Source organism: Altererythrobacter sp. B11, from assembly GCF_003569745.1.
In the GTDB taxonomy this organism is placed as follows: domain Bacteria; phylum Pseudomonadota; class Alphaproteobacteria; order Sphingomonadales; family Sphingomonadaceae; genus Croceibacterium_C.
Genome location: NZ_AP018498.1, coordinates 1,215,001 through 1,271,128 on the forward strand (window position 1 = coordinate 1,215,001; position 56,128 = coordinate 1,271,128).

52 protein-coding genes and 2 tRNA genes (2 of these 54 running past the window's edge) are annotated in these 56,128 nt (G+C 66.1%); 30 read left to right on the forward strand and 24 right to left on the reverse strand.

Translation table 11 applies throughout. The features are described from left to right. Together AEB_RS05790 and AEB_RS05795 are read right to left on the reverse strand one after the other, a co-directional pair. Window positions 1–1,554: the 5' portion of a DEAD/DEAH box helicase gene (locus AEB_RS05790; RefSeq protein WP_119082329.1), read on the reverse strand. It extends 204 nt beyond the left edge of the window; 1,554 of the gene's 1,758 nt are visible here — the first part of the coding sequence; its start codon is at window positions 1,552–1,554; the stop codon falls past the left edge of the window. A gap of 44 nt (window positions 1,555–1,598) precedes the next feature. Further along, window positions 1,599–2,771: an NAD(P)/FAD-dependent oxidoreductase gene (locus AEB_RS05795; RefSeq protein WP_119082330.1), complete on the reverse strand. Its 1,173-nt coding sequence runs from the start codon at window positions 2,769–2,771 to the stop codon at window positions 1,599–1,601. Window positions 2,772–3,102: 331 nt separating this feature from the next. Here AEB_RS05795 and AEB_RS05800 point away from each other — a divergent pair, with 331 nt between their 5' ends. The 10 genes from AEB_RS05800 (at window position 3,103) to AEB_RS05845 (ending at window position 17,802) form a co-directional block, all read left to right on the forward strand. Then, a complete protein-coding gene (locus AEB_RS05800; RefSeq protein ID WP_119082331.1) occupies window positions 3,103–4,446 on the forward strand; it encodes an efflux RND transporter periplasmic adaptor subunit in 1,344 nt (447 codons plus the stop codon). Between the two features lie 4 nt (window positions 4,447–4,450). Then, window positions 4,451–7,642, forward strand: coding sequence for an efflux RND transporter permease subunit (locus AEB_RS05805; protein ID WP_119082332.1), 3,192 nt, complete (start codon window positions 4,451–4,453; stop codon window positions 7,640–7,642). Further along, window positions 7,642–9,057 (forward strand): efflux transporter outer membrane subunit, encoded by a 1,416-nt coding sequence (locus AEB_RS05810; RefSeq protein WP_119082333.1) that lies wholly within the window; start codon window positions 7,642–7,644, stop codon window positions 9,055–9,057. The genes AEB_RS05805 and AEB_RS05810 overlap by 1 nt, the downstream gene beginning before the upstream one ends. Before the next feature lie 66 nt (window positions 9,058–9,123). Then, the gene (fumC, locus tag AEB_RS05815) at window positions 9,124–10,515 is read left to right on the forward strand and encodes a class II fumarate hydratase (protein ID WP_119082334.1); all 1,392 of its coding nucleotides are present in this window, start codon (window positions 9,124–9,126) and stop codon (window positions 10,513–10,515) included. Between the two features lie 143 nt (window positions 10,516–10,658). Continuing rightward, window positions 10,659–13,463, forward strand: coding sequence for a TonB-dependent receptor (locus tag AEB_RS05820; protein ID WP_119082335.1), 2,805 nt, complete (start codon window positions 10,659–10,661; stop codon window positions 13,461–13,463). Then, window positions 13,463–14,479: a phytase gene (locus AEB_RS05825; protein WP_119082336.1), complete on the forward strand. Its 1,017-nt coding sequence runs from the start codon at window positions 13,463–13,465 to the stop codon at window positions 14,477–14,479. Before AEB_RS05820 ends, AEB_RS05825 begins: the two co-directional genes overlap by 1 nt. 70 nt (window positions 14,480–14,549) lie before the next feature. Then, the gene (locus AEB_RS05830) at window positions 14,550–15,860 is read left to right on the forward strand and encodes an alkaline phosphatase PhoX (protein WP_119082337.1); all 1,311 of its coding nucleotides are present in this window, start codon (window positions 14,550–14,552) and stop codon (window positions 15,858–15,860) included. A gap of 24 nt (window positions 15,861–15,884) precedes the next feature. Continuing rightward, window positions 15,885–16,532 carry an O-methyltransferase gene (locus AEB_RS05835; RefSeq protein WP_119082338.1) on the forward strand — a complete coding sequence of 216 codons (648 nt, stop codon included), beginning with the start codon at window positions 15,885–15,887 and terminating at the stop codon, window positions 16,530–16,532. After that, a complete protein-coding gene (locus tag AEB_RS05840) occupies window positions 16,529–16,999 on the forward strand; it encodes a low molecular weight protein-tyrosine-phosphatase (RefSeq protein WP_119082339.1) in 471 nt (156 codons plus the stop codon). Before AEB_RS05835 ends, AEB_RS05840 begins: the two co-directional genes overlap by 4 nt. Further along, the gene (locus AEB_RS05845; RefSeq protein ID WP_119082340.1) at window positions 16,996–17,802 is read left to right on the forward strand and encodes a fructosamine kinase family protein; all 807 of its coding nucleotides are present in this window, start codon (window positions 16,996–16,998) and stop codon (window positions 17,800–17,802) included. Before AEB_RS05840 ends, AEB_RS05845 begins: the two co-directional genes overlap by 4 nt. Window positions 17,803–17,836: 34 nt before the next feature. Here AEB_RS05845 and AEB_RS05850 read toward each other — a convergent pair whose 3' ends face one another. The 7 genes from AEB_RS05850 to AEB_RS05880 all read right to left on the reverse strand — a co-directional run bounded on the left by AEB_RS05850 (window position 17,837) and on the right by AEB_RS05880 (window position 22,587). Then, window positions 17,837–18,553: a class I SAM-dependent methyltransferase gene (locus AEB_RS05850; RefSeq protein WP_119082341.1), complete on the reverse strand. Its 717-nt coding sequence runs from the start codon at window positions 18,551–18,553 to the stop codon at window positions 17,837–17,839. A gap of 15 nt (window positions 18,554–18,568) precedes the next feature. Further along, complete coding sequence (locus AEB_RS05855) at window positions 18,569–19,669, reverse strand: enoyl-CoA hydratase/isomerase family protein (protein ID WP_119082342.1); 1,101 nt, start codon at window positions 19,667–19,669, stop codon at window positions 18,569–18,571. Then, window positions 19,666–20,811 carry an acyl-CoA dehydrogenase family protein gene (locus AEB_RS05860; protein ID WP_119082343.1) on the reverse strand — a complete coding sequence of 382 codons (1,146 nt, stop codon included), beginning with the start codon at window positions 20,809–20,811 and terminating at the stop codon, window positions 19,666–19,668. Before AEB_RS05860 ends, AEB_RS05855 begins: the two co-directional genes overlap by 4 nt. A 25-nt stretch (window positions 20,812–20,836) precedes the next feature. Beyond that, window positions 20,837–21,367, reverse strand: a complete 531-nt coding sequence (locus tag AEB_RS05865) for an HdeD family acid-resistance protein (protein WP_119082344.1) — start codon at window positions 21,365–21,367, stop codon at window positions 20,837–20,839. A 63-nt stretch (window positions 21,368–21,430) separates the two neighbouring features. Next, entirely contained in the window at window positions 21,431–21,796 is a 366-nt protein-coding gene (locus tag AEB_RS05870; RefSeq protein WP_231958931.1) for a Rid family hydrolase, read from the reverse strand. Beyond that, window positions 21,789–22,094 (reverse strand): I78 family peptidase inhibitor, encoded by a 306-nt coding sequence (locus tag AEB_RS05875; protein ID WP_119082345.1) that lies wholly within the window; start codon window positions 22,092–22,094, stop codon window positions 21,789–21,791. The genes AEB_RS05870 and AEB_RS05875 overlap by 8 nt, the downstream gene beginning before the upstream one ends. 16 nt (window positions 22,095–22,110) lie before the next feature. Next, complete coding sequence (locus AEB_RS05880; RefSeq protein WP_145985271.1) at window positions 22,111–22,587, reverse strand: hypothetical protein; 477 nt, start codon at window positions 22,585–22,587, stop codon at window positions 22,111–22,113. Window positions 22,588–22,685: 98 nt separating this feature from the next. On the opposite strand from AEB_RS05880, the gene AEB_RS05885 reads away from it, so the two are divergent. Beyond that, window positions 22,686–23,147: a MaoC family dehydratase gene (locus tag AEB_RS05885; protein ID WP_119082347.1), complete on the forward strand. Its 462-nt coding sequence runs from the start codon at window positions 22,686–22,688 to the stop codon at window positions 23,145–23,147. A gap of 27 nt (window positions 23,148–23,174) precedes the next feature. Further along, entirely contained in the window at window positions 23,175–24,125 is a 951-nt protein-coding gene (locus tag AEB_RS05890; RefSeq protein WP_119082348.1) for a TauD/TfdA dioxygenase family protein, read from the forward strand. A gap of 531 nt (window positions 24,126–24,656) precedes the next feature. Here AEB_RS05890 and AEB_RS05895 read toward each other — a convergent pair. From AEB_RS05895 to AEB_RS18145, 5 genes are all read right to left on the reverse strand, one after another. Then, a complete protein-coding gene (locus AEB_RS05895) occupies window positions 24,657–25,121 on the reverse strand; it encodes a nuclear transport factor 2 family protein (RefSeq protein ID WP_119082349.1) in 465 nt (154 codons plus the stop codon). Window positions 25,122–25,271: 150 nt separating this feature from the next. Further along, window positions 25,272–26,267, reverse strand: coding sequence for a dihydroxyacetone kinase subunit DhaK (gene dhaK, locus AEB_RS05900; RefSeq protein WP_119082350.1), 996 nt, complete (start codon window positions 26,265–26,267; stop codon window positions 25,272–25,274). Between the two features lie 28 nt (window positions 26,268–26,295). Further along, window positions 26,296–26,967 (reverse strand): dihydroxyacetone kinase subunit DhaL, encoded by a 672-nt coding sequence (dhaL, locus tag AEB_RS05905; protein WP_119082351.1) that lies wholly within the window; start codon window positions 26,965–26,967, stop codon window positions 26,296–26,298. 11 nt (window positions 26,968–26,978) lie between these two features. Continuing rightward, window positions 26,979–27,704 carry an HAD-IA family hydrolase gene (locus AEB_RS05910; protein WP_119082352.1) on the reverse strand — a complete coding sequence of 242 codons (726 nt, stop codon included), beginning with the start codon at window positions 27,702–27,704 and terminating at the stop codon, window positions 26,979–26,981. A gap of 14 nt (window positions 27,705–27,718) precedes the next feature. Beyond that, window positions 27,719–28,606 (reverse strand): class II fructose-bisphosphate aldolase, encoded by an 888-nt coding sequence (locus tag AEB_RS18145; RefSeq protein ID WP_172593013.1) that lies wholly within the window; start codon window positions 28,604–28,606, stop codon window positions 27,719–27,721. 247 nt (window positions 28,607–28,853) lie between these two features. Between AEB_RS18145 and AEB_RS05920 the strand changes: the two genes are divergently transcribed. The 10 genes from AEB_RS05920 (at window position 28,854) to AEB_RS05965 (ending at window position 40,939) form a co-directional block, all read left to right on the forward strand. Beyond that, window positions 28,854–29,765, forward strand: coding sequence for an ABC transporter substrate-binding protein (locus tag AEB_RS05920; protein ID WP_119084486.1), 912 nt, complete (start codon window positions 28,854–28,856; stop codon window positions 29,763–29,765). Next, window positions 29,759–30,745, forward strand: a complete 987-nt coding sequence (locus tag AEB_RS05925) for a FecCD family ABC transporter permease (protein WP_119082354.1) — start codon at window positions 29,759–29,761, stop codon at window positions 30,743–30,745. The genes AEB_RS05920 and AEB_RS05925 overlap by 7 nt, the downstream gene beginning before the upstream one ends. Continuing rightward, the gene (locus tag AEB_RS05930; protein WP_119082355.1) at window positions 30,742–31,551 is read left to right on the forward strand and encodes an ABC transporter ATP-binding protein; all 810 of its coding nucleotides are present in this window, start codon (window positions 30,742–30,744) and stop codon (window positions 31,549–31,551) included. Before AEB_RS05925 ends, AEB_RS05930 begins: the two co-directional genes overlap by 4 nt. Window positions 31,552–31,969: 418 nt before the next feature. Continuing rightward, window positions 31,970–32,437 (forward strand): RNA polymerase sigma factor, encoded by a 468-nt coding sequence (locus tag AEB_RS05935; protein WP_231958932.1) that lies wholly within the window; start codon window positions 31,970–31,972, stop codon window positions 32,435–32,437. A 38-nt stretch (window positions 32,438–32,475) separates the two neighbouring features. Further along, a complete protein-coding gene (locus tag AEB_RS05940) occupies window positions 32,476–33,399 on the forward strand; it encodes a FecR family protein (protein WP_119082357.1) in 924 nt (307 codons plus the stop codon). A gap of 77 nt (window positions 33,400–33,476) precedes the next feature. Continuing rightward, window positions 33,477–35,846 (forward strand): TonB-dependent receptor, encoded by a 2,370-nt coding sequence (locus tag AEB_RS05945; RefSeq protein WP_231958933.1) that lies wholly within the window; start codon window positions 33,477–33,479, stop codon window positions 35,844–35,846. A gap of 95 nt (window positions 35,847–35,941) precedes the next feature. Beyond that, the gene (locus AEB_RS05950) at window positions 35,942–39,142 is read left to right on the forward strand and encodes an autotransporter outer membrane beta-barrel domain-containing protein (RefSeq protein WP_119082359.1); all 3,201 of its coding nucleotides are present in this window, start codon (window positions 35,942–35,944) and stop codon (window positions 39,140–39,142) included. Between the two features lie 157 nt (window positions 39,143–39,299). After that, complete coding sequence (locus AEB_RS05955; RefSeq protein ID WP_119082360.1) at window positions 39,300–39,704, forward strand: hypothetical protein; 405 nt, start codon at window positions 39,300–39,302, stop codon at window positions 39,702–39,704. Between the two features lie 61 nt (window positions 39,705–39,765). Then, the gene (locus AEB_RS05960) at window positions 39,766–40,329 is read left to right on the forward strand and encodes a copper chaperone PCu(A)C (RefSeq protein WP_231958934.1); all 564 of its coding nucleotides are present in this window, start codon (window positions 39,766–39,768) and stop codon (window positions 40,327–40,329) included. After that, on the forward strand, window positions 40,322–40,939 hold the full coding sequence (locus AEB_RS05965; RefSeq protein ID WP_119082361.1) for an SCO family protein: 618 nt from the start codon (window positions 40,322–40,324) through the stop codon (window positions 40,937–40,939). The genes AEB_RS05960 and AEB_RS05965 overlap by 8 nt, the downstream gene beginning before the upstream one ends. Window positions 40,940–41,045: 106 nt before the next feature. Here AEB_RS05965 and AEB_RS05970 read toward each other — a convergent pair whose 3' ends face one another. Then, window positions 41,046–41,348 (reverse strand): alkylphosphonate utilization protein, encoded by a 303-nt coding sequence (locus AEB_RS05970; RefSeq protein ID WP_119082362.1) that lies wholly within the window; start codon window positions 41,346–41,348, stop codon window positions 41,046–41,048. Window positions 41,349–41,485: 137 nt separating this feature from the next. Then, entirely contained in the window at window positions 41,486–41,914 is a 429-nt protein-coding gene (locus AEB_RS05975) for a MarR family winged helix-turn-helix transcriptional regulator (protein WP_197714474.1), read from the reverse strand. A gap of 116 nt (window positions 41,915–42,030) precedes the next feature. Here AEB_RS05975 and AEB_RS05980 point away from each other — a divergent pair, with 116 nt between their 5' ends. Next, window positions 42,031–42,483, forward strand: a complete 453-nt coding sequence (locus tag AEB_RS05980; protein WP_119082364.1) for a hypothetical protein — start codon at window positions 42,031–42,033, stop codon at window positions 42,481–42,483. Between the two features lie 207 nt (window positions 42,484–42,690). On the opposite strand, the gene AEB_RS05985 is transcribed toward AEB_RS05980, so the two are convergent. After that, window positions 42,691–43,641: an AraC family transcriptional regulator gene (locus AEB_RS05985; protein ID WP_119082365.1), complete on the reverse strand. Its 951-nt coding sequence runs from the start codon at window positions 43,639–43,641 to the stop codon at window positions 42,691–42,693. Window positions 43,642–43,885: 244 nt separating this feature from the next. On the opposite strand from AEB_RS05985, the gene AEB_RS05990 reads away from it, so the two are divergent. Continuing rightward, window positions 43,886–44,944 (forward strand): class I SAM-dependent methyltransferase, encoded by a 1,059-nt coding sequence (locus AEB_RS05990; protein WP_119082366.1) that lies wholly within the window; start codon window positions 43,886–43,888, stop codon window positions 44,942–44,944. Between the two features lie 212 nt (window positions 44,945–45,156). On the opposite strand, the gene AEB_RS05995 is transcribed toward AEB_RS05990, so the two are convergent. From AEB_RS05995 to AEB_RS06010, 4 genes are all read right to left on the reverse strand, one after another. Beyond that, window positions 45,157–45,232: transfer RNA gene (locus tag AEB_RS05995), tRNA-Thr, on the reverse strand. Between the two features lie 59 nt (window positions 45,233–45,291). Further along, on the reverse strand, window positions 45,292–45,696 hold the full coding sequence (locus tag AEB_RS06000) for a TIGR02588 family protein (protein WP_119082367.1): 405 nt from the start codon (window positions 45,694–45,696) through the stop codon (window positions 45,292–45,294). Between the two features lie 8 nt (window positions 45,697–45,704). Further along, window positions 45,705–46,601 carry a TIGR02587 family membrane protein gene (locus AEB_RS06005; protein WP_197714475.1) on the reverse strand — a complete coding sequence of 299 codons (897 nt, stop codon included), beginning with the start codon at window positions 46,599–46,601 and terminating at the stop codon, window positions 45,705–45,707. A 20-nt stretch (window positions 46,602–46,621) separates the two neighbouring features. Continuing rightward, on the reverse strand, window positions 46,622–47,119 hold the full coding sequence (locus AEB_RS06010; RefSeq protein ID WP_119082369.1) for a hemerythrin domain-containing protein: 498 nt from the start codon (window positions 47,117–47,119) through the stop codon (window positions 46,622–46,624). Window positions 47,120–47,345: 226 nt separating this feature from the next. Here AEB_RS06010 and AEB_RS06015 point away from each other — a divergent pair, with 226 nt between their 5' ends. Both AEB_RS06015 and AEB_RS06020 read left to right on the forward strand, forming a co-directional pair. Continuing rightward, on the forward strand, window positions 47,346–47,933 hold the full coding sequence (locus AEB_RS06015; protein ID WP_119082370.1) for a hemerythrin domain-containing protein: 588 nt from the start codon (window positions 47,346–47,348) through the stop codon (window positions 47,931–47,933). A gap of 2 nt (window positions 47,934–47,935) precedes the next feature. Further along, entirely contained in the window at window positions 47,936–48,226 is a 291-nt protein-coding gene (locus AEB_RS06020) for a hypothetical protein (protein ID WP_119082371.1), read from the forward strand. A gap of 175 nt (window positions 48,227–48,401) precedes the next feature. Here the strand turns inward: AEB_RS06020 and AEB_RS06025 are convergent. The 3 genes from AEB_RS06025 to AEB_RS06035 all read right to left on the reverse strand — a co-directional run bounded on the left by AEB_RS06025 (window position 48,402) and on the right by AEB_RS06035 (window position 51,451). Continuing rightward, window positions 48,402–48,475, reverse strand: a tRNA-Cys gene (locus AEB_RS06025). Window positions 48,476–48,559: 84 nt separating this feature from the next. Next, window positions 48,560–50,014, reverse strand: coding sequence for an MFS transporter (locus tag AEB_RS06030; RefSeq protein ID WP_119082372.1), 1,455 nt, complete (start codon window positions 50,012–50,014; stop codon window positions 48,560–48,562). 237 nt (window positions 50,015–50,251) lie between these two features. After that, window positions 50,252–51,451: an LL-diaminopimelate aminotransferase gene (locus AEB_RS06035; RefSeq protein ID WP_119084488.1), complete on the reverse strand. Its 1,200-nt coding sequence runs from the start codon at window positions 51,449–51,451 to the stop codon at window positions 50,252–50,254. A 139-nt stretch (window positions 51,452–51,590) separates the two neighbouring features. Between AEB_RS06035 and AEB_RS06040 the strand changes: the two genes are divergently transcribed. The 4 genes from AEB_RS06040 to lptF form a co-directional block, all read left to right on the forward strand. Beyond that, window positions 51,591–53,465 carry a PHA/PHB synthase family protein gene (locus AEB_RS06040; protein ID WP_172593015.1) on the forward strand — a complete coding sequence of 625 codons (1,875 nt, stop codon included), beginning with the start codon at window positions 51,591–51,593 and terminating at the stop codon, window positions 53,463–53,465. A gap of 129 nt (window positions 53,466–53,594) precedes the next feature. Further along, window positions 53,595–54,479: a phasin family protein gene (locus AEB_RS06045; protein ID WP_119082374.1), complete on the forward strand. Its 885-nt coding sequence runs from the start codon at window positions 53,595–53,597 to the stop codon at window positions 54,477–54,479. A 194-nt stretch (window positions 54,480–54,673) separates the two neighbouring features. Next, window positions 54,674–55,072 carry an ATP-dependent Clp protease adapter ClpS gene (clpS, locus tag AEB_RS06050; protein WP_231958935.1) on the forward strand — a complete coding sequence of 133 codons (399 nt, stop codon included), beginning with the start codon at window positions 54,674–54,676 and terminating at the stop codon, window positions 55,070–55,072. A 105-nt stretch (window positions 55,073–55,177) separates the two neighbouring features. Then, window positions 55,178–56,128 carry the 5' portion of an LPS export ABC transporter permease LptF gene (gene lptF / locus AEB_RS06055; RefSeq protein WP_119082375.1) on the forward strand. The gene runs 300 nt beyond the window's last position, so the window shows 951 of its 1,251 coding nt (coding positions 1–951); its start codon is at window positions 55,178–55,180; its stop codon lies beyond the right edge, outside the window.

Here is a 56,128-nt window from a genome sequence, read left to right on the forward strand (position 1 = left end):
CGTGCGTGCCAGCGCGGCGCTGAACTTGCCGGCGATGGCCCGCGGCACCTGGAAGTGCGTCTCGCTCGCGGCGATACGGATCGCGCCCACTTCGCCCCGTGTGATGTGGCCGCGCCGGCACAGCAGCGGCAGGATCCAGCGCGGATCGGCATTCTGCCGCCGGCCGATATCCATGCGGAACCACACGACATCCTCGAAACCGGGGCGATGCCGCTCCTGCTGGGCGGCCCGGCGCGCTTCTGGCGTGTTCTCGATCAGCTCTTCGGGCTGGGGCATGGCCGCGCGATGCGACCGGACCAGCGCGGCGGCGATATCCTCGGGCGAGCGCTCTTCCAGCAAGCGGCTGGCCAGCGCACGGTCTTCCTCGTCGAATTCGACGGGCTGAAGCAGGGCCGCGAGCAGGCGTTCGCGATCCTGCGTGCGGATTTCGGCGGGCGAGGGGGCGCCGATCCATTCGGCCTCGATCCGCGCGCCACGCAGCATGGCTTCCACCCGCCGGCGGCGCGGATAGGGCACGATCAGCACGGCCGTGCCCTTCTTGCCCGCGCGGCCCGTGCGGCCGGAGCGGTGCTGCAGCGTTTCCGCATCGCGCGGAATTTCGACGTGAATGACGAGGCTGAGCGTGGGCAGGTCGATGCCGCGCGCGGCCACATCCGTGGCGACGCAGACGCGCGCGCGCCGGTCGCGCAGCGCCTGAAGCGCGTGGTTGCGTTCGGATTGCGAATGTTCGCCCGACAGCGCCACCACGGCGAAGCCCCGCTCCTGCAGCATGGCGTGCAGGCGGCGGACATTGTCGCGCGTGGCGCAGAACAGGATAGCCGTTTCCGCCTCGTGGAAGCGCAGCAGATTGACCACGGCGGCCTCGATCTCTGCCGGGGCTACAGTGACAGCCTGATAGGCGATATCGCCATGCCCGCGATCATCCCCCACGGTGGAGAGGCGCAGCGCATCGCGCTGATAACGCCGGGCCAGCGCCACGATCGGCTTCGGCATGGTGGCGGAAAACAGCAGCGTGCGCCGTTTGGCAGGCGTGGCATCGAGGATTTCCTCGAGATCCTCGCGGAAGCCCATGTCGAGCATCTCGTCCGCCTCGTCGAGCACAACCGCCTTCAACGCGGAGAGATCGAGCGCGCCGCGTTCCAGATGGTCGCGCAGGCGGCCGGGCGTGCCGACCACGATATGCGCGCCGCCCTGCAGGTTCCGCCGCTCGCGCGAGGCATCCATCCCGCCCACGCAGGTGGCGATGCGCGCGCCGGCCCTGGCATAGAGCCAGGCGAGCTCGCGGCTCACCTGCAGCGCCAGTTCACGCGTGGGGGCGATCACCAGCGCCAGCGGGGTCAGCGCGAACGGCAGCTTGCCCTCCGCATCCAGCAGATCGGAGGCGAAGGCGAGGCCGAAGGCCACGGTCTTGCCCGATCCGGTCTGCGCGGAGACGACAAGGTCACGGCCCGCGGCTTCGGGCGAAAGTACGGCCGCCTGCACGGCGGTGGGGGCGGCATAGCCCCGCTCGGTAAGCGCCTCGGCAAGCACGGGCGGAAGATCGGTAAAGGTCATGATACTCACAAACAGTCCGGGCCGCTTCGGCGGCCGGGGGATTTTCAAAGCGATTGTGCGGCAGCCCATCCGCTGGACCAGGCCCACTGGAAGTTATAGCCGCCCAGCCAGCCGGTCACATCGACGGCTTCGCCGATCGCATACAGCCCCGGAACGCGTTTGGCTTCCATTGTTTTCGAAGAAAGTTCGGCGGTGCTGATCCCGCCGGCCGTTACCTCCGCCTTGGCGAAGCCTTCGGTTCCGTTCGGATGGAAGCGCCACTGCGCCAGCCGCGCCTCCGCTTCGCGCAGTCGCGCATCCGTGGTGTTCGCCAGCGTGCCATCGATCCCAAGCCGTTCGGAAAGCACTATGGCCAGCCTATCGGGCAATGCGCTGCGCAGGACCGCCCTGACGGTCGCTTGCGGCTGCGTGCGTTTCGCCTCCACCAGCCATCCGGCCGCGCTGTCGGGCAGGAAGTCGATGCCGATGGGCTCTCCGTGCCGCCAGTAAGACGAGATCTGCAGGATAGCCGGGCCCGACAGGCCACGATGGGTGAACAGTGCCGCCTCCCGAAATGCGGCCTTGCCGGCGGTGGCGATGACCTCCGTGGCGACGCCCGAAAGATCGCGGAACAGCGCTTCGCCTCCGCCCAGCGTCAGCGGCACCAGGGCCGGGCGCGGCTCCACCACCTTCAGGCCGAACTGCCGGGCAAGGTCATAGGCGAAAGCGGTGGCGCCCATCTTGGGAATGGAAGGGCCGCCGGTGGCGATCACCAGTGCAGGGGCGGCAAAGGCGCCGCGCTGGGTGGTGACGGTGAAGCGGCCATCGGCATGGCTCACGGCGGTGATGCCATGGCCGCATTCCACTCGCCCGCCGCTCTGCTCCGTCTCTCGCAGCAGCATCTCGAGCACTTCGCGCGCGGAGCCGTCACAAAACAGCTGGCCCAGCGTCTTTTCATGCCAGGCGATGCCGTGCGCTTCCACCAGCGCGAGGAAATCCGCGGCCGTGTAGCGGCTCAGCGCCGAGAGGGCGAAATGCGGATTGGCCGAGAGATACCGCTCCGGCGTCGCCTCCAGATTGGTGAAATTGCAGCGCCCGCCGCCGGAAATCAGGATCTTCTTGCCCGGCCCCTCGGCGTGGTCGAGCACCAGCACGCGCCGACCGCGCTTGCCCGCTTCGGCGGCGCAGAACAGCCCGGCGGCCCCGGCACCCAGTATGATCGCGTCGTATTCGCTCATGCCGGGCGCTTAGTCGATTTGCGGTGTCTGTGCGCCCCTTAATAGCGGGGCGCCGGTTGCCGGACGTTGCGTTCCGCCATGCCCTTGGAACACGCTGGAACAGGGTTCATGCCAAAAAATTCCTTTGCCAAACCATGGACTTGCAAAAGGGGCGTGGGGGCGTGGGGGCGCGGAGGGGGCGGATCGACATCGCACCATTCAGCAGCACCACCGGAAGGTAGGAAAGCCCGCCGCTGTCTCGGGAGAGATTGCCGCCGTGTGCGCCACCGCGCTGCAGCTTATGCGACAAATGGATACGAACGCCCCATTGACGAGCTTTCGCAAACGCAGCATGCGCCGGGACTGGCAATGGCGCGAACCGCTGCGCGCCTCGGCCGGGCTGAACGCTCGCTTCGCGCTGGCCTTTGTCCGATCGTTTGACAGGAGGTCCAGCATTTTCCGCAAGCTGTCGCACTGCCTGATACGCTTTCCCTCGCTCGATCCCCTCGTTCGCCTGGGTGCGGCTTTACGCGCGATCAACCTGCGCACGTCCTCCGCATTTGCGGCCGGGCCGCTTGTGCTGGCCCTCTCGGCCTGCTCCGGCGGCGACCAGCCGCCTGCGCGCCCCGCGCCGGAGGTCGGCTATGTGGTCGCAAAGGCGTCGGCAGTGCCGATCCCCGTTTCGCTGTCCGGCCGGACGGTGGCCTATGAAACCAGCGAGGTGCGGCCGCAGGTTACCGGCATCATCCGCCGCCGCCTGTTCGAAGAAGGCGGGCTGGTGCGTGCCGGGCAGCCGCTCTACCAGATCGACGACCGGCTGTTCGTGGCGGCGGTGAACCAGGCGGAGGCCAATCTTGCCAGCGCCAAGGCCACGGCCGAAGCGGCAGAGGCACGCGCCAAGCGTTATCGCCCGCTGGCCGAGATCGAGGCGGTGGCGCAGCAGGATTATACCGATGCGCAGGCGCAGGCACGCGAGGCACAGGCCGCCGTGGCGCAGGCTTCCGCCGCGCTGCAGACGGCGCGGGTCAATCTGGCCTTCACCAAGGTCGCCGCGCCGATCAGCGGGCGGATCGGCCGTTCGCTCCAGACCATCGGTGCGCTGGCCAGCGCCAATCAGGCGGAGCCGCTGGCGATCATCCAGCGGCTGGATCCGATATTCGTCGACATGCAGGAATCGAGTTCCAACATGGTCGCGCTGCAGCAGGCGCTGGCGAAAGGGCGGTTGCAGCCTGGCAGCACCAGCGTGCGGCTGAAGCTGGAGGATGGGGGCGAATACCCGTATCGCGGGACCGTGCAGTTTTCCGAAGTCACCGTGGACCAGAGCACGGGCACGGTGACGCTGCGCGCGCGCTTCCCCAATCCCGACGGACTTCTGCTGCCCGGGATGTTCGTTACGGCGACGTTCGAACAGGCGGTGCAGCCATCGGCCATCCTCGTGCCGCAGCCGGCAGTGCAGCGCGATTTCGACGGTTCGGCCTTCGTCTATATCGTGGATGCCGAGAACAAGGCGAAGCGGCGCAAGGTCTCTGCGGAGCGGACCCAGGGCACCGACTGGGTGATTACCAGCGGGCTCAAGACCGGGGACAAGGTAATCACGCAGGCGCCCTCCACGCTGCGGCAGGATACCGAAGTGCGCGCCGTGCCGCAGGACACCCCGCAGCGCGTGGGCGCACCCCAGGGCGCGAAGCCGGGCTGAGACAATGTCGCGGGTATTCATCGACCGGCCGATTTTCGCCTGGGTGCTGGCGATCATTGTGATGTTGGCGGGGCTGGGTGCGCTGCGCGCCCTGCCGATCGAGCAATATCCCGACATCGCGCCGACCAACGTCAACATCAACGCGAACTATCCCGGCGCCTCGGCCGAGACGGTGGAGAACAGCGTCACCCAGGTGCTGGAGCAGCAGCTCACCGGGCTGGACGGCATGCTCTATTTCAGCTCGCAATCGAGCTCGCGCGGGCAGGCCAGCATCACCGTCACCTTTGCCAAGGGCGTCGATCCCGACATCGCGCAGGTGCAGGTGCAGAACAAGATCCAGACCGCGATACCCCGTTTGCCGCAGGATGTGCAGGCGCAGGGCGTGCGGGTGACCAAGTCGAATGCGGACACGCTGCTGCTCGTCGCCGTCTATGACCTCACCGACACGCGATCCTTCCAGGACGTGTCGGATTATCTCTCATCGAACATCCAGGATCCGCTCTCGCGCGTGGAGGGCGTGGGCGATGTGAATGTGTTCGGCGCGCCGCATGCCATGCGCATCTGGCTCAACCCCAATCGGCTGGCCGCCTATTCGCTGATGCCGGGCGATGTGATCGACGCGATCCGCACGCAGAATTCGGAAGTTGCCGCCGGCGACGTGGGCGGCTTGCCCGCGCCGGAGGGACAATTGCTCAGCGCCACCGTAACTGCGCAGTCACGGTTGCAAACGCCCGAACAGTTCCGCGCGATCGTGCTCAAGACGCTGAGCAACGGCTCCAGCGTCACCGTGGGCGATGTGGCGCGGGTGGAAATCGGCGCGCAGAGCTACACCACGATCCTGCAGATGAACGGCCATCCCGGCGCGGGCATGGCGATCCAGCTTTCGCCCGGATCGGACGCGCTGCGCACCGCCGATCTGGTCAAGGCGAAGATGGATGAACTGGCGCAGTCGCTGCCGGACGGCATGGAATATGCCTATGCCAACGATGCCACGAGTTTCATCCGCCTTTCCGTCAGCGAGGTGCAGAAATCGCTGCTGGAAGCGGTGGTGCTCGTCGTCATTGTCATGTTCGTCTTCCTGCAGAGCTGGCGCGCGTTGCTGGTGCCGGCGATCGCCGTGCCTGTTGTCCTCCTCGGCACGCTGGCCGTGTTCTATCTCGCGGGCTTCTCGCTCAATACGCTGACCCTGTTCGGCATGGTGCTCGCCATCGGCCTGCTGGTGGATGACGCCATCGTGGTGGTCGAGAATGTCGAGCGCCTGATGGAAGAGAATCCCGGGATGACCGCCCGGGAAGCGACGATCGAATCCATGGGCGAGCTGCAGGTGGCGCTGGTTGCCATCGCGCTGGTCCTTTCCGCCGTGTTCCTGCCCATGGCTTTCTTCGGCGGCTCCACCGGCGTGATCTATCGTCAGTTCTCCGTCACCATCATTTCCGCCATGGTGCTTTCGGTGATGGTAGCGCTGGTGCTGAGCCCGGCGATCACTGCCACGCTGATGAAGCCGAAGAAGGCGCGGGCGGAGCATGTGGAGGGCGCGCCGCGGAGCCGCTTCGCCGGCATCCAGAGGGTGCTTTACCGCGCGCAGGACGGCTTCAATCGCAATTTCGAGCGGCTGGTGGAGCGCTATCTGCGCGCGGTGCGTGCGGTGGTGGACCGCAAATGGCTGTTCATCGGCATCTACCTCCTCGTCGTGGCAGTGCTGGTGCTGCTGTTCCTGCGCCTGCCCGGGGGCTTCCTCCCGAACGAGGATCAGGGGCGGGTGATGATCCAGTATCGCCTCCCCGCCGGCGCGACGCAGACACGCACGCTGGAAGTGCGCGACAAGATCTACAAATATCTCCGCGAGAACGAGGGGGCGAACACGGATTCGATCTTTCTTGTGGCGGGCGGCGGCACCTCCGGCCAGAACAGCGGGCAGGGCTTCGTCAATTTGAAGCACTGGGACGATCGCCCGGGGGCGGAAAACACCGCGGCGGCAATCTCGCAGCGCGCGACCATGGCCTTTTCGGGCCTGCGCGATGCGCAGGTGTTCACGCTGGTGCCCGGCGCAGTGCGCGGGCTCGGCAGTTCCGCCGGCTTCGACATGCAGTTCCAGAACGTCAGCGGGATGAGCCACGAGGCTTTCCTGAAGGCGCGCGACGAGTTGATCGCGGCGGCCAATGCCGATCCCCGGCTGGCGCAGGTGCGCGAGAGCGAACTGCCCGATGAAGCGACGCTGAAGGTCGATCTCGACACCCAGCGGCTGACCGCCTTCGGGCTTTCGCCCAATGATGTGAACACCACTCTCTCCGCCGCATGGGGCGGGCGCTATGTGAACGACTTCATCGACAAGGGCCGGGTGAAGCGCGTTTACGTGCAGGGCGATGCGCAATACCGCGCCGCGCCGGAGGATCTCTCGCAATGGTTCGTCCGTTCGAGCGATGGCGGAATGGCGCCGTTTTCGGCATTCTCCACCCTCAGCTGGGCGACCACGCCATCCACCACCGGCCGTTTCCAGGGCGTGCCCTCCTTCGGGATTTCCGGGCAGGCGGCCCCGGGCGTGAGTTCGGGCCAGGCGATGGACGAGATGGTCCAGCTCGCCAGCCGCTTCCCGGGCACGGCTGTCGCATGGTCGGGGGCGTCCTATGAGGAGCGCCAGTCTTCGGGGCAGGCGCCGCTTCTCTATGCGCTGTCGCTGCTGGTGGTGTTCCTGTGCCTTGCGGCGCTTTATGAAAGCTGGTCGATCCCCGTGGCCGTGCTGCTGGTGATCCCGCTCGGGCTGGTCGGCGCGGTGTTCGCCGCCACTCTGCGCGGGCTGGAAAACGACGTCTTCCTGCAGATCGGCCTGCTGACGACGATGGGCCTTGCTTCCAAGAACGCGATCCTGATGATCGAATTCGCGGAACAGGAAGAGAAGAAGGGCGCGCGGATCATCGATGCCGTGGTCACTGCGGCCAGGATCCGCCTGCGGCCGATCCTGATGACCAGCTTCGCCTTCATCTTCGGCGTGCTGCCGCTGGCAATTTCCACCGGTGCGGGCGCAAACAGCCGCATCGCCATCGGCACCTCGGTGATCGGCGGCATGCTGACGGCGAGCCTGCTGGCCGTGTTCTATATCCCGCTGCTGTTCGTCCTGGTGCGGCGCGGCACCCGCGATACGCTGAAGGCGCTGCACCAGCGCTTCCGCCGCCGGCGGGACGGGGAGGCGGCCGCCTGATGCGCGGGCTCGTCGTTCTCCTGCTTGGCACCGCGCTGGCGGGCTGCTCGCTCGCGCCCGACTATGCGCGGCCCCAGGCGCCGGTGCCGGAAAGCCTGCCGACCGGCGATGCCTATCTGCGCCAGAGCGAAGAGGCGCTGCCCACGGTGACCTATCGCGACGTGTTCCGCGATCCGCGCCTGCTGCGCCTGATCGGGCAGGCGCTGGAGAACAATCGCGACCTGCGCATCGCAGCCGCCAATCTGGCGGAGGCGCGGGCGCAGGTGCGCGTGACGCGTGCGGCGCAGTTCCCCGCGCTCGCGGTGGGCGCCTCCACCGATTATCGCGATCAGGGGGTGCAGGAGGGGCAGACCTACGCTCTGCAGGGCGGCATCTCCAATTTCGAGCTAGATCTGTTCGGCCGGCTGGCCAATGCCACGGCCGCACAGCGGGAACGCGCGCTGGCGACCGAAGCGGCGGCACGCACGGTGCGGATCGGCCTGGTGGGCGACATCGCTTCCACCTGGGCGACCTATGCGGCGGATCGCGACCTGCTGGAGATTGCGCAGGAGACGGCCAGCAATGCGCGCCGCAGCGTCGAGCTCACCCGGGCGCGGCTGGAAGGCGGCATCGCCCCGCGCACCGATCTGCGGCAGGCGGAGCAGGTGCTGGCGACGGCCGAAGGCGATCTGGCGCAGCAGACCGCAGCTCTCGCTGAAGACATAAACCTGATGCAGCTACTGGTGGGGGCGCCGTTTGACCGCGCCCTGCTACCTTCGGGGCTGGGAGAAATTGCCGAGACGATCGCCACGCTCCCGGCCGGCACCAGTTCAGATGTGCTGTTGCGGCGCCCGGACGTGATTCAGGCGGAATATCTCCTGCGTGCGGCCAATGCGGATATCGGCGTGGCGCGCGCGGCGCTGTTCCCTTCGATTTCGCTCACCGGCTTGCTGGGCGCCGCCAGCGGAGCGCTGGGGGATCTCTTTACCGGCGATGCCTTTGGCGTGACCGCCACCGCCAGTGCCAGCGCCACGGTCTTCGACGCCGGTGGCCGCCGCGCCAATGTTGCGGCCACCCAGGCGCGTCGCGATGCCGCACTCGCCAGCTATGAGCGGGCGATCCAGACGGCATTTCGCGAAGTGTCCGATGCGCTGGCGACCCAGGGGACGATCGGAGATCGGCTGGCGGCGGCACGGCGCAACACCGATGCAGCGGCGGATACCGCGCGGCTGACCGAGGCCCGCTATCGCGGCGGGGTGGACAGTTTCCTGGCCAATCTGGTCGCGCAGCGCAGCCTCTATACGGCGCGGCGCTCGGAAGTGGCGGTGGCGCTGATCGGGCTGCAGAGCCGCATAGAGCTGTACCGCGTGCTGGGCGGCGATGCGGAGCTGGCGAGCCCGGCCACCGAACCCCCTCTTCCCGTGGCAGAGCCATAAGGCGGCTGGAACGGCGCCGCAGCGCTCCTATCTTGTCGGTGAAGCCAGCCGAGAAGGGGACGAGCGATGAGTGCGACGCGGATCGAAAGCGACACCATGGGGCAGATCGCTGTCCCGGCGGACCGCCTGTGGGGCGCGCAGACGCAGCGATCGCTGGAGAACTTCCGCATCGGTGAAGAGCGTATGCCCCGGCCCATCATCCGCGCCCTGGGCACGATCAAGCGCGCGGCCGCACTGGCCAATCGCCATCTCGGCCTGCTCGATCCGCGGCTGGAAGAGGCGATCGTCGCGGCGGCGGATGAGGTGATCTCCGGCGATCTGGACGAGGAGTTTCCCCTGGTCGTGTGGCAGACCGGATCGGGCACCCAAAGCAACATGAACGCCAATGAAGTGATCGCCAACCGCGCCAATCTGGCGCTGGGCGGGGAACTGGGGACGAAATCGCCCGTGCACCCCAACGATCACGTCAATATGAGCCAATCCTCCAACGACACCTTTCCCACGGCCATCCATGTCGCGGCCGCCATGGAAGTGGTGCATCATCTCGTGCCGGCGCTGGCGGCCATGCGCGACGAGCTGGCCAGCAAGGCTGCCGCGTGGAACGGCATCGTAAAGATCGGCCGCACCCATACGCAGGATGCCACACCGCTGACGCTGGGGCAGGAGTTTTCCGGCTATGCTCGGCAGGTCGCCGCGGGGATCGAGCGGATCGAGCTGACGCTGCCCGGCCTGTGCCAGCTGGCGCAGGGCGGCACCGCAGTGGGCACGGGGCTGAACGCGCCGAAGGGCTTTGCCGAGGAAGTGGCGGCCCGCATCGCCGATGCCACCGGCCTGCCCTTCGTTACCGCACCCAACAAGTTCGAAGCGCTGGCGGGGCAGGATGCGTTGCTGTTCTGCCACGGCGCGATCAACGCGCTGGCTGCCGCGCTCTACAAGATCGCCAATGACATCCGGCTGCTCGGGTCCGGCCCGCGCTCCGGCCTCGGCGAGCTCGCCCTGCCGGAGAACGAACCCGGCAGCTCGATAATGCCGGGCAAGGTGAATCCCACCCAGTGCGAAGCGATGACGCAGGTCTGCGCGCAGATATTCGGCAATCACGCCGCGCTGACCTTTGCTGACAGCCAGGGGCAGTTCGAGCTCAATGTCTATCGCCCGGTCATGGCGTACAACTTCCTCCAGTCGGTGCGGTTGATGGGCGATGCTGCGCGCAGCTTCACCGCCAATCTGTTGCAGGGGCTGGAGCCGCGTAAAGACAACATTGCCCGGGGCGTCGCCAATTCGCTGATGCTGGTGACGGCGCTGGCGCCGGAGATCGGCTATGACCGCGCGGCCGCGATCGCGAAGAATGCGCATAAGCAGGGCATCACGCTGCGCGAAGCCGCCGTCGCCAGCGGGCATGTGACCGAGGAGGATTACGACCGGATCGTCCGTCCGGAAGACATGATCGGGCCGGGCTGACGGATCATCTTTCCGGTGTGCGCCCGCCCATTGGTGCAGATTTGCAACGGTGGCTTCTTGTCATAAGTCTGCAGCAAATCTGTCGCGGCAGCTTCATCACCCCACCATAGGGGCGCTCCATCTTTGGATGGAGGGCACCCCGGATGAAACTGAACCGCTTGCTGCTTGCGAGCAGCGCATTTGCTGGCGCGCTTGTTACCACCCCCGCTCTGGCGGGCGATGTGATCGGCGTGGTCGTGGACGATACCGACACCGTGGCGCTGGAATCCGCCAACATCCGCGTGGTGGAACTGAACCGCGCCACGACCAGCGAGCGTGACGGCAGCTTCCGCTTTCCCGATCTTCCGGCCGGCACTTACACGCTGGAAGCGAGCTATGTGGGGGCCGAGCCGCAGATCCTGACCGTCGACGTGCCGGAGAAAGGCGCCGTGCGCGCCGATTTCGCGCTGGGCGGTGTCGGCAGCGCGCCGGCCATTCTGGTTGTCGGCCAGACGGCCAACCAGGCCAGCGCCCTCTCCAGCAAGCGCGCCGGTGACGGCGTCAGCGACGTGCTGACGCGCGACGCGGTGGGCCAGTTTCCCGATCAGAACGTGGCGGAATCGCTGCGCCGCCTGCCCGGCATCAACGTGCTGAACGATCAGGGCGAGGGCCGGTTCGTCTCCGTCCGCGGCCTCGATCCCGAACTTAACGCCACCTCGCTGAACGGCGTGCGCGTTCCGGCGCCGGAGAGCGATGTCCGCTCGGTCGCGCTGGACGTGATTTCCTCCGAACTCATCGATTCGGTGGTGGTGAAGAAGTCGCTGACGCCGGACATGGACGCCGACACGATCGGCGCCTCCATCGAGATCAAGACGACGAGCGCGCTCGACCGGGTAAAGCCGCTTTACAAGGCCAAGCTGGAAGGCAGCTACAATGACTATTCCGGGGATGTGACGCCGAAGGGCAGCGTGGATATTTCCACGCGGCTGGGCGACGATGTCGGCGTTTCGGCGGGCGTGTCCTTCTACCAGCGCAAGTTCGAGACGGATAACAGCGAGTCCGAGGATTGGGGCCTCACCGACGACGGCGTCCTCTATGCGGAAAAGCTTGAATATCGGGACTATGACGTGGAGCGGAAGCGCTTCAACGCGTCGCTCGGCTTCGACTTCCGGGCCGGTGACACGACGACGCTCTTCGCGCGCGGCATCTACAGCCAGTTCGACGATCACGAATATCGCCGCCGCCTGACCTTCGACCTGGGCGATGCGGCCGATCCCACCGGCACCATGACCTCCGCCACCTTCTCGGCGGCCGATCTGGATGCCGATGACGAGGAAGAGATCGTGATCGAGCGCGACCTGAAGGATCGCCTCGAAAGCCAGAAGATCCGCTCCATCGTGCTGGGTGGCGACACCGATGCCGGCCCATGGAAGGCGGACTACTCGGTCAGCTGGTCTAAATCGAGCGAGCGTGAGAACGGCTCTATCGATCCGGCGGGCTATGCCCGGTCCTACGAAAGCGGCGACGATTTCGGTGTGACCTTCGATTACAGCGATCCGCGTTTCACCACCTATTCGATCACCTCGGGCGCGGCTGGGTTCAACGATCCGTCGGAATATGAATTCGACAAGCTGGAACGCACGACGCTGAGCGATGCCACCGACGAGGAGTGGGCGGTCAAGGCCGACATCAGCCGCCTGTTCGCGGGCGATGGCGGTGACTTCACGATCCAGGCGGGCGGCAAGATCCGCTGGCGCACCAAGCAGTATGACGCCAATATCGACGTGTTCGAAGCGGCCGATGATCTTACCATGGCCGATGGGGACATCCTCGGCGAACAGACCTATCGCCTGGCGGATCTGGGGCCGGTGATCGCCAAGAAGGATGTGTGGAAGGACTTCTTCTACGCCAACCAAGATCTGTTCGAACTGGACGATGGCGACACTTTCGAAGGCAGCAATGCCTCCGATTATCGCGCCGACGAGGATATCTATGCCGCCTATCTGCTCGGGCGCTGGGATTCCGATACGCTGCGCGTGATCGGCGGCGTGCGCATGGAGCACACCGAGAACAAGCTGACCGGCTACCTCACCGACCTCGACGAGGAAGAGGTGGTCGCGCTCAACTACGACCGCAGCTACACCGACTGGCTGCCGAGCCTGACGATCCGCTATTCGCCGACGCCGGACCTGATCTTCCGCGCCGCCGGTTCGAAGAGCCTCGTGCGGCCCAAGCTCTCCAATCTCGCCCCGCGCGCCTTGGTGGAGGACGAGGAGCTGGAAACCGGCAATCCGGAACTCGAGCCCTATGAGGCCTGGAACCTCGACCTCGCGGCCGAATATTACTTCTCCAGCACCGGCGGCATCACGGCGGGCTTCTTCTACAAGGACGTGAAGAACTACGTCGCTGAAGTGCAGCGCGAGGAGGACGGTGTTCTCGGTGGCAAGGAATATAGCCAGATCACGACCTTCGTGAATGGCGAGAGCGCCGAGATCTATGGCTTCGAGGCGAGCTACAGCCAGTCCTACACCTTCCTGCCGGCGCCCTTCGACGGGCTGCTGACGCAGCTCAACTACACCTACACCGATGCCACCGGCACCGTGTTCGAGGATGGCGATATTGGCGATCCGCGCGACATTCCGCTGCCCTCCGCCTCCAAGCACACGCTCAACGCGGTGCTGGGTTATGAGAAGGGGCCGCTCAGCCTGCGCGCCGCCGGTACCTATCGGTCGAAATATCTCGACGAACTGGGCGGCGAGGCGGAAGAGGATCGCTATGTCGACAATCACTTCCAGCTCGACCTGTCGGCCAAGTACCGCGTGACTCCGCAGGTTCAGCTGTTCGCGGAGTGGATCAACGTGAACAACGCCAAATACTATGCCTATCAGAACTTCGAAGGCGGCAACCGCCTGCTGCAGTATGAAGAATATGGGCCGACCGTGAAATTCGGCGCGAATGTGACCTTCTGATGCGCAGGATCGTCATGGCATCGGCGCTTGCGGCCTCGCTCGCCGCTTGCGCCGCCACTCCGCCGATCGCCGGTCTGCCGGCGGTCCCCGTCACCGCGTCCGGGGAGACGAAGCCCGTCGGCACCGCCAATGCCGACGCGGCGGACGATCCCGCGATCTGGCGCAATCCCGCCGATCCGGCCGCCAGCTATATCGTGGCGACGGACAAGAAGGCGGGGCTGCAGGTCTATGACCTTGCCGGCAAGCTGGTCTTCGCCGAGGAATCGGGGCGGGTGAACAATGTCGATCTGGCCGATATGGGGCCGGACGGCGTGATCGTGGTCGCCAGCGACCGCAACGACCTGGCCAATGCCCATCTGGTGATCTGGCGCCTGGACAAGGCCACGGGCCATCTGGCGCGGCTGGGCCGGGTGCCCGGCGGCACCGGCGAAGGCTATGGGCTGTGCCTGTGGAAGGGGGCGGACGGGCTCTACGCCTTCTCCGTGCTGAAAGACGGGACGGTGGAGGAGTTCCTGCTCTCGCTCGGCAGCGAGCCGGCCTCGCGCATGGTGCGCAAGATGAAGGTGCCGACGCAGGCCGAAGGCTGCGTGGTCGATCCGCGTGACGGCACGCTCTATGTGGGCGAGGAAGATGCGGGCATCTGGCGCTTCGCCCCCGGCGAGACGGCGGGAACGGTTGTGGCCCCGGCCGACAACAAATATCTCGTCGCCGATGTGGAAGGGCTGGCGCTGCTGCCCGATGGCGCACGGGGCGGCTATCTGCTCGCCTCCAGCCAGGGCGATAACAGCTACGCCGTGTTCTCGCTGCCGGACGTCGCGCCGATCGGCCGCTTCCGGATCGCCGCCGGCACATTCGGCGCGACCGAAGAGACCGACGGCATCGAAGTGATGGGAGGCAGCTTCGGGCCGGAATATCCCGAAGGTCTGTTCGTGGCGCAGGATGGGCACAACGCCCCGCAGGCACAGAACTTCAAGCTGGTTTCGTGGAAAGCGATCAGGGAAGCGCTCGGCCTGTGATCCTGTCGTAGCCGCGGCCTTGGCTTTGGCGCGCGGCCGTGCTTGGAAAGGGAGCAGAGGAGAAGCGCCCATGTTCACTGACCGCCGTCGTTTCCTGCGTGCCACCGGCAGCGCCTTCGCCGCGCTGGCGGCCAGCAGCTGCATGCGCGAAGGGATCGCGAGCACCGCACCGGGCGGCTTCAGCTATGGCCCCTTGCAGCCCGATCCGGCCGGTCTCGTCGATCTGCCGGCGGGCTTTTCCTATCGCATCATCTCCAAGCTGGGCGATGCGATGGACGATGGCGCCACCGTGCCGGATCGGGCGGACGGCATGGGCTGCTTCGATCTGGGCGGGGGCCGCATCGCGCTGGTGCGCAACCATGAATTGCAGGCCAAGCATGACAGCGGCGGGGCCCATGGCCCGGCCTATGACACGGTGGCACGCAGCCTGGTCCCGCTGCCGGGCGGCACCACCACCGTGGTGCTGGACGCGGCGACGCTGGCGGTGGAGCGGCAGTTCCGTTCGCTGAACGGCACGATTCGCAATTGTGCCGGCGGCACCACGCCCTGGGGCAGCTGGCTGACCTGCGAGGAAGATCTCTCCACGCCTAACGGCCGGATCAACAAGGTCCATGGCTGGGTGTTCGAAGTGCCCGCCGCCGCCACCGGCCCGGTGGACCCGGTACCGCTGAAGGCCATGGGCCGCTTCAACCACGAGGCGGCCTGCGTCGATCCGGCAACCGGCATCGTCTACATGACGGAAGATCGCGGTGATGGCCTGCTGTATCGCTTCATCCCCACGCATCCGGGCCAGCTGGCACAGGGTGGTGTGCTGCAGGCGCTGTCGATCCCCGGCGTGCCCGATGCGCGCAACTGGGATGCGCCCGCCGTTGCGGTGGGCGAATGGCAGGGTGCGCGGTGGGTCACGCTGAGCGATGTCGAAGCGCCGGAAGATGATCTGCGCCAGCGGGGCGCTGCCGCCGGGGCGACCGTGTTCGCACGGGGCGAGGGCATCCACATGGGCGAAGGGGAGCTGTATTTCTGCTGCACCAATGGCGGTGCGGCCCAGCTGGGGCAGATCTTCCGCCTCGCGCCGCGCAAACATGGCGCGGATGGGCTGCAGCTGTTCTTCGAAAGCGCCAGCCGCGAACAGTTCAACTATGGCGACAATCTCACCGTGGCGCCGAACGGCCATCTGATCGTGTGCGAGGATCAATATACCGATCTGGTGGAGAACCACCTGCGCGGCATCACGCCAGAGGGCACGGCCTACACGCTGGCCTTCCTGCACGACCAGACCGAGTGGGCCGGCGCCTGCTTCTCGCCCGACGGCAAGACGCTGTTCGTCAACCTCTACAGTCCGGCGCGCACGCTGGCGATCACCGGCCCGTGGACCGTATAGCGCCCCGCCTGCTATAGGCGGGACATGCCCTTTACCGATCCCGCCGTCGCCGCCGTCTTCGCCGAATATCAGGAGCGCCATCAGCGCGAGCGGGAACGGATGGCCACGTTGCCGCCGGGCGCCTTCGGCGAATTGCGGGATGAATTCCTGCTGCCGGTGGGCGCGGCGGTGGGGGATTTCCTCCACTCGCTGGCGGTTGCCCGCGCGCCCCGCCGCATTCTCGAGCTTGGCACAAGCTATGGTTATTCCACGCTGTTCCTGGCTGACGCCGCCCGCGCCTGCGGGGCGCGGCTGGTGACGGTGGATGTGGACCCCGACAAGCAGACCTATGCGCGCATCATGCTGGAGCGGGCGGGCCTTGCCGAGCATGTGGAGCTGCGCTGCGGCGACGCGCTGGAGATCATCGCCGCCGATGCGGGCGAGTGGGATTTGGTGCTGCTGGACATTTGGAAGAACCTCTATCTGCCCTGCTTCGAAGCGGTTTATCCGAAGCTGGCGGAGGAAGGCATCATCGTCTCCGATAACATGATCCAGCCAGAAAGCGCGCGAGAGGCGGTGCGCGCCTATCGCCGCGCCGTGCGCGAGAAGCCCGATCTGCAGACCACGCTGCTGCCATTGGGCAGCGGGATCGAGCTGTCGATCCGCTGGACCGCAGGCAACCCCAAGCTGTGAGCCGGCGCGCATCGGTGCTGTTCGTGTGCCTCGGCAATATCTGCCGTTCCCCGCTGGCGGAGGCGGCGTTTCGGGCCGAGGCCGAGCGGCGGGGGCTCGATGTCGAGGTCGATTCCGCCGGCACGGGCGACTGGCATGTGGGCGAGCCGCCCGATCCACGCGCCCGTGCGCTGGCCCGGGCTAAGGGCCTGCCGATCGACGATCTGCGCGCGCGCCAGCTGGCGGAGGAGGATTTCTACCGCTTCACGCATATCTTCGCGCTGGATGAGCAGAATCTTGAGGGCATTCGGGCACGGGCGCCGGCCGGTGTCGCTTGCCGCATCGGCCTGCTGCTCGATCTTGTGCCGGGGCGGGAAGGAGAGGCTGTGGCCGATCCCTATTTCGGTGAGGAAGCTGGTTTCGAAGTCACCTGGGCCGATGTCAGTGCCGCCGCGCGCGCCTTTGCCGAGCGATTGGAGCGGGAGTGAACTGGACCGCCGAGATCGCCCGCATCACCGGCAGCGCGGTGATCGGCGGGCGGCGGCTGGCTGGTGGCGACCTGGGCGGGGCGACGTTGGTCGAACTGGCCGACGGACGGCGGATCGTGGCCAAGGACGGCGCGCTGGCAGAGGCTGAAGGCGCCATGCTGCGCGCGATCGCCGAGACCGGCGCGCCGGCGCCGGCAGTGATCCATGCCGGCGGCGGCTTGCTGCTGATGGATCACGTGGAGACGGACGGCAGCGCCCCGGGCGCGAGCGGCTGGGCCGATCTGGCACGCGTGCTGGAGCTGCTGCATGGACCGACCGGCGAAACCTATGGCTGGGGAACGGATCACGCCTTCGGCCCGGTGGCGATCCCCAACGCCGCCAGCCCGAGCTGGACGGCCTTCTGGCGAGACAATCGCCTGCTGTGCCATCTTGATCGGCTGGGGCCGCGGCTAGGCGGGCGGCTGGAGCAGTTGGGGGCGCGGCTGGGCGAACTGATCCCCGAGCATCCGCCGGCGGCGCTGCTGCATGGCGATTTGTGGGGCGGCAATTTGCTGTTCAATGGGGGGCGCGTGGCTGCGCTGATCGACCCGGCCTGCTATCGCGGCCACCGCGAGGTTGATCTGGCGATGCTGACGCTGTTCGACCATCCGCCGGAGGAGTTCTTCGCCGCGCTCGATCTGGAACCCGGCTGGCGCGAGCGGTTGCCCGTCTATCGCCTCTGGCCGCTGCTGGTGCATCTGCGGCTGTTCGGCCAATCCTATCGCGGCGCGGTGGAGCGCGCCCTGGATGCCTGCGGAGTGTGAGGACGCGGGCGGCACCGAACCGCCCCAGTCCATGCTAGCTTGGCGTAGCGCGCTTCTGCGCATGCCATCCGCGAATCATAAATGCCTGGAAGAACTCGACCGGAGGGGTGAAGCCGGCGTCATTCCATAAATCCGCGGTTCTTCCCGGCGACACGACGCTCAGCACGTTACGGAGCATATCTGGCAGCGAGGCCAGCGATGCCTCTGTCGCCCCCATCCGCGCCTGCACGCGGCCCCAATCCTGCAGCATCGCCGCGAAATCGGGCGCGTCCAGCTCGCAACTGATTTCGGCGCTGACGAAGCGCCCGTCCGGCCTCAGGCGCTGGTGAATGGCGCTGTAGAAGGCCGGGCGATCGGGCAAGGGGATGAAGTGGGCCACGAGCATCGCCGTCACTGCATCGAAGCCCTGCTCCGGGACATCCTCCACATAGCCGGCCACGAGCTCGCACCGATTGGCAAGTCCGGCTTCCTCCAGGCGCTTCCGCGCAACCTCCAGCATCTCTGCTGAAGGATCGACGCCCACGAAGGACCATCCGGGATGATCCTGCGCAAGCGACAGGATTTCCGCAGCCGTCCCCACACCCACGCAGAGCAAGCGCGCGTCGTCCGGAAGATCGGTCAGCACGAGGCCGGTGAGAAAATGCAGGCAGTCGGAAATCGGTTTGAGGCCGCTGTTCCGCTGATCGTAGGCCGCGGCCATGTCCCGATCGAAGAAGCGGGCGGGATCTCGGGGAGAAGGGCTCTCGGTCATGGATATATTATATCATTAGGTTCTGTCGGCCGCCTTCTCAACCGCTATTCGCCTCCCCTGCCTCCAATCCGGAAAGGGCGTCCATCGCTCGCTATCGGGCAGTTCGGCAAAGATGGCGTCCAGCATCTCGCCGGTCACGCCTGCCGCTTCGGCCGGTTGCCAGCTGGGCACGCCATCCTTGTCCACCAGCACGGCGCGCACGCCCTCAGCGAAGTCGGGCCGCAGCATCATGCGGGCGGCGAGGCGGTATTCCAGTTCCATCTCGGCGGCAAAGTCCGCCTTGGTCGCGCTCTCGGCAAATTGCCGCAGCGCGACCTTCGCCGTGGTCGGGCATTTCGCCCGCACCGCCTTCAGTTCCTTCGCGGCCCAGTCGGACGGATCGGCGGCCAGTGCGCTCTCGATCTCTTCCAGCGTCTCGCCAGTGAACAGGCGGTCGATCCGTTCGGCATTGCCGGCTAGGCGCGCCTTGGGCGGTTCGATGCTCAGCTCTTCCAGAACGGCGGCAGCAGTGGCGGGATCGGCGGCGATGCGCGCCTTGGCTTCGGCCAGTGCGGCGGCGGGGAGGTAATGCGTCGCAAGCCCGGCCCACAGGCATTCGGCCCCGTCCAGCCGCGCGCCGGTAAGGGCAAGGAAGCTGCCGATCCGGCCCGGCAGGCGTGGCAGATACCAGCCCGCGCCGACGTCGGGGAATAGGCCGATGGCCCCTTCAGGCATGGCGAAAAGCGTGTTTTCCGTTGCCACGCGATAGCGCGCGGGCAAGGCAAGGCCCACGCCGCCGCCCATGGTCACCCCGTCCATGAAGGCGATGACCGGGATGGGAGAGGTGAACAGCAGATGGTTGAGCCGGTATTCGGCATGGAAGAAGGCGCGACCCTGCGCCCCGCCGTCCTCCAGCGCGGAGCGGCGCACCATCGCCACATCGCCGCCGGCGCAAAAGCCGCGCCCTTCCGCATGATCCAGCAGGATCGCCTCCACGCTTCCATCCTGCCGCCATTGCAGCAGGGCGGCGGAAATCGCCTCGCACATATCCAGCGTCAGGGCGTGAAGCGCGCGGGGCCGGTTGAGCGAGACATGGCCGATGCGGCCATGGCGATGGATCAGAACATCCTGTGTCATTCTTTCAGCAGATCCCGCCCGATGATCAGCCGCATGATCTGGTTCGTTCCTTCCAGGATCGAATGCACGCGCAGATCGCGCCAGAAGCGCTCCACCGGATAATCCTGCAGATAGCCATAACCGCCATGCAACTGCAGCGCGCGGTCCACCACGGCGCTGCCTATGTCGGTCGCCAGCCGTTTGGCCATGGCGGCAAAGCGCGTCTTGTCGGGCGCATCGTCGCTCACCTTGGCGGCGGCGAGATAGAGCAGCGCCCGCGCCGCCTCCAGCTCGGTCGCCATGTCGGCCAGGGTGAACTGGGTGTTCTGAAAATCGGCGATGGCGCGGCCGAATTGCCGGCGCTCCTTCGTGTAGCCGATGGCCTCGTCCAGGCATCGCTGCGCACCGCCCAGCGAGCAGGCGCCGATGTTGAGCCGCCCGCCATCGAGCCCCGCCATGGCGATCCGGAAGCCTTCGCCCTCCGCGCCCACCATGTTTTCTGCCGGCACCCGCACCTGATCCAGAATGAGCGAAGCGGTTGGCTGGGCATGCCAGCCCAGCTTGCGCTCGGGCGCGCCGAAGGAAACGCCGGGCATGCCCTTCTCGATGGCGAGGCAGGAGATGCCGCCGGCGCCCTCATCTCCGGTCCGCACCATGGTGAGGTAGAGCTCGTTCTCCCCCGCGCCGGAGATAAATTGCTTGGTGCCCGAGACCACCCAGTCATCCCCATCGCGCACGGCGCGTGTCTTGAGCGCCGCCGCGTCGGAGCCGGAACCGGGCTCCGTCAGGCAGTAGCTGGCCATCCATTCCATTCCGGTGAGCCGGGGGAGATATTTCGCCTGCAGCTCCGCCGATCCGAAGCGGTCGACCATCCAGCTCGCCATGTTGTGGATCGAAATGAAGGCGCTGGTGGCAGGGCAGCCATAGGCCATCGCCTCCATGATCAGCGCCGATTCCAGCCGGCCCAGGCCGATGCCGCCATTCTCCTCCGAGACATAGATGGCGGCAAAGCCAAGCTCGGCCGCGCTGCGGATCACCTCCCGCGGGAAAATATGCTTCTCGTCCCACTCCGCGGCGCGGGGGGTGATGTTATCCGCCGTGAAGCGCCGTGCCAGTTCCTGAATGGCAAGCTGGTCCTCGGTAAGCTGGAACTGGCCGGTCATTGCATTCCTCTCCGTGCCGGGCGGTTCAGCCGCTCAGCGTGTTTTCAACTCGCCGCCCGGTCATGCCGAGGCTGAGGAAGGCGAAGCCGGCGAACAGCAGGTCCACGCCCAGATAGATACCCAGGAAGACCATCGCGGACTCGGGATATTGCCACAGGATCAGGAAGGCCAGCACGCCCGAGACCAGCGCGGAGACGAGCAGGCCCCAGAACGCCGGTGAGTTGCGATAGCTTATGGCCAGCACCAGGCGAATGATCGCGGAGATCGCCAGCACCAGCGCCACTGCGAAGGTCAGCGTGAACATGCCCGCCAGCGGATTGGCGAGCAGGGTGATGGCGAGGAAGATCGCGACCGCGCCCCACAGTCCGTGGAACAGCTTGTTGCCCGCCCCACGGTCGGTGAACACGGCCAGCAGCTGGAACACGCCGGCGATAAGGAAGAACCACGCCGCAAGGAAAACCGCTGAAATGCTCGCCGCCATCGGGTTGAGCAGGGCGAGGACGCCCCCGAGCAACATCAGTACGCCGCCTATCGTCCACCAAGTCGATCGCTTCATTTTGCGTCTCCCATCAGGGTTGCCGAACGTCAATTCACGCGATGATCGCTTCCGCTTCGATCTCTACCTTCCAGCGCGGATCGTAAAGTCCTGCGATGCCACCAGTGTGGCAACGGGGCGCACATGGCCGAGCGCACGGGTGAAGGCGGCGGTCACGGCATCGGCATGGGTAATGTCGGTCACGAACATGCGCACCCGCACCACATCGGCCATGCTTCCGCCCAGCTCCTCCACATGAGAGGCGATCAGGGCGAAGCACCGGTCTGCCTGCGCGCCCGCATCTTCGGCGACGCTGCCGTCCGCCTCCACGCCTACCGTGCCGGAGACGAGGATACGATCTCCCGCGCGCAACGCGCGGGTGAAGCCTGCGGCCTCCTCGAAAGGGGAGAGCGGGGCGATGCGCTGGCGCTGCGTCTGCTTCTCAGCCACAGCTGATCCGGTCGATGACCATCTCGTCATCATAGGACACGGTCAGCCGATCGGCGCGGTAATCCATGGTGAGGGCGCTGTTCGGCGGAGCCCAGCGCAGCTGCCGCGCGCCGGTGAGCCGGAGCAGCTGCGTGCCCACTTCGCCGGTCGCCTTTGTGCCAACCAGCTTCTGCGCCGGGGCGGCATCGCACTGGCCTTCTGCTGAACCGGTCGAAGTGCCGTCGGTGCTCCCCTGCGGCGTCGCGCAGGCCGAAAGGGCGATCGCCGCCAGTGGCGGGGCGGCCAAAAGGGCCTTCATCTGCATTCTCCTCACCTCAATTACAGCGGCTATAGCGGAACGGTTGTGGGGCCGCATCATCCCCGAACTCCCGGCGGACCAGAGTCTCCCCCCCGTCGGCCAGCGTCAGCGTCATGTCGCGGCTCCAGCTCATGCCTTCACCGGAAAAATCGAAATCGGCCTTCAGCCTGTCGGCACCGCCTTCCTCGATATCGTCGAGCACGCCGACCGATTCGTAAAACTCCAGTTGCTGCGCGGTCACTGTCATCAGGCCTGTCGCGTCATCGCGGCCGTCGCAATCCTGTGAGGTGAGGCCCCAGCGGCCGCGCATCGTTGCCGGGATCGCATCCGCCGCCGCGGCGGTGCCGGGCGTTGCCGCTGGAGTGCCGGTCCTGGGGGCGGCGCCCGCCGTGTCGGCTGTGTCACGCGGTGGTGCCTGCTCTTCGCTGCTGCCGCCGCATGCGCTGAGGCACAGGGCGAGGGCGAGGCTGATGGGCCATGCCGATCGGTTCATATGTTCCTCCATCCAACAATGATGGAAACGAGCGGGGCCCCTTTCCTTTCCCCGCCGTCATAGCCGCGCTAGACCACGTAGCGAGAGGAGAAAGATGCATGGCCGGATTGTGGTTTGACGAGCTGGAGGTTGGGCAGGTGTTCCATCACGCCATCCGACGCACGGTGACGGAAAGCGACAATCTGCTGTTCTCCACCCTGACGCACAATCCCGCGCAGCTGCATCTGGATGCAGACTATATGCGCGGCACGGAATTCGGCCGCATCATCGTCAATTCCACATTCGTGCTGGGTCTGATGGTCGGCGTGTCGGTGGGCGACACCACGCTGGGCACCGCCGTGGCCAATCTCGGCTGGGATGAGGTGCGCTTCCCGCTGCCGGTGTTCATCGGCGATACGCTGCGGATCGAAACCGAGGTGCTCGAACTGCGCGAAAGCCGTTCCCGCCCGCGTCAGGGCATCGTCACCTTTGCCCATCGCGCGTATAACCAGAAGGAGGAGCTGGTTGCGCATTGCCGCCGGACGGGATTGCAACACAAGCGCCCAGCGAGTATTGATTAGCGAGCTAACTATATCCCGGAGAGTGCCATGCCTTTGACCGCCACCCCGATCCTGCCGCGCTTTGGCGCGGAATGTTCCGGCCTCGACCTTACCAAGCCCCTCTCACCGGAGGAGGTGAAGCAAGTCACGGATGCCATGGACAAGTGGGGCATCTGCGTGTTCCGCGACACCGGGATGACGAACGAGCAGCATGTCGAATTCAGCCGCAATTTCGGCTATCTCGAGCGTGTGCCCAAGCGTGAAGGGCAGCGCATGCGGCTCCCCTGTCGCGAACTGTTCGATGCCTCCAATCTCAACGTGGATGGCGAGATCACGCAGGACAAGGCGGCGATCCAGTATCGCAAGGGCGATCGCCTGTGGCACACCGACAGCGCCTTCCTGGAGAAGCGCACCTCCTATTCCTTGTTGCTGGCGCATCAGGTGCCGAGCAAGGGCGGGGAAACCTGGTTCGCCGACACGCGCAGCGCCTATGAGGATCTGTCGGAGGAGATGAAGGCCTTTCTCGAGGACAAGATCGGCATCAACTCGCTGTGGTGGAGCCGCAAGATGGCCGGCGCCGACATCCCGGACGAGGAGATCGAGACGCGCTTCCTGGCGAAGCATCCGCTGGTCCATGTGCACAAGGGCTCCGGCCGGAAGGCGCTGTTCATCGCTGCGCACACAATGGACATCGAAGGCATGGAGAAGGAGAAGGGCCGCGAGCTGATCCGCGAACTGATCGCGCACTGCACGCAGCCGCAGTACACCTTCAGCGTGACCTGGCACCCCGGCGACCTAGTGATCTGGGATAATCTCTGCTCGATGCATCGCGGCGGCGATTTCGATTTCGAACATCAAAAGCGCGACATGCGCCGGACCACCGTGCGCGAGGGGACGGAGCCGCACATGATGGAAACCGGCGACGATCCCTATACCGAGCTGTTCAGTTCCTCCCCCAAGGTGGTCGACATCCAGGGCGCGCGGGCGGACGGCCGCTGAGCGCAGATACGTAAACGGGCGCCTCCCCGCAGGGAGACGCCCGTCGTAATCGGCCCCGCCCTATAGGGGGGTGGGCAGGGTCGAAACTGGTGTCCTGTCTGGCTTAGCCGAGCACGATGGCGAACAGCGCGGTGCTGATCGAAAGTGCCCCCATCGCCGAAAGGACATGATTTGCGAAATAGCGCATATATGCCTCCTTCGTTCGGGCCCGCCCAAATGGCGGCGCCGTGGCGTGAGTTGCAAATGGCGATGGAAGGAAAGTTTCGCAATCGCGAAATATTGTAACGCTGTTGCAAGTTACGCAACAGCGGCGGGCCGAAGTTGCGCCCTCCGCATCGTGGCACGCACTCTGCCTGCTTGCGCCTTGCTACCGGAAGAAAAGCGGGCGCCTCCCTGCGGAAGCGCCCGCTCTCTGGCTCCTCACGAGGAGGCGCCGGGACTGCGGCGCTCAGATGGAGTGCGTTACGAAGTTTCGCAAGTGAGAAACTTTCGGAAAATTTTGCACAACGCCGGGAACGATTTTCCGGCGCGTCACAGTCCCATTTCGCTAAGCGACGGGTGATCATCGGGTCGCCGCCCGAGCGGCCAACGGAAGCAGCGCTCCGCTTCGCTGATCGGCAGATCGTTGATCGAAGCAATGCGCAGGCGCATCAGTCCATCGGCGGCGAACTCCCAGTTCTCGTTTCCGTAGGAGCGGAACCAGTGGCCGGAATCGTCGCGCCATTCGTAGGCAAAGCGCACCGCGATGCGGTTGTCGGTGAAGGCCCACAGTTCCTTGCACAGCCGGTACTCCAGCTCCCCCGCCCATTTGCGAGTGAGGAAGGCGGCGATCTCCGCCCGCCCCTGCAGGAACTCGGCACGGTTGCGCCACTTGCTATCCTCCGAATAGGCGAGTGCCACCTTTTCCGGATCGCGCGTGTTCCAGCCATCCTCGGCCGCACGCACCTTCTGCGCGGCGGTTTCCTCGGTGAAGGGTGGCAGGGGCGGGCGGGACATGGTGCTGTTCCTCTGCATGGAAGAACCTTGTTTCGCGGTTTGCGGCAGCAAAGGCAATTCACCAACCGCTTCGTCAGCAGGCCGAAAACAAAGCGCCCGACTTCCGCGAGGAAGCCGGGCGCCCTTGTTCTTGTGCCGAGTTCGGCGTTCTTAGAAGACGCGGGTCGCGATTTCCGCCGGCGCGGCCAGCATCTCTTCCAGTTCGCTGTCGAGCTTGAGCATGGTCAGCGAAGCGCCGGCCATTTCGAGGCTGGTGCAATATTCGCCGACATAGTTGCGGGCGACGGTCAGGCCCTTGCCCTCGGCCAGTTCATGCGCCTTGGCATAGAGCACGTAAAGTTCGGCCGGCGGGGTGCCGCCCAGGCCGTTGATCATCAGTGCCACGCGGTCGCCGCTCTGGAACGGCAGGTCGGTCTGCACCGCTTCGAACAGCGTCTCGGTGATCTGGTCGGCGCTGGTGATCTTGGCCCGCTGGCGGCCCGGCTCGCCGTGGATGCCCACGCCGACTTCCATCTCGTCCTCGCCGATCTCGAAGATCGGCGTGCCCTTGGCCGGCGGGGTGCAACTGGTCAGGGCAACGCCCATGGTGCGGACATTGTTGTTCACCTTCTCCGCCACCGCATAGACCTCGTCCAGGCTCTTGCCGGCTTCGGCGGCGGCGCCGCAGGCCTTGATGACGAAGAAATTGCCCGCCACGCCGCGACGGCCCACGGTGTAGAGGCTGTCCTTCACGGCCACGTCGTCATTGATGATGAACTGCTTTACCTTGATGCCTTCGGCCTCGGCCATTTCGCAGGCCATGTCCCAGGCCATGCGATCGCCCTGGTAATTGTTAACCAGCACCAGCACGCCCGCATCGGAGGCAAGCGCCTTGATCGTTTCATAGCAGGCATCCACCGGCGGGGCGGCGAAGACCGGGCCCTGGCACGCGCCGTCGAGCATGCCCGGGCCGACCGCCATCACATGCGCGGGTTCATGGCCGGAGCCGGAACCCTGCACGATGGAGACCTTGTCCGCCACCGGCCGGTCCTTGCGCTTGATCATCTGGAATTCCGGCACCGCTTCCAGCAGGTCCGGATTGGCCAGCACCACGCCCTTCATGAACTCGGGCACGAAATTGGCGGGATCGTTGACGAACTTCTTCATGGATGAATCCTCTCCCTGGATGGCTTGATCAGGCGGTTGCGCGGTTGAGTTCCGGCGCTTTGGGCGCGTGCTCCACGCCGAATTCCCGGCACCAGTCGTGCAGGATGGTGGCGATGGCCACGATGCCCGGATCGGGCGTGTTGGCGCTGCGATCGCCCACCTGGCTGGCGCGGCCACGATGGGCCACCAGCGTGCGGGTTTCGTCGATCGCATTGTCGGCCACCTGCGCGCAGGCGGCCAGCACGGCACCGAGATCCTCGCTGCCGGCCATTTCCTTCATCTTCTCATGCACGGGGATCAGCGCATCCAGCAGGGTCTTGTCGCCCAGCTTGGCGCCGCCGCGGGCCATGATGCCGTCCACCGCCGCGCCGACCATCTCGGTCAGTTCGGGCAGGGTCACTTCGGTCTTGCCCTTGCTGACCATCGCGGCCTTCATGAAGCCGGTGCCCCAGATGGGGCCGGAACTGCCGCCCACATGCTTGGAACACAGCATGCTGATCTTCAGCAGCTTGGCGCCAATTTCACCGTCGATCTGCGGCAGCTCGGCCTTGATCACCTTGAAGCCGGTGGCCAGCGAATTGCCGAAGTCGCCGTCGCCGGCGAGCCCGTCGAGATCGCAGAAATAGTGTTCGTTGCGGATCGCCGTGTCGGCGGTCAGGTCGATCGCCTTTTCGATCTTGGCTTGCGAGATTTCAGCCATGTCTCTCTCCCTCAGGCCGCCTGCTCGGCGGCGAGCTCGCGCAGATCGGCGAGCGTCACGCGCACATTCGGCTCGTCGCCCAGTTCCGGCACCACCTTGGCAGCTTCGGCGAAATCCTCGTCGACCGTATAGGTGCTGGTGGTGATCAGCGTCGGCAGGCCGGCGCCGGTGGCGGCGAGCAGGCCGTTGCGGCTGTCCTCGATCACCACGCAATCCTGCGCGGGCAGACCCAGCGTTTCGAGCGCCAGCAGGTAGATTTCCGGGTTCGGCTTCTTCTTGCTCACCACGTCGCCGGCATGGACGAATTCGAACGCTGCCTTGCGCTCCGCCCCGAAGAGGTCGAGCACCGCGTCGATGAACTTGGGGTTGGAGGTGGTGCATACGCCCAGCCGCACGCCAGCCTCCCGCGCTTCATCGATGATGCGCAGGATGCCGGGGCGGACAGGAAGGCTCGACACGAGATCGGCGGTGATCTGGGTCTTCGCCTTGTGCAGTTCGAGGATCAGCGCATCCTTCTTCGCGTCCGTATTGGCAGCCGCGGGCCAGCCGAACTCGTCGAAATAGCTGCGCATCCGCTCCTTGCCCCCGGCGACGAGCACCAGCTGGCCATAGAGCTCGACGCTCCATTCGGCGTCGATGCCGAACTGCTCGAACGCCTTGTTGAAGCCCACGCGGTGCGCGTCACGCTCGGTATCCACCAGCACGCCGTCGCAATCGAATATGATAGCCTTTACCATGCTCCTGGCGCTCCTCAGGCGGCTTCTTTGATAGAAGCGAGGAAGGCGGAGCCGCGATCCTTGCCGCCGAACTTCTCGATGAAGCCGGCGAACAGCGACTTGCAGGCCTGATACTGGGCGTCGATCACGCGGAGCGGTTCGAAGTCGGTCGGCTTTTCCTTGTGATAGTTCACGAAGCTTTCCACGAAGACGTGCTTCAGATTGGTAGAGATGTTCACCTTGGCCGCGCCGCGCGCGATCGCCTTCGCGAAGGTCTCGTCCGACAGGCCGGTGCCGCCATGCAGCGCCATCGGCGTCTTGGTGAGGCTGTTGATCGCGGCGATGCGATCGAAATCCACGACCGGCTCGCCCTTGTAGAAGCCGTGAGCGGTGCCAACGGCGCAGGCGAAGGCGGACAGGTCCAGCGCCTCGCAGAAGCGCTTGGCATCTTCCGGGTCGGTCAGCACGGAATCAGCTTCATCCACCACCATGTCGTCTTCCACGCCCATGATCTGGCCCAGCTCGGCTTCCATGCCGACGTTGTATTTCTCCGCGATGTCACGCACGCGCTTGGACATTTCCAGGTTCTGTTCGAACGGATATTCCGAAGCGTCGATCATGATCGAGGTCCAGCCCGCCTTGGCGCAGGCTTCGATCATCTCGATATCCTTGCAGTGGTCGAGGTGCAGGACCACGGGCACCGGCGAATCCTCAGCCGCAGTGCGCACCCAAGAGACGATTTCCTTGTGGCTCCAGTATTTGATCGTCTTCGCGCTCGTCTGGCAGATCACCGGCGCGTTGAGTTCTTCTGCAGCCTGGACCATCGCCTTGGTGGTGCCGTAATCGACAAGGTTGAAGGCGGCGACCGCATAATGCTTTTCCATCGCGTCGCGCAGCAACGGCTTCATATTGACCATTGGCATGGTGCTTACTCCCCTAGTTTCCTGTGTGCGGCCGTGGCCGTCCTTCCGAATCGGGTCCATAGCCATCATCCGCTCCCCGCTCCACCGGAGATTGTCGCGATTGATGCCGCGAAATTGAAAATGTCCAAAAAGGGTGCGTCTGTCACGGCCGTGCCGTGCGATCCGGCGCGGGCTTTCGTCTCCGCACAGCACAAGGCATGATCCGTTCCATGCCATTCCTCCTTTCAAACTCGGCCCACGAAGCTGCATGATCCCGAAGCAGAGCTTCACGCGGGCGCGGATCGCATTTGGCCTGCTCCTGGGGAGTCTGGCTGTTCTCGCCGGCATGGGGGCGGCCCGGGAAACCGCCCCTGCTGCCGTCGCGGAGCTGCACGGCGCGCCGTCGCAGCGGATCATGTCCGCCAATCTGTGCACCGATCTGCTGCTGCTGATGTTGGTGCCGCGCAGCCGCATAACCTCGATCACCCATCTCGCGCATGAGCCGGTGGCGGCGCTCATGCCCGGCGCCGATGCCGGCGTGCCGGTCAACCACGGCACGGCGGAAGAGGTGGTGCGCGACAGGCCCGACCTCATCCTCGCCAGCCCATGGACCACGCCGGCCATGCGTCGGCTGGCGCGCAAGGCGGGGGCCCGCGTTGTCGAGGTCGGTGATGCCAACAGCTTTGCCGATATTCGCCGGGTAACGCGCGCTGTCGGCGCGGCGGTGGGGGAGCGCCACCGCGCGGAGTCGCTGATCGCCGCCATGGACCGTGATCTTACCGATCTCGCCGCCAATGCGCCGGCGCGCGCGCGCCGGGTGGTGGTATGGAACGGCGACGGTTCGGTGCCGGGGGAGGGCACGCTGGCCGATGCGATCATCCGCGCCGCAGGCGGCGTGAATGTCGCCGCGAAGTTCCCCGATACTCGCTATTCCACTTACAGCATGGAGGAATTGCTGATGGTCCGCCCGGATGCGATCCTGCGCGGCGTGGATGGCTACGACCGCCCGTCGCTGCGCGATACGGCCGGAGAACATCCGCTGATCTGGAAGGCCTTTGCCGGGCGGCGGCTGACCTATCCTGCATCGCTCTATGCCTGCGGCACGCCACTGAGCGGGCGGCTGGCGCGGGATTTGCGTGCGGAACTGGCGCGTGTGCCGGAGGGCGGCGTGGCATGGTGAAGGCAACCGGGTGGTGGCTGCTTGCCGCGGCTCTGCTGCTGGCGCTGGTGCTCGCCTCGCTCGGGATCGGCCGGGTGTGGATCGATCCCGCGCTGCTGTTCGCAGGCGCCTTCGAACGCAAGCCCAACCTGCCGTGGCTGATCCTGTGGGAACTGCGCGCGCCGCGTACACTGCTCGGTCTGCTGATCGGCGCGACGCTGGGCCTGTCGGGCGCCGTGCTACAGGGGCTGCTGCGCAATCCATTGGCGGAGCCGGGGCTGCTTGGCGTTTCCGCCGGCGCAGCACTGGGCGCGGTGGTGGCGATCTATTTCGGCCTCTCCGCCGTTATCGCGCTCGCCACCCCCGTCCTCGGCATAGCGGGAGCGCTCGGCGCTGCGGGTCTGACCCTCGCGGTGGGACGCGGCGGTACGCTGAGCATGATTCTCGCGGGCGCCGCTGTATCGGGCCTCATGGGCGCAGGCCTCGCCCTCGCGCTCAATTTCGCGTCGAGCCCCTATGCCGCTTATGAAATCACCACCTGGCTGCTGGGATCGCTGGCGGACCGAAGCTGGGACCAGCTGTTGCTGGCATTGCCCTTCATTGCCGCGGGCTGGCTGTGCCTTCTGGTCACCGCGCGCGACCTGGACGCCTTGACCCTGGGGGAAGCGCAGGCGGAAAGCCTCGGCGTCCATCTCGCGCGCACGCGCATGCTGGCGCTGGCGGGAACGGCGCTGGCGGTGGGCGCGGCCACGGCGGTTACCGGGGCGATCGGATTCATCGGGCTGGTGGCGCCGCATCTGGTGCGCCCCTTCGTGGGGCACCAGCCCAGCCGCGTGCTGCTGCCTTCCGCTGTCTTCGGGGCGATCCTGCTGCTGGGCGCCGATGTGGCGACGCGGCTGATCCCCACGGCCCAGGAGCTGAAGCTGGGCGTGCTCACCAGCCTGGCGGGCACGCCCTTCTTCTTCTGGCTGGTGCTGCGGCTGAGGAGGATGGCGCCATGACCGTGCTGCGCGCAGAGGGCGTAACGATCCGCCGGGGTGGGCGAGCTATCCTGGACGGCATCACGCTGGAGGGCCGGGGCGGAATGCTGCTGGCCCTGATCGGCCCGAACGGTGCCGGCAAGTCCACGCTGATGTCTGTCATCGCCGGGCTCTTGTCCCCGGACGGCGGGAAGGTGACGCTCGACGGGGCGCCGCTGCCCGCGATGGGCCGCCGTGCGCTGGCCGAAGCGAGAGCCTACCTGCCGCAAAATCCGCGCGCGGAATGGCCGCTATCCGTGGAGCGGCTGGTAGCGTTGGGCCTCACGCCCCGTCTGCCGGCCTTCGGCAGGCTGCCTGCCGCGATGGAAGCCCGAGTGGCCGAGGCCATCATGCAATTCGACATGAGCGAGCAGGCGCAGCAGCCGGTAACGACGCTTTCGGGCGGGGAGCTTGCACGGGTGATGCTTGCCCGCGCGGTGGTGGGCGATCCGCGGATCGTGATGGCGGACGAGCCGCTGGCCGGGCTCGACCCGCGCCATGCGCTGGAAAGTGCCGCCCGGCTGCGCGCCCTGGCCGATTCCGGCAAGCTGGTGATCACTGCCCTGCAAGAGCTGACCATCGCGGCTCGCTTCGCCACACATCTTGGTGTGATGCGCGAGGGGCGGCTGGTGGCCTTCGGCACCACGGGCGAAACGCTCTCCTCCACGCTGCTGCGCGAGGTGTTCGAGGTGGAAGCCTGTGTCACCGCCCCGGGAACTCCGACGGCGGTGGTAGACTTCGTTGTCGCGCAGCCAGCGGCCTCGGTAGTAACGCGAGGCGGCGCGTAACAAGGCGTTACTCTGCTACGGGCCCGCTTTCATAGCCGCTGGGTCGGGTGGAAAGCAGGGGGAGGCGACGCCCAGAAAGTGGGCGCCGCGCGGTGGCTTGCCTCGTGCGAGGCGGAGAGCGGACCGGCGCGGCGCCAGTGGGGTGGGATCGCGAGCGGGTCAGAACCCTTCGCGACCTCCCCAGCTTGGTGCATCGGCCGGAGTCGCATAAGTTATTTACGGTTATTTGCCCGCAACAGCGCGTTGCCGCGCGCAGTGTTACGGCGAAACCGGGTGAGAGCGTGCGATCGGGCTTGCAAAGCGTCTGGCCCGGCGCAATCCCGTGCGCTCGCGCGCAAGTTATCCAGTCGGGTGCCGATTGTCGGAAGAGAAATCCAGTGCTGGCTTAGAGGCGGCGTTCCACGCGAACCGCAGCCGCTTGCTGCGCTTTCTGCAAGCGCGCGGCGCGGGCGACGCGGCGGAGGACTTGCTGCAGGAGCTCTGGCTGAAGATTTCGGCAGCCCGCACCGGGCCGGTGGCCGCTCCCGAAGCCTATCTGTTCCGCGCGGCCAACAGCCTGATGATCGACCGCTATCGCGCGCGGCGGCAGGCCGAACTGCGCGAGCGAGATTGGGTGGAGGTGAACGGTGAGGGCGACAGGGATGTGTCGGACGCGCCATTGCCGGACCGGGCGCTGATCGCCCGGCAGCAGGCGGAGCTGGTGGATCGCACCCTGGAAGAGCTCGGCAGCCGCCCGGCCGCCATCTTCCGGCGGCACCGCGTGGACGGCGTCCCCCAACGCCAGGTGGCGGTGGAATTCGGCGTGAGCCTGAGCACGGTGGAAAGCGATCTGCGGACTGCCTATGCCGCGCTGGCACGATTGCGGGAGCGCTTGGATGAGGTTTGAGGTGCCCGGCTCCGTCCTGTCGGCAGGAGGTGCCCCGGATGGCGCATGACGAGACGATTCTTCAGCAGGCTGCAGGCTGGGCGGCGCGCACCGGGAATCCCGACTTCGACGACTGGGAGGAATTCACCCTCTGGCTCGAGGCGGACCCCGCGCATGGCCGTGCGTATGACCATGTGATGTTCGCCGCCGCCCAGGCGGCGGAGAGCATCGAGCGCTCGGTGCCTGCCGCAAATGATGGAGCCGAGGCTGCGCCCCGCTTCGCTGCGCCGCGCCGATGGATCGGCAGCGCCATCGCGGCGTGCCTGCTCGCCGTGGTCGCTATCGCCCTGTGGCCGGGCGGGCGGGAGCGGTTCGAGACGGCGCCGGGTGAAACGCGGGTCATCGCGCTTGCGGATGGCGGCCGCATCGCGCTCGCGGGCGGCACGGTGCTGCAGGTCGATCCGGAGAACCCGCGGGAAGCCAGCCTCGAAGCAGGGCAGGCGCTGTTCACCATCCCCCACGATCCGGCGCGGCCTTTCCGGCTGGCTGTGGGTGGCGATACAGTGATGGACGTGGGCACGGTGTTCGACGTGAAGCGCGATCCACAGGCGGTGATTGTGGCCGTGGCCGAGGGGGCCGTGCTGTTCAATCCGGATGGGCAGAAGGTGACGCTGCGCCCGGGGCAGATGCTGTCCAGCCCGGTGGGATCGGACAGCTATCGGATCGAGGCGGTGCCGCCGGTGCAGGTCGGCGAATGGCAGGACGGTCGGCTGACCTTCCGCGATGCGCCGCTGGAGCAGGTGGCGGCCGATCTGGCGCGGGCCACCGGCATCGCTTTTCGTCCAGCCGCGGGCGCGGAGCAGCGGCGCATCTCAGGCAGCGTGCTGTTGCCACCGATCCGCGAAGATCCCCGGGCGCTGGGCCAACTGCTCGGCACGCGGCTTGATCGGGTGGATGAGGCCTGGGTGATCCAGGCCCCCTGATCGTGCGGCTGGCCGGCATATTAATCCCGGTCGCGGTCGCCGGCGCGATAGCGCCGGCGACCGCCGAAGCCCGCGGCGTGACGCTGGACGTCCCGGCCGGGAGCGCCGCCGACGCCGCCGTTGTGATCGCCCGGCAGACGGGGATCAGCATCGTCATCGCAGATTCCGCCGTGGCGAAGCGCCGCGTCGGGCCCTGGCGCGGCACCTTCACGCCGCAGCAGGCGGTGGAGCGGCTGGCCCGCGCCGCCGGTGCCCGGGCGATCCCCGTGGGTACGCTGGGCTGGCGGCTGGTGGCGCGGGAGGCTGGCGCTTCGCCCCGCCGCGCCGCCCCCTCGGCCCCGCCACCTCCACCTCCGCCGCCGGAGGCAGTGGGCGCGCCGATCCTGGTGGTGGCGAGCAAGCGCGACACCCCGCTGGCGGAACTGGCCGGGCAGGTATCCATCCTCGATGGGGAGGAACTGACCTTCGGCGGTGTTGGCGGCACCGAGAAGATCAGCCAGCGGCTGGCCACTGTGTCTTCCACGCATCTCGGCAGCGGGCGCAACAAGCTGTTCATTCGCGGCATTGCCGATTCCAGCTTCACCGGGCCCACGCAGGCCACGGTGGGGCAATATCTGGGCGATCTCAGGATCAGCTACAACGCTCCCGATCCCGACCTGCGCCTGTCCGACCTTGAGCGGGTGGAAGTGATGGAGGGGCCGCAGGGCACGCTCTACGGCGCCGGCTCGCTTGGTGGCATCATCCGCATGGTGCCGAACGCCCCCGAACCCGGCGTGTTCGTGGCTTCCGCCATGGTCGGCGGCAGCGCAACGCAGCACGGCGCGCCCGGCGGCGATGCCAGTGCCATGATGAATCTCCCGTTTGCAGGAGAGAATGGTGCCCTCCGCCTGTCGCTCGATGCCGAAAGCCAGGGTGGCTATATCGATAAGCCGGCGATGGGGCGCGATGATGTCAACCGCACCACCATCCTCGGCGGGCGAGCAGCCGCGCGGATGCGCATCGCGCCCGATTGGACTGTCGATGTAATTGCCGTCGGCCAGTCCAACCGTGGGCGGGATAGCCAATATACCGATCGCGGCGGGCCACCGCTCCAAAGCGCCTCGCCCATGCAGGAAGGCTTCGATGCCGATTATGCGCAGGCACAACTGGTCGTGTCCGGCCTGATCGGCGACATCCACTTCCGGTCCTCCACCGGCCGGACATGGCAGCAGCTGGAGGAGCGCTATGATGCCACGCTGCCCGACATGGAACCGCGGCTGTTCACCCAGAACAATGACACGCGGATGTTCGCCAACGAGACGCGGCTGTGGCAGCCGCTGGGCGACCAGTTCGGCTGGTTGCTCGGGGCAAGCTATACACACAATTCGACGCAGCTGACTCGCGAACTCGAAACGGAAGCCGTGGTCACCTCCACCGCCGGCGTCCGCAATGTGGTGGACGAGATCACGGTATATGGGGAGGCGAGCCTGCGCCTTTCCGACGGGCTGATTGCCACCGGCGGTGCCCGCATCACTGATTCCCATCTCGGCGGCGCGGGGGAAGATATCGCCCCCATGCTGGCGGCCGAGCTGCGCGGGGTGACCGCGGACCGCGGCGAGACGGTATTTCTCCCCTCAGGCTCGCTGGTCGCCACGGTACTGCCCCGGACCAACCTTTACCTCCGCTATCAGGAAGGTTTCCGCCCGGGCGGACTTTCCATTGATGGCGAGATCGTGCGCCGCTTCCGCAACGATCATGTGCGCACCTTCGAAGTGGGCGCGCGCCACGGCCAGCCCGGCCGGGGGGATTTCGATCTCGCGGCCAGCATCTCCTACACAAGGTGGGACGATATCCAGGCCGACTTCATCGACCGGTCGGGCTTTCCGAGCACGGCGAATATTGGCGATGGCCGGATATGGAGCCTTACGCTGGCGGGCGGCGTTCGGTTGATGCCCGGCCTGCGGCTTGACGCGGGGATCAGCTATAACGACAGCGAGGTGAGCGAGCCCGATTTCCTGTTCGTATCGCTGGCCAGCCTGCCCGCCGTCGCCGCGCCGGAGCTGCCGGTGGGCACCGTGGTTTCGGACCTCGGACAGCAGCGCTATGCCGCGGCCTCGCAGCTTGGCCGCGTCCCGAACATTGCCGATATCAGTGCCCGCGCAGGCTTCTCCTGGGATCGGCCGCTGACCGACACGCTCGATCTCAGCGCGCGGGGATGGGCAAGTTATATCGGCAAGTCCCGCCTCGGCATCGGGCCTGAGCTGGGGGCGCTGCAGGGTGGTTATGTGGACAGCGGCCTAACCGTTCGGATCGGCCGGCCGACGCTGGGAATCTCCGTGGGGCTTGCCAATATTGCGGACGTGCAGGGCAATCGCTTTGCGCTGGGCACCCCGTTCGCGATCGGGCGCGAGCAGATCACGCCGCTGCGCCCGCGCACGGTGCGGATCGGCCTCGACGCATCCTGGTAGCCGCTGCGGCGCGCGCCGCAGCCAAACGCCACCACCGCCAAGGCTTGCCGGGTGCGGCTCCGTCTCCCCTCTCGAATGACCGGAAGAGGGATTTGATGCACCGCTATCTGCTTGCCACCACCGCGGCGCTGGCCATTGCCACGCCTGCTGCGGCGACGACTGTTTCCACCAAGCGGACCGATCCGCTGAGGACCTCCACCATCAACAACGGCGCGGCCGACGCGATTACGCTGGACGACAAGGGCTCGGTGGTTCTGACTGCCGGCACGGCGGTCACCATGGACAGCGACAACGCCGTCACCAACGGCGGCGCGATCAGCGTCGGCAATGCCGCAGGCGGTGCGGGTATCGTCGCCGCGGCTGGTACCAATGGGGACATCGTGAACACCGGTACGATCACCGTGGACGAAAGCTACACCCCGACGGATAGCGACAATGACGGTGATCTGGATGGCCCTTTCGCTATCGGGGCAAATCGCTTCGGCATCCGCACCGATGGCGCGCACACGGGCAAGGTCACCAATGGCGGCACGATCACCGTGGAAGGCAACCAGTCCGCCGGCATATGGCTGGGCGGGCCGCTGACCGGCACCTTCACCCACAGCGGGAAGACGCTGGTCACCGGCGACAATTCCGTGGGCGTTCGTGCCGGCGATATCGCGGGCAATGTGCGGCTGGCCGGCTCCGTCACTGCGCAGGGCGCCAATTCCATGGGCGCGCAATTCACCGGGAACATCAATGGTGCGCTGGTGGTGCAAGGCGCGATCAGCGCCACTGGCTATCGCGCCACCACCGCGCCGTCGAACACCAGCAAGCTTGATGCCGACGACCTGCTGCAGGGCGGATCGGCACTGGTGGTGGAAGGCGATGTGACTGGCGGAATCCTGCTGGCAGTCGCGCCTGCCGATACGGATTCGGCGAAGGACGACGAGGATGGCGACGGGATCAAGGATGCCGAGGAAGGCAACGCCCTGGTCACCTCCTTCGGTGCGGCACCGGCGATGGTGATCGGCGCGCAGTCGCGGGACATCACCATCGGTTCCGTCGCGGGCACGGCCAGCGGTTATGGCCTGATCGTGGACGGCGTCGTGGCCGGCAAGGGCGTCTATCCGGGCGTGGATGGCAATGGGCTGGTGATCGGCGGGCGCGGCGGCGCGGTGACCATTGCGAAGGGCATTGGTATCGCGGGCTCGGTGACGGCCGATTCCGCTGGGGCCAATGCTACCGCTCTCCGGCTGGGCGCAGGTGCGGCGACGCCGGAAATGCACGTTTCGGGCACCATCTCCGCCACCGGGGCAGCCAGCGCGGACAAGGCCGCGCGGGCGCTGGTTATCGATACCGGTGCCAGTCTTCCTACCCTGCGCAACAGCGGCACGATCAAGGCTGCTGCCACGGGCAAGGAAGGCGTGGCCACGGCGATCCTTGACCAGAGCGGCGGCCTTGCCCTGATCGAGAACAGCGGGACGATCTCTGCGACGGGTCCTGAGGGATCGACCGGGGCGCGCGTCGCCATCGATCTTTCCGCAAACGCTACGGGCGCTACGATCCGCCAGACGGAAGTCGCCGCCGGAAAGACTGCGCCTGCGATCCTCGGCGACGTGCGGTTCGGTGCGGGGAACGACCGGCTGGAGGTTGCCGACGGCACTGTGGCCGGCACCGTCACCTTCGGAAGCGGGGCCAACACGCTCGCCCTCTCGGGCGATGCCCGGCAGAGCGGAACGCTGGTGTTCGGCGCGGGGAACGACAGCGTGACGCTGGCGGGCTCCGCCGGCTTCAACGGCACGGCCGATTTCGGCGGCGGGGCGGATACGCTGACCCTCGGCGGAACCTCCTATTTCTCCGGTACGCTGGTCAACGCCACCGGACTGGCCGTGAATGTGACGGGCGGGGTGCTGGACATTACCAAGCCCGCTTCGATCGCGTCGTTGAATGTCGGCGCCTCGGGAACATTGGTGGCCACGCTGGACAAGACGGCGGGCGCGGGGTCGCTCTACAGCGTCTCCGGCACGGCCAGCTTCGCCAAGGGTTCGCAGCTGGCTCTTCGCATTTCCGATACGGACAATGCCGAAGGGCATTATGTGGTGCTGGAGGCCGGGTCACTGGAAGGCGTGGGCGATCTGGAAACGACCGCCGACACCATCCCCTTCATGTTCAAGGCCAAGCTGGACAGCGGTGCGCCCGCCAACCAGATCGCCGTCGACATCTCGCGCCGTACCACGGCGGAGCTCGGCCTAAACCGTTCGCAAAGCGCGGCCTACGGCGCCATCTTCCAGGCACTGGGCCAGGACGATGATATCGAACAGGTGTTCCTTGGCATCACTGACGGCGACCAGTTTCGTTCGGCTGTGCGGCAGCTCCTCCCCGATCACGCCGGCGGCGTGTTCGAAGGGCTGAGCCTCGGCGCGCGCGCCTTCGCCCGCCGGGTGGCCGACCCGCAGAGCCCGGTCTATTCGCTCGGCGGCCTCGATGTCATCGTCAGTTCCGCCTTCTGGAGCATGGACAAGTCCGAAGGGCTGACCTCCGCCTATGATGTGGACGGGCTCGGCTTCTCGGCCGCGGGCGAAGTGGATACGGGCCTCGGCGCATTCGGCGTTTCGGCCAGCTGGCTGTGGAACGAGACCACCAACGGGTCCGACAATCACCTCGTGCAGTCGGATACCTATGAGTTGGCAGCCTATTGGCGCGGGAACTGGGGCGGCTTCACCGCCTATGGCCGCGGCTCCTACGGCCTCGCCAGCTTCCGCGGGCGGCGCAGCTTCTTCGGCGCTGCCGGCACCAAGCAGATCGAACGCAATTCCACCGCCAAGTGGGATGGCACCATGGTGACCTTCAGCGGCGGCGCTTCCTACGAAAGCGGCAAGTATCTGTTTTTCCGCCCGGCCGTGCCCTTCGACTACACGAAGCTGGACGAGGACGGCTACACCGACAAGGGCGGCGGCAAGGGGCTCGACCTCGTCGTGGCGGATCGCAAGAGCGACGAATTCGCAGCGAACGGCGGCCTCACCGTGGGCGTGAACTTCCTCGGCGCTGGCCGCACGGACAGCAACTGGTTCCGCGTGGAGGGCGAGGGCGGCTGGCGCGAGATCGTCGGCGGTTCGCTCGGCGCCACCACTGCCCACTTCGCCGGAGGGGAGGACTTCACCCTCGATCCCGAACAGCCGGACAGCGGTTGGTACGGCCGCCTGCGCGCCGTCGGTGGCAGCCGCGTGTTCGAGATGAGCGGAGAGGCCGGGGCCGAGAAGCAGTATGACGGGACCGCGCTTTCGCTGCGTGGGACCTTGCGGATGGCGTTCTGACGCCAGTCGGCGGCGGATTGCGCGCCCCCCGCGCGGTCCGCCGCCGGCGAACCCTCTCCTGCCGCCGGCCCCTGTCCCCACCCCCCGACGGCCGGCGGCGGGGGAACCCCTGACTCGGTTGCTGACACACGCGGCGTGAGCGCCTATTGCAACGGCCATGCAGCGCCTGCGCAATTGTTTACTCCTGCACGGCCGGCTGGCCGCCCTGCTGGTGGCAGTCGCGCTGGCGCTGAAGCTGCTGATTCCGGCCGGCTACATGATTACGCCGGCGGCCGGTGGGGTGGCCACCATCACCATCTGTTCAGCCAGCACCGGCACGGTGGATCTGCGCGGGATCGCCGTTCCGCTTCGCGATGATGGCGGCAAGGGGCAGGCGCACAAGCAGGGATCCTGCAACTTTACCGCCCTCGCCAAGGCTGCTGCCGGCGGCGCCGCGCTGCCGTTGCTGGTGCTGTCCCTCTCCTTTGCACTGCTGTTGCAAAGCGCGCCTGTCCCCCTGCCGGCGCTGCTGCGGCTGGCGCGCCTGCGCCCGCCGCTGCGCGGGCCCCCGACCCGGGCCTGAGTCACCCCAGCAGCTTTTTTCCGTGGCGGCACCGCCCGCGGCATGTTTTTCGGAGATCACCATGTATCGCATTCCCCTGCGCGCGGCTGCGCGCCCCCTGCCTGCCATGCTGGCGCTTGCCGGCGCGGCCCTGCTGGCCGGCTGCAATGGCACGCCGACCGAGGAAACCAGCCACATCACGATCACCGACCCCTGGTCGCGCGAGACGGCGCCGGGGCAGGAGGTCGGCGGCGCCTTCATGACCATCACCAACAGCGGCAATGCCGCGGACCGGCTGGTTTCGGGCGAGAGCTCCGTCGTCACGGAGGTGCAGCTTCACACCATGTCGATGGATCAGGGCGTGATGAAGATGCGCCAGGTGGATGGCGGGCTGGAGATCCCGGCCGGCGGCACCGTTACGCTCGCGCCCGGCGGCTATCACCTGATGCTGACGGGCCTCACCCAGCCGCTGGAGCAGGGCCGCCCCATCCCGCTGACGCTGCATTTCGAGCGCGCGGGCGATGTCGAGATCCAGCTGCCCGTCGGCCCCATCGGCGCGACCGGCCCCGGCACAGCGACGGCTTCAGCCAGCCAAGCCCCCGACGCCGCCATGGATCACGCGGGAATGGAGATGCAGCATGATTGACGCAGGCGCCAAAAGCCGGCTCGGCAAGCTGCGGCTGGTGCTGTGGGCCGGGGTATTCCTGGTGGCCGGCATCGCCCTGTCGCTGTGGTTCACCGGCTCACGCCCGGCCGCCGAGCAGGCGACCGATTACGGGGATAGCGTCGGCGGGCCGTTCGAAATGGTGGCCTCGGACGGGTCGACCGTCACCGACAAGACACTCGCCGGCAAGCCCTATGCCATCTTCTTCGGCTTCACCCGCTGCCCCGACGTCTGCCCCACCACGCTGGCGCGCATGGCCCGGCTGCGGCAGGAACTCGGCCCCGATGGGGAGAAGTTCCGGCTGGTGTTCGTCTCCGTCGATCCCGAACATGACAAGCCGGAGGATGTGGGCCGCTATGTCGATCTCTTCGCCACGCCCATCCTCGGGCTTACCGGCAGCGAGAGGCAGCTGGCGCAAATCGTGAAGGCCTATCACGTCTATTACCAGAAGGTGCCGGAGGGGGACGATTACACGATCGACCACTCGGCCGGCGTCTATCTGATGGACGCAAAGGGCAAGCTGCGATCCATGATCGACTATCAGGAGGACGACGAGGCTGCGCTCGCCAAGCTCAGGAACCTGATCGCCTGAAGCGGGCCGCGCGGGGTTGGAGCGGCACGGCGCCGCTCTGCCCTGCTGCCACGGCGGTTTGTCGATGTGGACCGTCGGCCTTCCCTGTTACGCTTCGGGCGTGCGCTCAGCGCTTGCGGACAAACTCGGCGCGCAGCACGAGGCCCTTAATGCCCTCGTACCGGCAGTCGATCTCCTGTGGGTCCCCGGTCAGGCGGATCGATTTGATGAGCGTGCCGCGCTTCAGCGTCTGGCCGGCGCCCTTGACGTCGAGATCCTTGATGAGCGTTACCTGATCCCCGTCAGCCAGCAAATTGCCCACTGCGTCGCGCACCTCCACCTGCTCGGCAAGCTGGCGCTTTGCCGCCAGCTCGGAGGCCGGCATCCACTCGCCGCTCTCCTCGTCATAGACATAATCGTCGTCGGACATGCGGTCTCCTTGTCGGTGCGCGTTGTAAGCCAGGCCCCATAGGCCGCGCGCCGAGCCATTACCATGCCGGACGACCGCGGACTCGGTCAGCCGGCGAACTGCCGGTGGCTACGCAACCGAATGGCCCTGGAACTGCATTATTCGCCGGCGGATGTTTCGAGCCTCGTCCGTAGTGCCGACAGCACGCGTTGTGCGGCCCGGATATCCTCGGCAGGCAGTCCCTCCGCCAATTCCCGTACCAGCGGATCGTAGAAGCTGATCGCGGCCTCGTAGGTCTGCTGCCCCTTGGGGGTCAGCACGACAAGCTGTGCCCGCTTGTGATGCGGGTTGAGCTCGAACGACACTAGTCCCTCTTTCTCAAGGTCGTTCACGATCCGCTGCACGTTCTGCCGGTTCGCCCCGAGATCGCGCGCCAGCCAGGCCACCGGCTGAGGTCGGTCGGCCTGAACGATCGCGCCGAGGATCTGCCAGCGGGCGCTCGTGAGGCCGAGCGGTGACACGATGCGGTCGCCCCATGCGAGTGTGGCATTGTTGGTCCGGAACATGGTCAGGATCAGTTCGGTCAACGCTTCTGCTTTCGACTGTCCGCTCGAGCGCGGCATATGACACCTTCCATTTATATTGACATCATCATGTCAAATATGCTTCATGGTTCCAATATCGCAATTAAGGACGCGTGACCATGAAAAAGCTGATTCATCCCATAGCGGGCGCAATCGCGCTGCTGACGATTGCGACCTTCTGGCTTTCGACGGCGCTCAGCGAAGTGGTCGGTTCGAAGGAAGCGATCGTGGCCGTCAAGACGGCGATCCCGTGGGGGTTCCTGCTGCTCGTGCCCGCTCTTGCCGTTACGGGCGGAACGGGCTTTTCGCTGGCAGGGGGGCGGAAGGTGGGACTGGTCGCCGCCAAACTGAAGCGCATGCCGTTCATCGCCGCCAATGGATTGCTGGTGCTCATCCCATGCGCGCTGTTCCTCGCCTCGAAGGCCAAAGCGGCGGATTTCGATACGGCGTTCTACGGGGTGCAGGCGCTCGAACTGGCTGCAGGCGCGGCCAACCTGATCCTCCTTTGCCTTAACATGCGCGACGGGTTCAGAATGACCGGGCGGTTGAAAGTCCGGAGGACAAGCGCGTAGCGGTGAATTCGGCTTACGTGCCTAAAGACCTCCTCGATCCTCCTCGGCCCTTTCCCATCTGGATCGTCGCGAAACCACCCGCTCTCGGCGTTCGGGCGGCGTGGCAGTCCATGTTTGAACCTGCTGATCTCTTTGGCTCATTAACGAAGGGCAGCTTTCAACGAGCTGATTGGGGTATGCTCTCACGTCGGCCCAAGTCGCAGTCGCTCACTCCGGCGCATGCCGCTTGCGCCAGGCGGCGGGTGGCTGAGCATGTGCCTTCTTGAACGCGCGCGCAAACGCAGCTTCCGAACCGTAGCCCATGCGGTGGGCGATCTCGGGGATGCTCTCGCGCCCTTCACGGAGCAGTTTCGCAGCGCGGCGCATCCGCCAGCGTGTACGATAACGCATCGGCGGGTCGCCGAAGGCGGTGATAAAACGCTCGGCGAGCACGGTGCGTGAAACCCCTGCTGCACGCGCAAGTGCGTCGAGACTGAGATCGTCTTCGCCTTCCCGATGCAGAAGCCGCAAGGCCCGCCCGATTGCGGGATCTCGCAGGGCTGTCATCCGGCGCCCATCCTCTTCGGGCAGGCTCGACAGATAGCGCAGGACCGCTTCTTCGAAAAATAGCTGGGAGAGCCGAGCGACGAGAGCGGGATCGGCGCCGAGGTCCTTGGCTGCATAACGCAGCGTGGTGGCGAGAAATTCGCCCTTACCGCCATTTTCTAAAGAGGCAACTAGCATCGCTGGCAGAGCCCCGAGGAGCATTTCGTCGCTGTCCGACACACCCAGCCAGCCACAGAAGATCGCGCATTCGTCACCCTTTTCGCCGACCCTTACCTGATTGGGGCCGTGCTTGCCGTCCGAGGTAAAGACATCCTCCGCGGGCGTGGGGGGGACCGTGATATCGCTACAGATTACATGCGCGTCGTTCCTTGGGAACAGCACCATGGTGCCCGGCCCCGCAACGATCGGCTGCGTGCCGGGGAGCGCGCATGTCAGCTTACCACGACGGACATAGTGATAGGCGACGATTCGTTCAGGTACGGGGAAGATCGGCCGGCAGTGCTCCGGTTCGAAGCGCGAGATGATCGACCATGGCCCGCGCATAACCGCGTCGTAAACGATTCCGCCGACGAGGCGGTGCGAAGTCAGCATGTCCTGAACGATGCTCGTCACGGCAGGCCTTTCGATCCTGCATCCGGGTCAAGTTTTCCGGCAGCCAGACAATACACTGCTCAACGTGCGCTGCCTAGACGGGCGGCATCGGCCGGGGCGTCCCCAAGGCCGCGTTTGGACGGAGAAGACCGATGTTGCCCATCCCCAATTTTCCTATGTTACGTTCGATGAACGCGTTGCTCGGCGCGCTCGCTTCGACCACACTGATGCTGGCCTCACTCCTCGTCATCATGGGAGGCGTCGCATGAGCGTGCACGAAGCCACTTTGCAGTCCCTGTTCGGCCGCATGTTCGAAGAACTCTCCGCCAACTACGGCGGAGTGATGATCTCGATCGGCCACCGGCTCGGCCTGTATCGCTTGATGGCCGAGGCCGGGCCGCTCGGCTGCGAAGCCATCGCGGAGCGCAGCGGCTGCGCGACACGCTACATCCAAGAATGGCTTGCAAGCCAAGTGGCAGGAGGTTGCGTCGCGTATGACCCGGAGGGCGGAACCTGTCGTTTGACGCCAGAGCAGGCGGCAATCTTCGCCGACCCCTCCAGTTCGACTTACCTTGCTCCCGCCTGGCAATGCGTCGCCGCGCTGTGGGCGGGCGAGGAGCGCACACTCGAAGCCTTTCGCACCGGACGGGGCGTGGCTTGGGGAGAGCAGGACAAGCGCATGATTTGCGGCTCGGCTGCCTTTTACCGCAACGGCTATGCCGCCAGCCTGGTGCAGGATTGGCTTCCCGCCTTGTCAGGCGTCGTTGAGCGGCTCGAGGAGGGCTGCCATGTCGCTGACATCGGCTGCGGGCACGGCCATTCGACGCTTCTGATGGCAGAGGCCTTTCCAGACAGCCGCTTTATCGGGATCGACGCAGATCTAGGTTCGATCGCGGTGGCGCGCCAGCTCGTGGAGGAGCGCGGGCTTGCAGAGCGCGTTTCGTTCGTAGCGAGGGATGCGCGGGAACTGCCCGCCCAGAGCTACGACCTCATCTGCTTCTTCGACTGCCTGCACGATATGGGTTTCCCAGTGGAGACCGCCCTCGCGGCCCGGCGGGCGCTGCGACTGGGCGGCTCTGTGCTGCTGGTTGAGCCATACGCGCGCGACCGCCTCGAGGATAATGTCGGTGCTGTGGCGAGGACCTTTTACGCCGCCTCTACCGCAGTATGCTGCGCGCATGCGATATCAGAAGCTGGCTCGCACGTACTGGGCGCGCAAGCCGGTTTCTCGGCACTGCGTGGCGTCCTTGAGGAGGCTGGTTTCGGCTCGGTCTCGATCGCGCTGGAGACCCCCTTCAATCTCGTCATCGAGGCCAGGGCCTGACCACTCAAAGTCCCGAAGCGGTCGAAGCGACTCCTAGGACGCGCGCCCGTTATCGGCGCGCGTCCCAAGGCCAAACAACTCGAAAGCCGGATTGTGGGGCGACGTTACTTGGGCTCAGCGATTGTCCGACGAAGTTACCCAAACCGGACCCAAGCCGGGTCCCAGCGCAAAAGCGCTTCGGCTGCACTAATCGGCGTCGTCTTATGAAAGGATGGTGCCGCTTAGGTGACTCGAACACCTGACCCCATCATTACGAATGATGTGCTCTACCAACTGAGCTAAAGCGGCACTGGCTGGCGCCCTTAGATCGCTTGGGCGCGGGCTGCAATGGGTGAATGCAGATTTGGCTAGGGCTCTTCGAAGCCCGTCGCGCGGAGCTGCAGCTTGCCACCGGCGGGATCCTGCGTGAAGATCAGGCCCCCGCGTCGTTCCGATCCGCCGGGGACGTAGGCAAGGCTCGACTGGCTGGTCTCGATCACCTGCCCTCCTTGTTCCAGCTGCCCTTCGATCTGCACGTCGGCGGCCGTGTGGGGGGAGGCGTTGCGGGCGACGAATTCCACCACATAGCCGTCAGCACCCCGGACGGTTCGCTCCGCCACCACGCTGATCTCCGGCGGGCCTGCGTCGGCGGCAGTCAGCGCGGTCCAGGTGATGAAACCCAGCAAAGCGGCCGAGATGGCGAGGCCAGCTGCCGCCGCAAGCTTTTGCAGCAGTGAATCCCCGGTGGGCGGATGGGGGCGCCGGTTTGCCATGTGGCCCGTCAGACCACCAGCCGCGCTACGGCGGCGCCGATGGTGGAGGGAAAGGCGAGCACCGCCGTCATCATCGCGATCTCGGCGGGCGAACTGCCGACCGTGCGGCCGAAGGTCCACAGCACATAGAGGCTCACCAGCACGGCGATGGCGTATCCGGCGATGCTGAAGCGCACGAACAGCGGCACGGTGCGGGCATCCCCCACGTCGGGCTGACCGGCAAAGCCCAGGCCGTAGACGAAGGCATGGATCAGCAGGATGGAGACGATCACCAGCACTACGCCATGCCAGGCGCTCATCCGATAGGCGATCAGCACCATCTCTTCCGTGGGCGCGACGTTGAAGGAAAGGAACAGCGCGCCCGCGGTCATCAGGAACAGTTCGCCCGCGTAGCTCGGGCCTGGGCGGGCGCGGTCCTGATCATCATTGCCGCTGCCGCTCAGCTGCTTGTTCGCGATCATCGCCCCGAAGCTCGCCGGTACGGCCTGGATGGCGATCTTGCCGAGTATCTCGTCCGTGGACATGCCGGGTGCGATGAGCGCGAAGAGCGCAAGCACTGCAGCCGAGGCAAGAGCGCCGACGGCAAAGGCGGCCAAGGCGTCATGCACGTCCTCCCGCCAGTTGCGGGTTTCCTCGAAGCCGGCGACGCGCGACAGGCCAACCAACACGGCGAAGTTCACGAGGATGAACTGCGCGAGCTTCCAGCGGTCGAGATAGAAGCCGAGCCACCACATCTCCATCGTCATCAGCAGGGGTAGGCTGAACAGGATGGCACCGGCAAAGGCGCGCGCAAGGCCGCGCAGATATTCGCGGTCCTGAGAGCGGGATTGTTGCTGGCTCGCGGCCATTTCGGGGCTGGTGAAGTCGGCGGTCGGGGAGGGGGCGCAGGGCCGGGCAGAAGACACGCGTCAGCCCTGCGCAGCCGTTACATCGTGCGCATCTCGGCCTTGCCGAGCCCGCCCGCTTCGGCCTGCTTCATCAGCTCTGCCTTGCGGGCCAGCATCTTTTCGCCAAGCGCGTTGAGATCGACATCGGCGGCGCGGGCTTGCTGGAACATGTTGTCCCGCTCCTTCTCTTCCTCCTTCACGTGGTGCGTGATCTCCTCTTTCAGGACCTTCACCTTCGCGTCGTAGAAGTCTTCGTCGGGGCTGGCGTCGGCGATCTCGTTGACGAGGAACTTCGCCCCGTCATGCTCCACGCAGGCTTCGTCGATCAGGTCGTCGTCGATCTTGCCACGCAGCGCGGGATAGAAAATTTCTTCCTCGATCATCGTGTGGATCTTCAGTTCGTTGCAGATCTGCTGGGCGAGCTTGGCCTTCTGTTCGCTGCCGCTCGCTTTCTCGAACTTGTCGAACAGATCCTCCACCAGACGGTGGTCCTGGGTAAGGATGTGGGTGGCGTCGGTATCGGTCTGGGTGGCCATCGGTTTCTCCGTGGTGAAACTGAGCTTGGGGACTTGCCGATCAACCCGCACGGGGGGCGCCGGGTTCCTGTGGCGTGTGTTTTTGGCGGCGGCGGCGCAAGTACGTGAGTTTTCCGGCAAACTCCTGAGCCGAAACGGTGCTGGGATGCGGCGGGGGACTTGCGCCTCCGGAACAGGAGCAGCCCCCGGCGCGCTGTTTTGCCATAAGCAAACAGGAGAGCTTCCCATGTCCTTCCTTGATAGACTGGCCGCCGCCATTACCCCCGCCGCGTCCGACGAGACCCGTGCCGAAGCCCGCCGGAAGGCAGAACAGCTTGCGCAATCAGAGGAATGGCTGGCGCTGATCCTGCGCCACCACAAGCAGATCGAGGCCTTGGTGGACGAGGCGCTGGGCGCCACCGGGGCCGAGCCGCGGTTCCAGGCCGTAAGGGAACTGGAACGCGTTCTCACCGGCCATGCAACGGCAGAAGAAGCGGTTATTTATCCTGACGTCTCCGAATTCAGCGGCAAGACCCATGCCGGCATGGGCTATGAAGAGCATGCTATGACCAAGGTCCAGATGGCCAAGCTGGAGAAGATGGACCCGATGAGCCAGGAATGGCGCGAGAAGCTGGAGCATATCCGCAGCGCTCTGCAGCAGCATATGTATCAGGAAGAGGATAGCTGGCTGCCCGACCTCGTCCACACGCTTCCCGCCGACGAGAAGGCGCGGATGACGCGGCGGTATGTGGAGGAATACGATCGCTATTGCGGCAAGGGCGCGGCGCGGGACGAGGCGCAGGGCTCGCAGCTGACCATGCCGGTAGGGGCCTGATCATGGCAGAGGAGGCAAAGAACGCCACCCAGTCCATGCCGAAGGACGGACTCAAGGGCGCACCCGATGGCGTGAACAGCCAGGCAGAGTGGGGCGGCACCGGCGGTTCCGACGCCGGTGCGCCGCATCCGGGTTCGCGCACCGGTTCCTCCAGCGGCAAGGGCACTGCCTTCGCCCAGGGTGCGCTCAGCCATGGCGGGCAATCGACCATCGGCTATCACGGCGGCGGCCAGCTGGGCGATCAGGAGGTGCGGCCGGGCGGCAATAAGAACGCCGGGACGGAGAAGGGTTGAGCCTGCGGGTAGCGGGTTGGCACGCATGCTTCGACAGGCTCAGCATGAGCGGGTGTGGTATGCCCGCGCAGGCCCGGATTGAACGGCTTGCGTTGCCGGCCACGCCTTCCCCGCTCCGCTCGTGCTGAGCCTGTCGAAGCACGCGCGCGAGGTGGCATCAAATGAGGAAAGAGAGTGGAGGCCCGAGCCGGAATCGAACCGGCGTGCAAGGATTTGCAGTCCTCTGCGTAACCACTCCGCCATCGGGCCGGAGCGGGGGGCTCTAGCGAAAGCGGGCGGGCGGCGCAACGGGCTTCGTCCACGCTTGCCGCCGCTGTCGCAGCGCCGCCCCGTTCAGGCGGCGCTGGCGGCTTCCGCCTCCGGCTCGGTGAGGAGAGTCTGCTCCCGGCCGGCATGCAGGCGGCGCGCGAACTGCGCCAGCGCCAGCAGGCAGACGATGATTCCCAGCAGGCAGGCCGCCGAGAACAGATAGCCATCCAGCACCGCCTGCCGGTCCGCCAGGAAGAGCCGCGACCCGATCAGCGGCGCGGCGACGGCGGCGAACTTGGCCATGAAGCTGGCCCAGCCACCGCCGGTGGAGCGCACGCCGCTGGGGTAATAGACGCTGGTGATCGAGATCACCCCGGCATGGCCCGCGCCGACGAGGATGGTGCCGATGAAGATCACCGGCACGAACAGCGCGCCGTCGAGGATGATGCCAAAGCCGACCAGCAGCAGGAAGGGGATGGCTAGCAGGGGCGCCAGCGCAATGCCCGCCGGCCCGCGCTTTTCCGTCAGCATCAGCAGGAATACGCCGGCCACCGCACCCACCAGCCCGCCGAAGGAACTGATCCAGGTCGCGTTCTGCACGGATATGCCCAGCTTCTCCAGGAACAGCACGCCGAAGCTGGTCTTGAGATAGATCGCGAAGGAGGAGCAGAAATAGGCCAGCCAGATCAGCGGCGTGATGAAGGCCAGCCAGCCCTTGAACAATTCGCCGAACTTGCTGAGCGGCGAATCCGACGCGCCCGAACGGCGCTCGTCCGACAGGTGGAAGTGTTCATAGCGGCTGAGGTCCACGCCCGGATCGAAGCGGCTGAGCAATGGCATGATCAGCGCACGCGGCCGCGACTTGGCGACCATCCAGCGGGCCGATTCGGGCAGGGTGAACTGCAGCACCAGCGCCAGTGCGACGGTGAGGGCGCCGCAGATGAAGAACACCAGATGCCAGCCCGGCGCCGGCAGGATCGAAAGCGCGGAAAGGTGCTGGCCATAGAGGCCTGCCGCCGGGGCGAAGATATTGGTGATCGGCCCCGCCGCCGATGCGCCTGCGCTGAAGCCCAGCATGATCACCGTCACCGCCGTGGCGCGCTTTCCCGCCGGCATGGCTTCGATGTTGAGCGCCCATGCAGGGGCCAGCAGGCCGCCGATCGTCAGACCGCCCAGAAAGCGCAGCACCATCAGCGTTTCGGGCGTCTGCGCGAAGCCGGTGATGAAGGTGAACAGCGCGCTCAGCGCCGTGCAAGCCAGGATCACCGGCCGCCGGCCCAGGACATCGGCGATGTAGGAGCCGACCAGCGAACCGATCATCTGGCCCAGGAACGCGGCCGAGCTGACATTGCCCATCATCGCATCGGACAGATGCATCTCGTCCCGGATGTAGGGCAGCGTGTAGGAGATCAGGGAGAAATCCAGCCCGTCGAAAAAGGTGACGAGGCAGGAGAGGATCAGGATGCGCCGGTGGAACGGCGTGAATTCCAGCTGCTGCAGGAATTTCGCAACATCGAGCGTGGATTGCGCCCCCGCCATAGCCGTTCTCTCCCCATTTTTATTAGCAGGCTAAGCTTATCGGCCCATGCCTGCCGGCGCCAGCTATAACTCCGGCATCCGTTTCCTCACCCTGCGGGTATGCCAGAAGGAAGAGTCGCGTAAATAGGGATGATGCCGCGGGGGCGCAGAATATCGCGCCTTTCGCCCGCTTTGCCGGGCGAGTGCACGCCCACAGGTGGGTGCCGCCCGCGGAGGCGAACACCCACCCGAGCGCCGTTAGGCGGCGGAGCTGTTGACGCCCATGCTCTGGAGGTAGCGCTTCACATTGCGCGCGGCCTGGCGCAGCCGCTGTTCGTTCTCCACCATGGCGATGCGCACATAGCCTTCGCCATCCTCGCCATAGCCAACGCCCGGCGCCACGGCGACTTCGGCATGGGTCAGCAATTGCTTGGAGAATTCCAGGCTGCCCATCTCCCGCAGCGCCGGGGGCAGTGGCGCCCAGGCGAACATGGATGCGGGCGGCGGCGGAATGTCCCACCCGGCGCGGGCGAAGGCTTCCACCATCACGTCGCGCCGCTTGTGATACAACTGGCGGTTCTTCTCCACGATGTCCTGCGGCCCGTTCAGTGCGGCCACGGCGGCGGCCTGGATCGGGGTGAAGGCGCCATAATCGATATAGCTCTTCACGCGGGTCAGCGCGGCGATCAGCGTCTGGTTGCCCACGGCAAAGCCGATGCGCCACCCGGCCATGGAGAAGGTCTTGGACAGGCTGGTGAATTCCACCGCCACATCCTTCGCCCCCTTGGCCTGCAGGATGGAGGGGGTGGGCTGGCCGTTGTAATAGAGTTCCGAATAGGCAAGGTCGGACAGCACCCAGACCTTGTTCTCCTTCGCCCAGTCCACCAGCTTCTGGTAAAAGGCCAGATCGACCACTTCGGCGGTGGGGTTGGACGGATAGTTCACCACCAGCACCGTGGGGCGCGGCGTGGTGAAGCGCATCGCCTTCTCCAGCGATTCCCAATAGCGATCATCCGGCGTGGTGGGCACGGCGCGGATCGTCGCGCCGGCGATGATGAAGCCGAACATATGGATGGGATAGCTGGGATTGGGCGCCAGGATCGTATCGCCCGGCGCGGTGATCGCCGTGGCCAGGCTGGCGAGCCCTTCCTTGGAGCCCAGCGTCACCACCACTTCGCTTTCGGGGTCCAGCTCCACTCCGAAGCGGCGCTGGTAGTAATTCGCCTGGGCCCGGCGCAGGCCAGGGATGCCCTTGGACTGGCTGTAGCCATGCGCATCCGGATTCTGCGCCACCTCGCACAGCTTGTCGATCACATGCTGCGGGGGCGGCAGGTCCGGATTGCCCATGCCGAGATCGATGATGTCCCGACCCGCCTGGCGTGCCGCGGCTCGCATCGCATTGACTTCGGCGATGACATAGGGCGGCAGTCGCTTGATGCGGTAGAATTCGGTTTCCATGACCTCTGCAATATCCAAAGCCCGCGCGCAGGATTGCGGCGGGACGGAGGCGATTGTGGCGGAATAGGCGGCGCGGTGCAATTGCGTGTTGCTTACCAGCCCCCTCCCAAATGTAATATTCTTGCCTATGATAAAGGCGATGGCTGCAAAAGATGAGTCCGCCGCCGGCGCTGCCGACATTTTCACCGAGATGCTGCGCATCCAGGGAGAGGCTGCCCGGCAGGTGCTCGGCACCTTCCTGCCGGAAGCGGCGCAAGCCCTGCCGGAGGATCGCACGATCACCGAATGGGGCGAAGCGGCGATGCGCATCCAGAAGATGTGGGAGGATTTCCACGCGGAGCAGCGCACCTCGCACATCCGCCTGCCGCTGTTCGTCGATCCGGCGGAGTGGATGACGGTGATGCAGGGCCTCTATCGGCAGATGCCCCTGCTCGATCCCGATCGCCAGCGCCGCATCTTCGAGGAAGGCCTGCAATTGTGGGAGAACATCCTCGCGCAATACGAGCCGGGCGAAGGGGATTCGGCCGGGGCGCCGGCGCTGCCGCGCAGCGACAAGCGGTTCGCCGCCCCTGAATGGCGCGAGCGGCCGGTGTTCGCGCTGATCCACCAGACCTATCTGCTGCTGGCGCAGCGCATCGCCGAAGCGGTGGACGAGGTGGACGGGCTGGACGAGCAGGAGCGCGAGCAGCTGCGTTTCGCCACGCGCAGCGTGCTGGATGCGGTGAGCCCGGCGAACTTTCCGATGATGAACCCGCTGGTGCTGGAGCGCACGCTGGAAACGCAGGGCGAGAACCTTGCCCGGGGGATGGAGCGGCTGGCGGCGGACCTTGAGAAGGGGCAGCTGACCCACACCGATTCGACCGTGTTCCGCCTGGGGGAGAACATCGCCTCCACCCCCGGCAAAGTGGTGCATGAGACGGAGCTGTTCCAGCTGATCCAGTATTCGCCGGCGACGGAGGAGGTGCTGGAAACCCCGCTGCTGATCTTCCCGCCGTGGATCAACCGCTTCTACATCCTCGATCTCAATCCGAAGAAGAGCTTCGTCAAATGGGCGGTGGAACAGGGGCTCACCGTGTTCATGGTCTCTTGGCGTTCGGCCGACGAAAGCCTCGCCCATGTTACCTGGGATCACTACATCCGCGCCCAGATCGAAGCGATCGAAGTGGTGCGCCGCCGGCTGGGCGTGCCCTCCGTCCATACTGTGGGCTATTGCGTCGCCGGCACGACGCTGGCGGCCACGCTGGCGGTGCTGGCTCGACGCGGGCAGGGGGACCGGGTGGCGAGCGCCACCTTCCTCACCGCGCAGGTCGATTTCGAACAGGCGGGCGAGCTGAAGCTGTTCGTGGACGATCGGCAGATGGACCTGATCCGGCAGGCCAGCAAGGGCGGCTTCCTCGACGGGCGCTATATGGCGGCGACCTTCAACCTGCTGCGCGGGACGGACCTCATCTGGAACTACGTGGTCAATCACTACCTGCTGGGGGAGGATTATCCCGCCTTCGACCTGCTGCACTGGAACGGCGACGTCACCAATCTGCCGGCGCTGTGGCACGAAGCCTATCTGCGCGACCTCTATCGCGACAATCTGCTGGTCCAGCCCGATGCGCTGGAGGCGGACGGCACGCGCATCGACCTCGGGCTGGTGAAGACGCCGGTCTATGTGCAGGCCGGGCGGGAGGATCACATCGCTCCGCCAGAGAGTGTGCTGCGCATGCTCTCCCATTTGTCTGGACCTGGACGCTTCGTGCTGGCTGGCAGCGGTCACATCGCCGGAGTGGTCAATCCGCCGGCGGCAGGCAAATACCAATACTGGACCGGCAGCTCTGACGCGCCCAGCATCGCCGCCTTTCTGGAAGGGGCGGAGGAGCATCCCGGCAGCTGGTGGAACGACTGGATCGCGTGGATCGCCGGCCACGGCGGCAAGCGCGTGCCCGCGCGCGGCAAGCGCCGTCCCGGCGGGCGGGGAGACCGCGTGATCGAGGATGCGCCGGGCCGCTATGTGGCGATGCGCTGACGATCGCGTGACACTTATGGTGCACTGCACAAAAGTCACTTGACAACGGCAAGCTCGCGCCTATTTTGTGCGGTGCAGCAAGCACGGTATCTGTGCTGCCGCGCCGAACGCAGTTGAAGCGAGGACGACATGGCCGATTCTCCGAAGAAACCGGACGACAGTGCCGAGAAAGCCTATGCCGCAGCGGCTTCGGGATTGAAGCCGGCTGCCGAAGGCGGCGCGAAGGGCAAGTCTGCCGCCGCGCCGAAGAAGGCAGGCGGTGCCAAGGCCGCGCCCAAGCCAAATGTTCCGGTAAAGGCGCCCGTGAAGGCCAAGGCCCAGCCGAAGCCAAAGGTGCCCGCGCCGCAGAAGCCGGCACCGGTCGCTTCCGCGCCCGCGCCCAAGCCGGTCCCGGCGCCGCCCGCGGTCACCGCCGCTCCGGCGCCGAAGCTGGAGAGCAAGCCCGTGGCCGCCGCACCGGCGCCCGTGCCCGCTCCCCCCGTGAAGCCAGATGCCGTGAAGACAGAAACCCCAGAACCCACCCGCAGCGACGAACCGACCGTCAGCGAATTGAAGGACAAGATCATGGCCACCGCCCCCAACATGACCCCCAACATGACCACGCCCGATTACAGCAGCATGCTGAGCGAAATGCAGTCCAAGGCCAAGGAAGCCTATGAGAAGAGCTCCGAAGCGATGGGCGAAGCCAGCGAATTCGCGAAGGGCAATGTCGAAGCCCTCGTGGAGAGCAGCAAGATCTTCGCCGGCGGCATGCAGGACATGAGCAAGACCGTCGTCGAGGAAGCCAAGGCGGCTTACGAGACGATGACCGCCGACATGAAGGAAATGGCCGCGGTGAAGAGCCCGACCGAGCTGTTCCAGCTGCAGGGCAAGATCATGCGCCGCAATTTCGATGCGCTGGTCGCCACCAGCTCGAAGAACACCGAAGCGATGATGAAGCTCGCCAACGATGCCTTCGCGCCGCTGTCCGGCCGCATGAACATGGCTGCCGAAAAGATGTCGAAGGTCGCCTGAGACCTGCGCACTTCATCCGCGGGAGCTCCTCTCCTCCCCCGCGGAACGGACGGGCCGGGCGGTTTCATGCCGCCCGGCCCGATTGTTTTACGGTCCCTTTCGAACCCTGTCAGACGGCAGGGCGCGGCTTTCCGGGCCGAATATCGCAGGCTGCATCTTGCAGCCTCGCCGCTCGATACGATATTTACGCGACCATGCAGCAGATTCCCGCCACCCTGCCCGGAGAGGCGCACGCCCCCCGTGCCGTCGCGGTGCGCAGTGCGGGCGAGGATGACGAAGGCGGCAACGCCGGTGGCGGAAGCCAGGTCGGCCTCGCCACGCGCACCCGCGCCAAGCCGAAGAAGCCGAGCCAGTACAAGGTCTTGATGCTGAACGACGACTACACGCCGATGGAGTTCGTCGTCGTCGTGCTCAAGCGCTTCTTCCGCATGGACCTGGAACAGGCCACCCGCGTGATGCTCCATGTGCATCAGCGCGGCGTCGGCGTGTGCGGCATCTTCCCCTATGAAGTGGCCGAAACCAAGGTGAACCAGGTGATGGATTTCGCCCGCGAAAACCAGCACCCGCTCCAATGCACGCTGGAAAAGGCGTGACCGTGCCCGGCTCCCCCTGCCGATTGTTGAACCGGGGGGCATGACCTTCCACCGGGTCCGGGCTATAGCGCCGCACGACCTGCAGCCAGTGCGATTGCCCCGAGCTTGAAATTCATCACCGCCATTGACCGCTACATCCTCCGGCTCGTGCTCGTGCCGATGATCGGCGTGTTCCTGCTCGCTGCCTCGCTGCTGATGCTGGAAAAGATGCTGCGCCTGTTCGAATTCGTCTCCACCGAGGGCGGGCCGATCAGCGTGGTGTTCCGCATGCTGATCAATCTGGTGCCCGAATATGCCGGGCTGGCGATCCCGCTGGGCGTGATGCTGGGCATATTGCTCGCCTTCCGCAAGCTGGCGACATCGAGCGAGCTCGACGTGATGCGCGCCGTGGGGCTCAGCTACACCCGCCTGCTGCGGGTGCCCTATATGATCACGCTGGTGCTGATGGCGCTGAACTTCGCCATCGTGGGCTATTTGCAGCCGCTGGCACGCTATGGCTATGAACAGCTGCAGTTCGAACTGCGCTCCGGCGCGCTGGGCGCTTCGATCAAGGTGGGCGAATTCACCACGCTGGAAGACCGCGTGGCGCTGCGGATCGAAAAGAGCGAGGATGAGGGGCGCCGGCTGATCGGCATCTTCGCCCGCGTGGCGGACAGCAAGGGGCAGGCGCTGGCGATCACCGCGCGCGAAGGCCGCTTCCTCGCCAATGCCGAGAACCGCAACACGATCATCCTGCGGCTGACGGACGGCACGATCGTGCAGGAACTCGCCTCCGACAAGGATACGCCCCGCGTGCTCAGCTTCTCGCAGCACGATCTGCCGGTGGATCTGCCGGCGATCGAGCGCTTCCGCGCGCGGGGGGACGAAAGCCGCGAATATCTGCTGCCCGAACTGTTGCGCATGGGCTGGAGCTCCGATGCCAGCATGGCGGAGCGGGACGCCAACCAGGCGAATTTCAACTATCGCATCGTGGAAGTGATCAGCATGCTGGTGCTGCCGCTGATGGCGGTGGCGCTGGCGATCCCGCCGAAGCGATCCACCAGCGCGCTGGGGGTG

Excerpts from the sequence above, each read along its gene's own strand:
- fumC (WP_119082334.1), top strand. The coding sequence starts at position 9,124 with ATGAGTGCGACGCGGATCGAAAGCGACACCATGGGGCAGATCGCTGTC.
- AEB_RS05850 (WP_119082341.1), bottom strand. The coding sequence starts at position 18,553 with ATGACCGAGAGCCCTTCTCCCCGAGATCCCGCCCGCTTCTTCGATCGG.
- AEB_RS05825 (WP_119082336.1), top strand. The coding sequence starts at position 13,463 with ATGCGCAGGATCGTCATGGCATCGGCGCTTGCGGCCTCGCTCGCCGCT.
- AEB_RS05980 (WP_119082364.1), top strand. The coding sequence starts at position 42,031 with ATGAAAAAGCTGATTCATCCCATAGCGGGCGCAATCGCGCTGCTGACG.
- AEB_RS06015 (WP_119082370.1), top strand. The coding sequence starts at position 47,346 with ATGTCCTTCCTTGATAGACTGGCCGCCGCCATTACCCCCGCCGCGTCC.
- dhaL (WP_119082351.1), bottom strand. The coding sequence starts at position 26,967 with ATGGCTGAAATCTCGCAAGCCAAGATCGAAAAGGCGATCGACCTGACC.
- AEB_RS05920 (WP_119084486.1), top strand. The coding sequence starts at position 28,854 with ATGATCCCGAAGCAGAGCTTCACGCGGGCGCGGATCGCATTTGGCCTG.
- AEB_RS05955 (WP_119082360.1), top strand. The coding sequence starts at position 39,300 with ATGCAGCGCCTGCGCAATTGTTTACTCCTGCACGGCCGGCTGGCCGCC.
- AEB_RS05875 (WP_119082345.1), bottom strand. The coding sequence starts at position 22,094 with ATGAAGGCCCTTTTGGCCGCCCCGCCACTGGCGGCGATCGCCCTTTCG.
- AEB_RS05940 (WP_119082357.1), top strand. The coding sequence starts at position 32,476 with ATGGCGCATGACGAGACGATTCTTCAGCAGGCTGCAGGCTGGGCGGCG.
- AEB_RS06045 (WP_119082374.1), top strand. The coding sequence starts at position 53,595 with ATGGCCGATTCTCCGAAGAAACCGGACGACAGTGCCGAGAAAGCCTAT.
- AEB_RS06020 (WP_119082371.1), top strand. The coding sequence starts at position 47,936 with ATGGCAGAGGAGGCAAAGAACGCCACCCAGTCCATGCCGAAGGACGGA.
- AEB_RS05855 (WP_119082342.1), bottom strand. The coding sequence starts at position 19,669 with ATGACACAGGATGTTCTGATCCATCGCCATGGCCGCATCGGCCATGTC.
- AEB_RS05910 (WP_119082352.1), bottom strand. The coding sequence starts at position 27,704 with ATGGTAAAGGCTATCATATTCGATTGCGACGGCGTGCTGGTGGATACC.
- AEB_RS06030 (WP_119082372.1), bottom strand. The coding sequence starts at position 50,014 with ATGGCGGGGGCGCAATCCACGCTCGATGTTGCGAAATTCCTGCAGCAG.
- AEB_RS06010 (WP_119082369.1), bottom strand. The coding sequence starts at position 47,119 with ATGGCCACCCAGACCGATACCGACGCCACCCACATCCTTACCCAGGAC.
- AEB_RS05970 (WP_119082362.1), bottom strand. The coding sequence starts at position 41,348 with ATGTCCGACGACGATTATGTCTATGACGAGGAGAGCGGCGAGTGGATG.
- dhaK (WP_119082350.1), bottom strand. The coding sequence starts at position 26,267 with ATGAAGAAGTTCGTCAACGATCCCGCCAATTTCGTGCCCGAGTTCATG.
- AEB_RS06000 (WP_119082367.1), bottom strand. The coding sequence starts at position 45,696 with ATGGCAAACCGGCGCCCCCATCCGCCCACCGGGGATTCACTGCTGCAA.
- AEB_RS05800 (WP_119082331.1), top strand. The coding sequence starts at position 3,103 with ATGCGCCGGGACTGGCAATGGCGCGAACCGCTGCGCGCCTCGGCCGGG.
- AEB_RS05895 (WP_119082349.1), bottom strand. The coding sequence starts at position 25,121 with ATGTCCCGCCCGCCCCTGCCACCCTTCACCGAGGAAACCGCCGCGCAG.
- AEB_RS05885 (WP_119082347.1), top strand. The coding sequence starts at position 22,686 with ATGGCCGGATTGTGGTTTGACGAGCTGGAGGTTGGGCAGGTGTTCCAT.
- AEB_RS05930 (WP_119082355.1), top strand. The coding sequence starts at position 30,742 with ATGACCGTGCTGCGCGCAGAGGGCGTAACGATCCGCCGGGGTGGGCGA.
- AEB_RS05865 (WP_119082344.1), bottom strand. The coding sequence starts at position 21,367 with ATGAAGCGATCGACTTGGTGGACGATAGGCGGCGTACTGATGTTGCTC.
- AEB_RS05990 (WP_119082366.1), top strand. The coding sequence starts at position 43,886 with ATGAGCGTGCACGAAGCCACTTTGCAGTCCCTGTTCGGCCGCATGTTC.
- AEB_RS05880 (WP_145985271.1), bottom strand. The coding sequence starts at position 22,587 with ATGAACCGATCGGCATGGCCCATCAGCCTCGCCCTCGCCCTGTGCCTC.
- AEB_RS05925 (WP_119082354.1), top strand. The coding sequence starts at position 29,759 with ATGGTGAAGGCAACCGGGTGGTGGCTGCTTGCCGCGGCTCTGCTGCTG.
- AEB_RS05890 (WP_119082348.1), top strand. The coding sequence starts at position 23,175 with ATGCCTTTGACCGCCACCCCGATCCTGCCGCGCTTTGGCGCGGAATGT.
- AEB_RS05860 (WP_119082343.1), bottom strand. The coding sequence starts at position 20,811 with ATGACCGGCCAGTTCCAGCTTACCGAGGACCAGCTTGCCATTCAGGAA.
- AEB_RS05805 (WP_119082332.1), top strand. The coding sequence starts at position 4,451 with ATGTCGCGGGTATTCATCGACCGGCCGATTTTCGCCTGGGTGCTGGCG.
- AEB_RS05960 (WP_231958934.1), top strand. The coding sequence starts at position 39,766 with ATGTATCGCATTCCCCTGCGCGCGGCTGCGCGCCCCCTGCCTGCCATG.
- AEB_RS05835 (WP_119082338.1), top strand. The coding sequence starts at position 15,885 with ATGCCCTTTACCGATCCCGCCGTCGCCGCCGTCTTCGCCGAATATCAG.
- AEB_RS05810 (WP_119082333.1), top strand. The coding sequence starts at position 7,642 with ATGCGCGGGCTCGTCGTTCTCCTGCTTGGCACCGCGCTGGCGGGCTGC.
- clpS (WP_231958935.1), top strand. The coding sequence starts at position 54,674 with ATGCAGCAGATTCCCGCCACCCTGCCCGGAGAGGCGCACGCCCCCCGT.
- AEB_RS05965 (WP_119082361.1), top strand. The coding sequence starts at position 40,322 with ATGATTGACGCAGGCGCCAAAAGCCGGCTCGGCAAGCTGCGGCTGGTG.
- AEB_RS05820 (WP_119082335.1), top strand. The coding sequence starts at position 10,659 with ATGAAACTGAACCGCTTGCTGCTTGCGAGCAGCGCATTTGCTGGCGCG.
- AEB_RS05795 (WP_119082330.1), bottom strand. The coding sequence starts at position 2,771 with ATGAGCGAATACGACGCGATCATACTGGGTGCCGGGGCCGCCGGGCTG.
- AEB_RS05950 (WP_119082359.1), top strand. The coding sequence starts at position 35,942 with ATGCACCGCTATCTGCTTGCCACCACCGCGGCGCTGGCCATTGCCACG.
- AEB_RS18145 (WP_172593013.1), bottom strand. The coding sequence starts at position 28,606 with ATGCCAATGGTCAATATGAAGCCGTTGCTGCGCGACGCGATGGAAAAG.
- AEB_RS06035 (WP_119084488.1), bottom strand. The coding sequence starts at position 51,451 with ATGGAAACCGAATTCTACCGCATCAAGCGACTGCCGCCCTATGTCATC.
- AEB_RS05830 (WP_119082337.1), top strand. The coding sequence starts at position 14,550 with ATGTTCACTGACCGCCGTCGTTTCCTGCGTGCCACCGGCAGCGCCTTC.
- AEB_RS06040 (WP_172593015.1), top strand. The coding sequence starts at position 51,591 with ATGGCTGCAAAAGATGAGTCCGCCGCCGGCGCTGCCGACATTTTCACC.